31 protein-coding genes are annotated in these 43,903 nt (G+C 45.0%); 22 read left to right on the top strand and 9 right to left on the bottom strand.

Translation table 11 applies throughout. The features are described 5' to 3' along the window. Positions 1-218: 218 nt before the first annotated feature. Positions 219-575: a hypothetical protein gene (locus tag QUB26_RS21205; protein WP_333236457.1), complete on the top strand. Its 357-nt coding sequence runs from the start codon at positions 219-221 to the stop codon at positions 573-575. A gap of 529 nt (positions 576-1,104) precedes the next feature. Here QUB26_RS21205 and QUB26_RS21200 read toward each other — a convergent pair. The 4 genes from QUB26_RS21200 to QUB26_RS21185 all read right to left on the bottom strand — a co-directional run bounded on the left by QUB26_RS21200 (position 1,105) and on the right by QUB26_RS21185 (position 5,624). Then, entirely contained in the window at positions 1,105-1,686 is a 582-nt protein-coding gene (locus QUB26_RS21200) for a serine acetyltransferase (protein WP_333236455.1), read from the bottom strand. A 195-nt stretch (positions 1,687-1,881) separates the two neighbouring features. Next, positions 1,882-2,892 (bottom strand): glycosyltransferase family 2 protein, encoded by a 1,011-nt coding sequence (locus QUB26_RS21195; protein WP_333057909.1) that lies wholly within the window; start codon positions 2,890-2,892, stop codon positions 1,882-1,884. 223 nt (positions 2,893-3,115) lie between these two features. Then, entirely contained in the window at positions 3,116-4,387 is a 1,272-nt protein-coding gene (locus QUB26_RS21190) for a glycosyltransferase (protein ID WP_333236453.1), read from the bottom strand. A gap of 319 nt (positions 4,388-4,706) precedes the next feature. Further along, positions 4,707-5,624 carry a histone deacetylase gene (locus QUB26_RS21185; protein ID WP_333236451.1) on the bottom strand — a complete coding sequence of 306 codons (918 nt, stop codon included), beginning with the start codon at positions 5,622-5,624 and terminating at the stop codon, positions 4,707-4,709. A 77-nt stretch (positions 5,625-5,701) separates the two neighbouring features. On the opposite strand from QUB26_RS21185, the gene QUB26_RS21180 reads away from it, so the two are divergent. The 4 genes from QUB26_RS21180 (at position 5,702) to QUB26_RS21165 (ending at position 14,677) form a co-directional block, all read left to right on the top strand. Then, positions 5,702-6,211, top strand: a complete 510-nt coding sequence (locus QUB26_RS21180; protein ID WP_333242520.1) for a hypothetical protein — start codon at positions 5,702-5,704, stop codon at positions 6,209-6,211. Between the two features lie 654 nt (positions 6,212-6,865). Then, entirely contained in the window at positions 6,866-11,581 is a 4,716-nt protein-coding gene (locus QUB26_RS21175) for a response regulator (protein ID WP_333319579.1), read from the top strand. Beyond that, entirely contained in the window at positions 11,547-13,574 is a 2,028-nt protein-coding gene (locus QUB26_RS21170; protein ID WP_333236445.1) for an adenylate/guanylate cyclase domain-containing protein, read from the top strand. The genes QUB26_RS21175 and QUB26_RS21170 overlap by 35 nt, the downstream gene beginning before the upstream one ends. A gap of 212 nt (positions 13,575-13,786) precedes the next feature. Continuing rightward, positions 13,787-14,677, top strand: a complete 891-nt coding sequence (locus tag QUB26_RS21165; protein WP_333236443.1) for an alpha/beta fold hydrolase — start codon at positions 13,787-13,789, stop codon at positions 14,675-14,677. A gap of 558 nt (positions 14,678-15,235) precedes the next feature. Here QUB26_RS21165 and QUB26_RS21160 read toward each other — a convergent pair. Further along, complete coding sequence (locus QUB26_RS21160) at positions 15,236-16,117, bottom strand: Cof-type HAD-IIB family hydrolase (protein ID WP_333242510.1); 882 nt, start codon at positions 16,115-16,117, stop codon at positions 15,236-15,238. Between the two features lie 373 nt (positions 16,118-16,490). Between QUB26_RS21160 and QUB26_RS21155 the strand changes: the two genes are divergently transcribed. The 6 genes from QUB26_RS21155 (at position 16,491) to QUB26_RS32080 (ending at position 25,981) form a co-directional block, all read left to right on the top strand. Further along, positions 16,491-22,019, top strand: a complete 5,529-nt coding sequence (locus QUB26_RS21155) for an ATP-binding sensor histidine kinase (RefSeq protein ID WP_333319577.1) — start codon at positions 16,491-16,493, stop codon at positions 22,017-22,019. Between the two features lie 48 nt (positions 22,020-22,067). Then, the gene (locus QUB26_RS21150; protein ID WP_333236438.1) at positions 22,068-23,480 is read left to right on the top strand and encodes an adenylate/guanylate cyclase domain-containing protein; all 1,413 of its coding nucleotides are present in this window, start codon (positions 22,068-22,070) and stop codon (positions 23,478-23,480) included. A gap of 172 nt (positions 23,481-23,652) precedes the next feature. Continuing rightward, positions 23,653-24,873: a heparan-alpha-glucosaminide N-acetyltransferase domain-containing protein gene (locus QUB26_RS21145; RefSeq protein ID WP_333236436.1), complete on the top strand. Its 1,221-nt coding sequence runs from the start codon at positions 23,653-23,655 to the stop codon at positions 24,871-24,873. A 79-nt stretch (positions 24,874-24,952) separates the two neighbouring features. Further along, entirely contained in the window at positions 24,953-25,357 is a 405-nt protein-coding gene (locus QUB26_RS21140) for a hypothetical protein (protein WP_333236434.1), read from the top strand. 18 nt (positions 25,358-25,375) lie between these two features. Next, on the top strand, positions 25,376-25,711 hold the full coding sequence (locus tag QUB26_RS21135) for a hypothetical protein (RefSeq protein ID WP_333057897.1): 336 nt from the start codon (positions 25,376-25,378) through the stop codon (positions 25,709-25,711). Between the two features lie 45 nt (positions 25,712-25,756). Continuing rightward, positions 25,757-25,981, top strand: a complete 225-nt coding sequence (locus tag QUB26_RS32080) for a DUF433 domain-containing protein (RefSeq protein ID WP_445299631.1) — start codon at positions 25,757-25,759, stop codon at positions 25,979-25,981. Here QUB26_RS32080 and QUB26_RS21130 read toward each other — a convergent pair. Next, positions 25,899-26,117, bottom strand: coding sequence for a hypothetical protein (locus tag QUB26_RS21130; protein WP_333236432.1), 219 nt, complete (start codon positions 26,115-26,117; stop codon positions 25,899-25,901). The two genes, QUB26_RS32080 and QUB26_RS21130, sit on opposite strands and share 83 nt — an antisense overlap. A gap of 132 nt (positions 26,118-26,249) precedes the next feature. On the opposite strand from QUB26_RS21130, the gene clpP reads away from it, so the two are divergent. Next, positions 26,250-26,858 carry an ATP-dependent Clp endopeptidase proteolytic subunit ClpP gene (gene clpP / locus QUB26_RS21125; protein WP_006635758.1) on the top strand — a complete coding sequence of 203 codons (609 nt, stop codon included), beginning with the start codon at positions 26,250-26,252 and terminating at the stop codon, positions 26,856-26,858. Between the two features lie 317 nt (positions 26,859-27,175). Here clpP and QUB26_RS21120 read toward each other — a convergent pair whose 3' ends face one another. Next, complete coding sequence (locus QUB26_RS21120; RefSeq protein WP_333236430.1) at positions 27,176-28,180, bottom strand: hypothetical protein; 1,005 nt, start codon at positions 28,178-28,180, stop codon at positions 27,176-27,178. A gap of 385 nt (positions 28,181-28,565) precedes the next feature. Between QUB26_RS21120 and QUB26_RS21115 the strand changes: the two genes are divergently transcribed. The 5 genes from QUB26_RS21115 to QUB26_RS21095 all read left to right on the top strand — a co-directional run bounded on the left by QUB26_RS21115 (position 28,566) and on the right by QUB26_RS21095 (position 33,977). Next, positions 28,566-28,814, top strand: a complete 249-nt coding sequence (locus tag QUB26_RS21115) for a hypothetical protein (RefSeq protein ID WP_333319574.1) — start codon at positions 28,566-28,568, stop codon at positions 28,812-28,814. 244 nt (positions 28,815-29,058) lie between these two features. After that, complete coding sequence (locus QUB26_RS21110) at positions 29,059-31,425, top strand: ribonuclease R family protein (RefSeq protein ID WP_333236428.1); 2,367 nt, start codon at positions 29,059-29,061, stop codon at positions 31,423-31,425. A 403-nt stretch (positions 31,426-31,828) separates the two neighbouring features. Beyond that, on the top strand, positions 31,829-32,446 hold the full coding sequence (locus QUB26_RS21105; protein WP_333319571.1) for a flavin prenyltransferase UbiX: 618 nt from the start codon (positions 31,829-31,831) through the stop codon (positions 32,444-32,446). A 72-nt stretch (positions 32,447-32,518) separates the two neighbouring features. Continuing rightward, positions 32,519-33,403, top strand: coding sequence for a LapA family protein (locus QUB26_RS21100; RefSeq protein ID WP_333236417.1), 885 nt, complete (start codon positions 32,519-32,521; stop codon positions 33,401-33,403). A gap of 22 nt (positions 33,404-33,425) precedes the next feature. After that, positions 33,426-33,977, top strand: coding sequence for a shikimate kinase (locus tag QUB26_RS21095; protein ID WP_333236415.1), 552 nt, complete (start codon positions 33,426-33,428; stop codon positions 33,975-33,977). Between the two features lie 836 nt (positions 33,978-34,813). Here QUB26_RS21095 and QUB26_RS21090 read toward each other — a convergent pair. Next, positions 34,814-35,257: a hypothetical protein gene (locus tag QUB26_RS21090; RefSeq protein ID WP_333236413.1), complete on the bottom strand. Its 444-nt coding sequence runs from the start codon at positions 35,255-35,257 to the stop codon at positions 34,814-34,816. Between the two features lie 66 nt (positions 35,258-35,323). Further along, on the bottom strand, positions 35,324-35,728 hold the full coding sequence (locus QUB26_RS21085; RefSeq protein ID WP_333236412.1) for an NIL domain-containing protein: 405 nt from the start codon (positions 35,726-35,728) through the stop codon (positions 35,324-35,326). A 178-nt stretch (positions 35,729-35,906) separates the two neighbouring features. Here QUB26_RS21085 and QUB26_RS21080 point away from each other — a divergent pair, with 178 nt between their 5' ends. From QUB26_RS21080 to QUB26_RS21060, 5 genes are all read left to right on the top strand, one after another. Further along, entirely contained in the window at positions 35,907-36,509 is a 603-nt protein-coding gene (locus QUB26_RS21080) for a thioredoxin family protein (RefSeq protein ID WP_333058562.1), read from the top strand. Positions 36,510-36,554: 45 nt separating this feature from the next. Then, entirely contained in the window at positions 36,555-36,836 is a 282-nt protein-coding gene (locus QUB26_RS21075; RefSeq protein ID WP_333302376.1) for a hypothetical protein, read from the top strand. A gap of 183 nt (positions 36,837-37,019) precedes the next feature. Next, on the top strand, positions 37,020-40,241 hold the full coding sequence (locus QUB26_RS21070; protein ID WP_333319569.1) for an efflux RND transporter permease subunit: 3,222 nt from the start codon (positions 37,020-37,022) through the stop codon (positions 40,239-40,241). 461 nt (positions 40,242-40,702) lie between these two features. Beyond that, positions 40,703-41,827 (top strand): hypothetical protein, encoded by a 1,125-nt coding sequence (locus tag QUB26_RS21065; protein WP_333319567.1) that lies wholly within the window; start codon positions 40,703-40,705, stop codon positions 41,825-41,827. A gap of 617 nt (positions 41,828-42,444) precedes the next feature. Next, entirely contained in the window at positions 42,445-43,626 is a 1,182-nt protein-coding gene (locus tag QUB26_RS21060) for an RtcB family protein (protein WP_333319565.1), read from the top strand. Positions 43,627-43,903 lie beyond the last annotated feature (277 nt).

Raw genomic sequence — 43,903 nt, 5'->3', positions numbered from 1 at the left:
TTATCATTATTATTCAATTATATTTCTACATAAAGGGGTATTGACAAAATCTACTCCGTTCTAACTTGTTACCAATGTGTAGGGGCAAACCCCCTGTGGTTGCCCCGATGCAGGCTGGGGTAGGCACGGGGAGTAGGGGTAGCACTACCCCTACATATTTTTACAAATGATGCGAGGATTGCTATATTCGAGAAATTATTTATGGAAAAAAGAGAGCATTGCGTTACTGGGAAATCACAACAGATATAGATACCATTTCCGAAAACTCAACCTGGTATATGATGACACAAATTCCGGGAGTCTTAGCTAAAGAAGTTGGGAATTTGTATGGAAATACGACTTGGATTGAATATGGTTTTCGACAAAGTAAGAGTGAATTAGGGTGGGCGGATTTCCGAGTCACCCAATATTCACAGATTGAAAAATGGTGGGAAATCGTTTGTAGTGCTTACGTGATGATCGGCCTCTATACTAGGTCTAATAGAGCCGTTAACTCCCAGACTCCATCACCCAGCTCTTTATCCGCAAAAAACTTCTCACTTCTCCACCGCTTTGAGCAACATCAAGACGCTTGATGAAAAAAAAAGTTGGAAGAGGCATCTAAACAATTTGAGATTAATATTACAAGCTTTAATTAGCTTTAACTTGATACAACAGTGGCTAAAAATTTTTCCGATTCCACAATTATCTACAGGCTGGGCTCGATTAAGAGCGTTAATGAATTTTTACCCAAATCCCTTCTCTTACTTAATAAATGAGAGTGAATTCTTATTTTCTTCTGCCGCTTAGTGACAGAAGAGAGGTATCTTGCCTACGGCATCTAGTTTAACGTTGTAAGCCCGGTTAAGCATGGCGATCGAGCCGTCGTGGCCGAGCACGGTATAAGAGGAGAAGTGAACATTGTTGCCGATGCGGACGTAGGCGGGATCTCCAAAGACCGTATTGAGCCAGATGCTGCAATTTTCGCCTAGCGCTTACAAGTTGCCATGGCGGGGGAGAAATTCTGTGTATTCTTGGGCACAGGCGTTACAGAATTGGATGTAAAGGCCACGGAACTTGCCGTAACGCATCGCAAGATGGCGGATAATTTTTTGCAATATAGATCTAAGCATTTTCCTGGTTTTTGGTAGATTGAAGAATCTTGGCAGGAATACCTACTGCTGTTTTGCCTGCGGGAATATCTGATAAAACTACAGCATTAGCACCGATATTTACGTCGTCTCCCAAGTTTACTTTTCCGAGGATTTTTGCACCAGCGCCGACGTTAACCCGATCGCCCAATTGAGGGGATTCCAGCGGCTTGTCCAAATAGCGGTTTCCCAACGTTACACCTTGGCGGATAATGCAGTCGTCGCCGATCGTACAATATCCGTGAATAATAATAGCGTTTTGATGTTCAATCACCACGCGACGACCGAGCTTCACAGTGTAAGGCAAGTCTATCCCGTAACTATTGCGGACTTTTCGGTAGAGTGCTCGATAAATAATGCTCAAAGGAGCTCGCAGTAATTTCGGTTCTACCTGCATTCTCCAGACGCCAAAACGCTGCACTGCTACGGCGCGAAATCCCGGTTTTGTCCAATCTCGACCATGAGCAATCCAGTCTTCTTTAATTTGCTGCCACAGTCCCAGGCCGGGGTCTTCTACTTGATTTTCAGTGGTGATTAAGTTTTGCTCAGTTACCATAAGCTCTAATTCACATTATTTATTGTTTACTCTATTGCTAGATGCCGACGATATTAATGGGTCTATCAGGTTTGTGAGGAAGGAGCAATCCGGTTTTATTGATCGAGAATACTAATTCCTCAGCTGCATCATAAAATATTTTGCTTGCCTAGGCTAACCTGGTTTAGTTGGCTTTGACCCATTTACCAACTCCCTTTAAAAGTTTTTGGATTTTTCAATCTTACCCCCCTTAAAAAATACACTATTTAATACAAAATCTCTCAGCAATTGTGGTGGATCGCCATCGGGTTTGCCTTGAAGTACGCGACGCACCCTCCAGGCTGCAAAACCCGAAGCCCAGGATACATCAGTTAATGCTGTGTAAACCAAGCCGTAGTTTTTGATAAAGTACCTACGCCGGGAATCAAACCAATAGGTAGGCAGCCGCTTGGCGGGCTTTTTGGTGTCAGTGACGCCTGAGCTTTGGCCGACTAAGTGCACAACGCGACTTTCAGGTACGTACCAGCAACTCCAGCCAGCTTTGTTCGCTTGCAGACAAAAGTCCATTTCTTCGCAGTACATGAAATAAGCTTCATCCATCAAGCCAATCTTTTCAAATACTTCGCGACGGACGATCATGCTGGCTCCAGCTACCCAATCAGTTTGACAGGTTTCTTGGGAAATCGGAGGCGCTGCGGCCCAGTTGGCTAATAACTTGGATATAAAGCCTGTCCGCCAACCAAAATCGAGTTCTGTCAAGATGTTGTGAAACCGAAAAGCTGACTCCTGGGGCGTGCCGTCGGGGTCTTCCAAGCGGCTGCCGGCGATGCCGGCTTCGGGATGAGTGTCCATGAAATCGACGAGGGCTTTTAAGGCACCTGGGCGAACTATGGTGTCTGGGTTAAGCAGCAGGAAGTAAGGGGGGGGATTGGTGGATTGGAGGGCGGGACGGATCAGGGCGTTGTTGCCGAAAGCAAATCCGCCGTTGCGCTCTAGGGGAACGAAGGATGCCCATTCATTCCAGCCTTCTGAGGCGATCGCACTACTAATTTCTTCGACAGAGCGATCGCCTGAAGCATTGTCGCCAACTACAACTCGCATACCGGGCAGCGATTGAACTTCGCTAACTAGAGAGCGCAAGCAGTCAATTGTCAAACTAGAGGTTCGGTAGTTAACAATGACAACCAGCAGTGGATAGGGGTGATTGGACTCGCTGGCCTTCGACATAAGTACCGTTGTTTGTTTAACAACTTTTTAGCTCAAGTTGTACCCATCTGGCAAGCTGGAGCGATCGCCCGGAGTACAGGTATCGCTTAAGTAGATGAGTCGGAAAATACACAAGTAGTCAAAAGCGAGGGTAACTCCGTGAAACGAAGCAATCCCAAAGCTTCTGACAGCTTTACATTCCTTTACACAGCCAGGTTTATTTGCGCCTACCTACTTACTTTTTTCATTGCTCCAACATACTTAACAAAAGCTGCCACCGCTGCCGGTGCATTTCTTCGTGAGTCAGGCTGCGAGCCTGTTTCAGACCTGCCATGCCCATATTTTGAAGTAGGTTCAAGTTTTCTCCCGACTGTTTGAGCAAGTTTGCTAAATCAACTGGGTCATTGCAATTACCGATCAAGCCTGTGATGCCGTTTTCGATGCAGTCGCGGAGTCCGGCAGTGTTGTTTGCCAGTACCGATACAGCCTGGGAATAAGCATCGTATACTATTCTGGGCTGTTCGTCTGAGGTGCTGGGAACCACAACAGCATGATATTGTTGCAGCCGGCTGAAGAATTCTCTCCCGTAAGGAATAGTTCCCAAAAGTTCGATCTGTACGGATTTTTGCATTGCCTTGCTGGCTGCTTGGCAGTTGCTTAACAGTTCGCCTTCACCTAGTATGTCCAGCTTGACGGCAATGTTTTCCTCGTCCAAGATTTTCATTGCTTCTAGGAGAACTAACAGACCTTTCTGTGGATGCAATCTGCCCGCAAATAGAATTTTTAGTTGTTTGGGCGAGGCTGACAGTTTTTCCTGCCATATTTTAGTCGCCTCTGCTTCCGAAATAATATTTTCTTCATCTATCCACGAAGCGTGAATTATGTGACTTTTTTTGTGTGGTTTTTTTAATAAACTTTGCTGATATTCTCCCTGTGTAAAGATTGTCAAGTCGGCGCTGTTGATGCACCAGCGATTCAATGTTTCGTATATGTAAGCTTGAATTTTGGCTTTAATGCTGGCAGGGGTTCCCGGCTGCAGCCGCCACGGTGCGGACTCGACTATGAGCAGGTATGGTTTCCGCTGTATCAGGACTATGGGCGTCACTAACCATGCCATCGGAATCGGCCAGCCTGCTACGCCGCTATGTACGATATCTGAAGATGCGATCGCGCCCCAAAGCTGGGCAACCGTTGCCGGCAGCAGAAATATTCCTTTGGCCAAGCTATTTGGGGAGGGAAGGTCAATAAATTTAGCATCAGCAAATGATGTTTCCGAATCCACCTCTATGGTATTTTCGGGGAGGGTTTCTCGCACGCACGGAGATGCTAGCGTGAAGTTTTTCAAATACTTAAAGTGTTGAGTTAGGTCTTTAGCCCACATTAAATCGAGATACCTGCAGCCTTTGGAGTCGCGGAAGGATGGGATGTTGAGGACTAGCAGGTAGTGCTTGTCTATGGGCATCAAAGTCGGTTCTTTGGCCCCATCTTCTGTGATATTTAACGAGTTGGAGTCCATAAAATACACTAGGATTGAATGCGATATATCTATTTTAATGCCACTTTAGCCTGTTTTTAGTATTAATTGACACCCTAAACACGCAATCATATCGCCAAAGAATACTGAAGTCCATATTAAATCTCCCCAATCTGGGTCAATATTCCGCACAGTTTTTGGAACTATACTACAAGCCTTACAGGGCAAGCAGCATAAAAAAGTCGAATTAAATGCCGCGTCAGGGGTAAAGATGACTTTGATTTCATTATTTACGCTAGCCTCAAAGTCAAGTAAGAATAAGCCATTGGGCAATAGAAAAAGTGTCCGGACTCTTGCTGGATCAAAGTCGATACTGCCTGTAGGCTTGACTGGCAGCTCGGTGCAGCAGCGAATGTCGGTAAACTAACCCCTTAGCGTCATCGGAATAGCCCCCGCCAATCACGCAGGCAACGGGATAGCCGCCGGCCAAACACGCCATCAAAACTTGCATTTCCCGGCGAAATAAGCCCGTATCAGTTAAAGCTAATTTTCCCAGTTTGTCACCGTGATGAGGGTCTACTCCAGCATCGTATAAAACTAAGTCGGGCTTGACATTTGAAAGCAAATCTGGTAAGAATTTATCCAAGGTTTGTAAATATTCGTCGTCCTCCATACCCACAGGCAAAGGTACATCTAAATCGCCCTTTTGTTTAGTGCCGGGAAAATTGACTTCGCAGTGCATCGAGAAAGTAAAAACACTGCTGTCATCTTGAAATATTACGGCGGTTCCGTCTCCTTGGTGGACATCTAAATCGACAATTAAAACTTTGCGAACTAAACCATTTTTTTGCAAGACGCGAGAGGCGATCGCCAAATCATTAAAAATACAAAAACCAGACCCAAAAGCAGGGAAGGCGTGATGAGTTCCGCCCGCAGTATTGCAAGCCAAACCGTAGTCTAAAGCGAGCTTTGCAGTTAGTACAGTTCCTGCAACCGCAGTGCAAGTGCGATTAGCAAGGGCGCGACTCCAAGGCAGACCAATTCGCCGAGTCGCTTTGTTATCCAGCGTCCCGTTGCAGTAAGCTTGAACATAGGAGTGGTCGTGGACTAATTCAATCCATTCTTGAGGGGGAAGTTCGGGAGCGTGAAATTGCGATTTATCTGCTACCCCGTCCGCGAGCAGCATCTGGTAAAGCATCCGAAACTTTGCCATCGGGAAGCGGTGATCCGGTGGCAGGGGTGCAACGTAATCTTCGTGGTAAATAATTGGTAAGTCCATTAAAATTATTGTATAACGAATGAATCTCCAATTGAGCGCCTGCAATCTCAAATTTAAATTCGCTGGAGAACTTGTATATGCAACAACTAAAAACAGTCTGGCAGTCCGGCAGCACCGACCCCGAAAATGCTGACAATCTCGATAATATCAGTCAGTGGTGGGGAAACCTGAACGGGAAAGAAATTAGCTGGGTAGAGCGACTGATTCCGCAAATCGGCGGTTTGAGCGAAATTCACTGGCACCCCCAGCGTTTTGACGAAACATTTGTGATAGTCAATCCCGAAATTCGGGAGGAAACTCTCTATTGGTACAAACCAGATTCTCCTGTCCAACGTAACAACACTGTTGACAAATTAGAACTTGACAACTTGCAACAGCAATTGTACATCTATCCTCAGTTGGAAGCGGAACTGGTAATTCGCGTAGGAATTCCCGAAGTTAAATATCAAACACTTGAATTAAACAATCCCGAAATCGCCTTGGGCGAAGATAATCTGCTGTTGCTGTGGGAATCTGACCAAGAACTAGAAATTAAAATTTACTTAAGCAATGAAAATATTGCTAAACTTAAGGAATTGCTGGCATAGAAAAGACCGAGAAAATATTTTATAGGGTAAGCTTTGGGTGCGGGGTGGATTGCTATTATATACTCTTAGTTACCTATAAATATCTTAAGACTCAGGAGTCGGTGGGTCAAAACCGAGGTTTTTCACAGCCATACTTTGTTGCAGCGACAAGAGTCAAAAACGGTTTCTTCACCTCGTGGTATGTCCATGTGTGTATCTGTGCTAAAACCCTTTGAACGTGCGAGCAAAATGTCCAGAAAGTTGTGTTATCCTCCGGGCAATTTTAATGCTAAACTCCAGCAAGAAACTGTCCTGGGCGAATCAACCGGGTTGTAGGAAAATACTTGGTCGCAGCCATTGAACAAAGTTAAGAAACCCGGTTGCTTTGGTCTGGAGTGCCTAAGCGATAATTGTTTTTCGATAGAGTTAATTTGTACAGCAAATCAGGCGATTTCTTTTGACAAGAAAATGTAGTTAAGTACGGTTATTTTGAGTGAAGAATTAAGAGAAGCAACCAAGAAATTGAAAAAACATAAGGTGCGTTAGTTGATGGCTAATATCTAAAGTTAATCCTCTATTTGCTGAGTGTAAAAATGTTTAATAAATAATGATGAGCGGAAGAAATCGCTAAATATATTAAATCATCAATCTGCTGCTAGAAATAAAAAAATCACAATGACCAGACAAAAAATGATATTTGACAAAGAAAGTATTCACATTTTAATTATTGACGATCAGCCCCACAACCTGCGGTTTATATCAAATATATTGACGAAAGAAGGGTATAAAGTTCAGCGGGCGATTTCGGGAGAAATGGCGGTCAATGCTAATTTAGCAGTTCTCCCAGACTTAATTTTGCTAGATATTGCTATGCCCAAAATGAACGGATATGAAGTCTGTGCTAGACTGAAATCCAACGAAAAAACTAAGGAAATTCCGGTTATTTTTTTGAGTGTTTTTGAGGAGACTTTTCACAAAGTCAAAGCTTTTGAAGTCGGCGGTGTTGACTACATTACTAAGCCTTTTCAAGTGGAAGAAGTTTTAGTGAGGATCGAAAGTCAATTGACTATACAACAGCTATCAAAACAATTAAAACAGCAGAATGCCCAACTGCAACAAGAGGTAGAATTTCGCAAGCGAACAGAACAATCACTCCGGGAAAGCAAAGCGCGGTTGCAAAAATTGGCGGTCAATATACCGGGAGTTCTTTATCAATTTATCAAGAAACCAGAGGGAAATTTTAAGTTTGAATATATTAGTTATGCTTGTCGGGAGATTTACGAATTAGAGAGTGAGGAAATATTAAAATGTCCCGACTTTTGCTTCGATCAAAATCATCCAGATGACCACGAATATCTGGTAAAACAAATTGCTACTAGCGCCCAAACTTTAGAACCTTTTGCCTGTGAATGGCGGATTGTTACGCCGTCGGGTAAACTCAAATGGCTCCAATCTAATTCTCGACCAGAAATGCGCGATAATGGCGATATTGTTTGGTATGGCGTACTTTTTGATATCAGCGAGCGCAAGCACGCAGAAATAGAAATGGCTGGAGCTAAAGCTGCTTTAGAACGGCAAGTTCAGCGAGAATTGCTGATTGCAAAAATAACTCAAGAAATTCGCTCAAGCTTGCAGCCAGAACAAATATTTCAAATAGCTGCCACTCAAGTCGGTCTGGCATTCTGCGTCAATCGCTGTTTGATTCATACTTACGTCACTACTCCCCAAGTCGATATTCCTCTGGCGGCAGAGTATCTCGAACCCGATTGCGAATCTATTCGGAACGTACCTGTTCCAATTTGGGGCAATCCTCACGTCATACAAATGATGATACAAGATCTGGCGATCGCCTCCAACAATGTTTATTCAGACCCTCTTTTGCAAGCTGTTCAACCGATTTGCCAGAAGGTTGGGTTAAAATCGATGCTGGCAATTCGCACTTCTTACCAAGGCCGGGCCAACGGTGCTATCTGTTTGCACCAGTGCGATCGTTACCGGGAATGGACTTCCGAGGAAATCGACTTATTAGAAGCTGTGGCGGCTCAAGTAGGGCTCGCTATCGCTCAAGCTAAACTGATCGAACGAGAAAAAAACCGAATTCAGCAGCTCGATCGGCAAAATAAAGTGCTGCAAGCAGAAATTCGCACCCGCGTCCGTGCCGAGCAAGCTCTGCAAGAATCGGAAACAGAATTGCGGGCTATTTTTGCCGCCATGACTGACACAGTTTTAGTGAGAAATGCAGAAGGGCGCTGCATCAAAATCGCCCCGACAGCATCAACAAATTTGGTGAAACCTCCAAGCGAAATGATTAACAAAACCGCTCACGAAGTCTTGCCGAAACCTATAGCAGATTTACTATTAAATGCGATCCAACAAGCTCTGAAAACGAAGCAAACTATCAATGTTGAATATAGCTTTAAAGTCGGAGAGCGCGACGTTTGCCTCGATGCTAAAGTTTCTCCGCTGACTCCAGATTCAGTGATTATTGTGGCGCGAGATATTAGCGTTCGCAAACAAACAGAATCCGCACTCAGAGAAAGCCAGCACTTCATTCAAGCGATCGCCGATTCCAATCCCAACCTATTGTACGTTTACGATGTAATTGAACAGCGGAATGTTTATACCAATAGACAAATTTCGACGCTGCTCGGATACACCGCCCAAGAAATACAAGATATGGGTACAGCAATGATGCCAATTCTGATGCACTCCGACGATTTGCCCAACTTTTTTGAAAGCATCCAAAAAGTTGATCGAGCCAAAGACGGTGATGTCATTGAATGTCAATACCGAATGAAACACAAAAACGGTGAATGGCGGTGGATGCACAGTTGGGATACAGTATTTCTCAGAACAAGCGATGGTAAACCCAAACAAATTCTCGGCACTGCTAATGACATCACAGACCGCAAATTAGCAGAAGAAAAACTGCTAGAGTCCCAACAAAGAATCTCATTTTTATTGCAGCAAACGCCGATCGCGGTTATCGAGTTAAACCTCAATTTTGAAATTATTACTTGGAATCCCGCAGCCGTTGCTATTTTTGGCTACAGTGAGCAAGAAGCGATTGGTCGAGTCGCCTCCGATTTAATCGTACCTGAAAGCTATCAACCGCAATTATCTGAGATTTCCAATCACGACTTGAACGCCAAATCCAGCGGGACTACTGAAAATCTGACTAAAGACGGCAGAATTATCATCTGCGAGTGGTATAATACTCAGCTAATTGACGATAACGGTACAGCGATCGGCATTGCTTTAATGGCTGTAGATATTACCGAACGCAAGCAAGCAGAAACGGAACTGCAAGAAAGTGCTTTACGACAAAGAGCGATCGCCCGCATCATTGAAAGAATGCGGCAGACTTTAGATATCCGAGAAATTTTTCACGCCACAACCCGAGAATTGCGCCAAACCATGAAGTGCGATCGAGTCGCTATTTACCGTTTCAATCCAGACTGGAGTGGCGAATTTGTAGCCGAATCCCTTGATCGCAAGTGGGTTTCTTTCATCCAAGCACAGGATACAGATTCTAACCTTACTGAAGGCGCTTTAGACAGCGAACTTTGCCTAGTCCAAAAATTAGATAGTATCTCACCAGAAGTCCACGATACCTATTTGCAACAAACCAAAGGCGGAGCATACAGCCGAGGTAAAACTTACCTTTGTGTCCCAGATATTTACAAGCAAGGTTTCGATAATTGTTACATCCAGTTGCTAGAAAAATTTCAAGCTAAATCATACATTATTGTACCAATTTTTTCTGGAAAAAAGCTCTGGGGATTACTAGCATCCTATCAAAATTCTGCCCCCCGCCAGTGGAGTGAAGCTGAAATCAACGTTGCAGTTGATGTAGGTACTCAGCTAGGAGTAGCATTACAGCAAGCGGAACTGCTTGCCCGCACTCAAAGGCAGTCCATGGAGCTGATTAAATCCAAAGAAAACGCCGAAGTTGCCAACCGCGCCAAAAGCCAATTTCTAGCTTCCATGAGCCACGAACTTCGCACGCCTCTCAACGCCATTCTCGGTTTTTCCCAAGTCATGGCCCGCAACAGTTCTATCACGGAAGAACAAAAAGAATACATAGAAATTATTAACCGCAGCGGCGAACATTTGCTAGAACTCATCAATGATGTTTTGTCAATGTCCAAAATAGAAGCAGGTCAAATTACTATCAATCCTAGCCGCTTTAATCTCTACGACTTTCTCAACAGTCTCAAAGAAATGCTGCAACTAAAAGCCAACTCAAAAGGCTTGTATCTAATTTTTGAAAATTCCCATAATTTGCCGCAGTACATTCAAACAGACGAAGCTAAATTGCGGCAAGTTTTAATTAACCTACTCGGCAATGCAATTAAATTTACTCAACACGGAACCGTTACTTTGCGCGTCAGTAGCCACGCTGAAAAAGACGTCATAGAAGAAAACAAATCCCAATTGTATTTTGAAATTGCCGACACGGGACCCGGCATTTCTCCCTCGGAACTTTCCACATTATTCAAGCCCTTTGTACAAACCGAAACTGGTCGGAAATCCATGCAGGGAACTGGTCTGGGATTGCCGATTAGCCAACAATTTGTCCGCATTATGGGAGGTGATATTGCTGTTGAAAGTCAACTCGGCCAAGGCACAATTTTTAGCTTTAATATCTGGGTTAACTTAGTGACAGAAAGTGATGAGCAAGAAAAACCACCGATTAAACAAGTTATTGGTTTAGAAGCAGGACAAGACATTTATCGGATATTAATAGTTGAAGATGTAACGGAAAATCGCCAACTGCTGCTTAAGCTGCTGGTTCCCCTGGGATTTGAAGTCCGGGAAGCAACTAACGGTCAAGAAGCAATTGCTTTGCATTCAACTTGGAAGCCGCACTTGATATTAATGGATATGCTGATGCCCGTGATAGATGGGTATGAAGCGACAAGAGAGATTAAGAAAACTCTCGAAGGTAAAGAAACAATAATTATTGCCTTGACAGCCAGTGCTTTTGATGAGCAGCGACAAATAATTTTGTCTGCTGGTTGTAACGATTTGATATGTAAACCGTTTCGGGAAGAGGTACTCTTTGAAAAGATAGCGCATCATCTCAACCTGCGTTATATTTATGAAAAAGAGAACTTATCTACTTCTTTTTCTACACCGACGCTGCTTAAAAGTTTGACCACCGAGGATTTGAGTGTAATGCCCACAGACTGGGTGGTCGAGTTGCACCGAGCAGCACTTTGTGTTGACGACAACCGCATCCTCGATCTGATCAAGGAAATTCCCGAAACTGAGGCAAATCTCGCTAACGCTTTAACAGATTTAGTCGATAATTTTCGGATAGATATCATTATCGATTTAACTCAATTATATTATGATGAACGACCATCCATTATCAGCGACTCGTAAAGACATTCTGATCGTTGACGATATGCCGGATAATTTGCGACTTTTATCCACTATGCTGACATCTTACGGGTATCATGTCAGGAAGGCTATTAACGGACACTTGGCTTTGCAAGGGGCACAAATATCTCCTCCCGATCTAATTTTACTAGATATTAATATGCCACAAATGAACGGGTATGAAGTTTGTGAGCAGTTAAAGTTAAGCGAAAAAACTCAAGATATTCCGGTAATTTTTATTAGTGCGCTAGATGACGTGCTGGAAAAAGTTAAAGCTTTTCAAGTAGGAGGAGTGGATTATATTACTAAACCGTTTCAAGTAGAAGAAGTCTTAGCCCGCGTCCAAAACCAACTTTCTCTTCGTTCGCTGCAATGCAAACTGCAACTGCAAGCTAGGGAACTGCACGATCGCAATTCTAGATTGCAGGAAGAAATCGCAGAACGGCAGCGGGCTGAAGAATCAATCCGGTTTTTGCTGGAAACGACGCGGGCGATCGGCGAAGCTGTAGACTTTCACTCAGCTTTAGAAGTAATTTTGCACCAAGTGGGCGAAACAATCGGATGGGATGTAGGAGAAGCTTGGATTCCCAATGCAGAAGCAACTGTGCTGCAATCTGCCAGGGGCTGGTATGCCAGCAACGCGAGGATGGATGCGTTCCGCAAGCAAAGCGAACAACTGACATTTGCCATGAATATAGGCCTGCCGGGACGAGTTTGGGCATCCAAGCAACCGGAATGGGTAGAAGATATTTCCAGGGGCTACCCGCATTTTTTCCGAAGTCAAATAGCACTAGAACTCGGATTCAAAGCGGGTTTTGGTGTGCCGATTTTGGTAGGCGATGAAGTATTGGCAGTGCTAGTTTTCTTTAAAATTTCGTCGGAAGGGAAAGACGCACAATTTATAGACGTTTTCAATGCGGTAGGCACTCAATTAGGTTCTTTGATTCAGCGGAAACAAGCAGAAGAATTGCTACGTATTGCCCAAGAAAAATATCACAGCATTGTAGAAAATGCGATGGAAGGCATTTTTCAAAGCACGCCTTCAGGAGGCTATCTCAGCGCTAATCCAGCTTTGGCAAAATTGTACGGTTACGACTCGCCAGAAGAACTGATGTCCGAGATTAACAATATTGCTCAGCAACTGTATGTTGACCCAGAACGCCGCCGCGAATTTGTGGCTGCTATGGATGCTGAAAATGCCGTTTCGGGGTTTGAATCTATGGTATGTCGCAAAGACGGGCGCCGGATTTGGGTGTCAGAAAATGTTCGGGCTGTTCGAGATGCAAAAGGTGAGCTGATCTACTATGAGGGTACTGTTTCTGACGTTACAGAGCGCAAGTTAGCCCAAGAAGAGCTCAAAATTCAACAAGAACAAAGCGAGAAGTTGCTGTTAAATATTTTACCCAAACCAATCGCAGAACGCTTGAAGGCAGAGCAAAGTACGATCGCCGACAGTTTTGCCCAAGTAAGTGTTTTATTTGCTGATATTGTTGGCTTTACTGAGTTGTCTGCTAGAATGTCTCCCACCGAGTTGGTAAAGCGCTTGAACGTAATTTTTTCGCACTTCGACCAGTTAGCTGAAAAGTACGGTGTGGAGAAAATTAAGACTATTGGCGATGCTTACATGGTAGTCGGGGGATTGCCTACGCCGAGACAGGATCATGCCGAGGCGATCGCCCAAATGGCCCTGGGAATGCAGGAAAAAATAGCAAAGTTGTGCGCCGAGACAGGGGAAAAACTGGCAATTCGCGTTGGCATCAATTCCGGGCCGGTGGTTGCGGGAGTGATTGGTGTGAGCAAGTTTACTTATGATTTGTGGGGAGATACGGTGAATGTAGCGGCGAGGATGGAAGCTACGGGTTTTGCCGGCAGAATTCAAGTTACTGATGTTACTTATGAGCTTTTGAAAGATAAGTATTTGTTTGAGAGGCGAGGCGTAATTCCGGTAAAAGGTAAGGGGAATATGATGACTTATTGGTTGCTACAAAAAAAGTAAAAATTGGGAATTGGGAATGGGGCATGGGGCATGGGCCAAACAGAGCATTGGGCATGGGGCATTGGCCAAACAGGGCATTGGGCATTACAACAAATAAGCAATAACCAATAACCAATAACCAATAACCAATAATTCATGACTACTGACTACTGACTACTGACTACTGACTACTGCTATGATGAAAGTAGTTAACGAAACTTTACATAATAGCCGTGACTGCACAACAATTAGTATCTGCAACAAGTTTTGAAAAGCTAATTTGGACTTGGAAAGGTCACAAAATCCAATATACCGTCCAAGGAACTGGCCGCCCTCTGATCTTGATTCACGGATTTGGGGCTTCGATCGGACATTGGCGGCAAAATATCCCCGTACTCGCAGCCGGCGGCTATCGCGTATTTGCTTTGGACTTGCTGGGATTCGGTGCTTCCGCCAAACCAGCCCTAGATTACACTCTGGAATTGTGGGAAGAATTGCTGACTGATTTCTGGGCGGATATGGTACTAGAACCGGCGGTATTTGTCGGGAATTCGATCGGCGCTTTGCTGAGTTTGATGGTAGTCGCCAACCATCCAGAAATATCAGCCGGCGGTGTCTTAATCAACTGTGCCGGCGGGCTCAACCACCGACCGGACGAACTGAATTTCCCGCTGCGAGTAGTGATGGGGACTTTTACTAAATTAGTTCGATCGCCCCTGATCGGCCCCTTTGTCTTCAACAACATCCGCCAAAAACACCGCATCCGCAACACCCTGCGCCAAGTCTACGGGAACCGCGAAGCCATCACTGACGAACTCGTAGAACTCCTGCACGCCCCCTCCTGCGATCCCGGAGCTCAACAAGTGTTTGCATCGATTCTCACAGCCCCTCCAGGCCCTCAACCGTCAGAATTGCTGCCCAAAGTCGATCGTCCGTTATTGGTACTTTGGGGCGCAGACGACCCCTGGACGCCAATCGCCGGCAGCCAAATTTATCAACAATTGGCCGCCAACGATAAACCAGTGAAATTTGTTTCCATTCCCAACACAGGCCACTGTCCCCACGACGAGCGGCCGAGTGAAGTCAACGCTCTGATTTTGGACTGGCTGCTGGAATTGAAGTAAAATTTTTCTGCTCAAGGTAATGCTTGGGCGATCGAGTCAAACCCTTGCATTGCAAGAGTTTTGCCTCACTCCACCGCACCGACACCCCCGCAGCAGCCGACTCAAAAAACAATTTTTGGAAAAAGTATTGACACAATTTACTGAGTCAGCTATATTGATGGACGTGTGAGGAGCGAACCAGAAGAAGCACCGAGACGAAACACGGCCAGTCGTCGGTGCTTTTTCTGTTGCAAGGCATTTTTAAGAGTTTTAAATTATCTATAATTCACATCCAGAAGATCGGTAAGCCCGCCCCGCTTTCTTCAATTCTTCTTTCGCGTTCTTAGCGTCTTCGCGGTTCGTTAAATAAATATTCGATGTTGCAAAAAAAGTAATTGACTCCACTTGATCGGGAAAAATCCGAAAAAGTGGATCTTTTTAGATCATCAAAATTTGATTGCATAGAACTCAAAACTAGACAGTTATATAATAAAAAATTGTCGCTGGGTCGGGGCGGGTTGATCTAGATTTTTTCCAGATGTCGCTAAACCCACCCCTGCGGTATTGGTGCTGCAAATATCAACGATCGCCCAAAACAAATTGTTCGATCGCAGCCACCACCCCATCTTCCTCCACATCCGGCGCCACCCAATCAGCAGCAGCCTTCACGCCATCAGGAGCATTGCCCATCGCCACGCCCACACCCGCATAGGCAATCATTTCCACATCATTAAAATTGTCGCCGATCGCCATCACATTCGCCGCCTGCAAACCCAAAAGTTCCTCCGCTAAATACTGCACCGCATCTCCCTTATTCGCCACAGGATGCGTAGCTTCAAAAAAAGTAGCAACGGATCGAGTCAAATAAAGCTCTGCAGGCGTGTAGCGCTGCCGCATACTGCTGAGCAAGCCGTCGAGTACCCCCGGATTCTCGCACAATGCCAAAACTTTCGTCGGTTCCCCGGGAATATCTCGCCGCAAATCTTTAATCACCATTGGTTCAATGCCCGATCGTTCGGCATAAATTCGGGTAGCTGCGGTAATTTCCGGCACGTAAAGTTGGTCGTCAATGTAGAAATGGATCGAAAGCAGCGGTCGCAAATGCGGTTCTTCAAAATAATCTAACAGTTGCAGAGCAGTTTGTTTCGACAGCGGCAAGTGCCGCAGCCGTTTTTGAGTAGCGTGATCTTGAATCCATGCGCCCTGGTAGCAAATCAGTGGCAATGTTGAGCCGATGTCGCGGTGAAAACGCAAAGCTGATCGGTACATCCTGCCCGTAGCGACGGCTACTTTCACTCCCCGCGACTCGGCCGCCAAAATTGCCTGCTTGACTGGTTCTCGGATAGTATTTGACATACCTGCGATCGTGCCGTCTATATCCACTACCAGCAATTGAATGTCTGCGGTGCCAAAAGCGCGATCGGTCGCATTAGCTGGATTTGAGGCAGTTATATTCTGCATGATTTTTTTAGATTTTAGCTGTTGATTTGCACGCACCCGTTTATTTTGCCACTGGCGGGATAGCAAAGTGCGACTTCTGATTTTTTGAAGACTAAAATATAGATAACTAAATAAGCGACAAAAAAAGTATCTAGGAGGACTCTTGAGAAATGGATTTAGCTAAGCTATATAATAGTAGCCAGTTTACTGCCGTAAAAACCGCACTCGACCGACGCTGTGTATTTTCACTTACTTAATAATACTTGTGACCAAAAAGAATGCAACTCTAAGCCCGCGAGCCAAACTATTATATTATCAATCATTCCCAATCTAAAATCTAAAATCTAAAATCTAAAATTGTCTAACCGCATCTTTGAAATTACCCCTAACTCTCATGATTTCTATTCCGGGATACCGCATTGACGGAGAACTTTATACAAACTCTCACACAGTTATTTATCGAGGGATGCAGCTTGAGGAACAAAAACCCGTTATCCTCAAAACTCTCACGCCGCTATACCCTACCCCAGCCCAAATATCCCAACTGCTGCACGAATCCGAAATTCTTAAAAATTTGAGTTTGCCCGGAATAGTCAAGCTTTACAAAATAGAAACATACAATCACTTTCCGGTTTTAGTTTTAGAAGATTTTGGTGGGATTTCCCTAAAAGAGTTTCTCAGCAACAACCAGCTAGAGTTACCACAATTTCTGCATATTGGCATCAAATTAGCAGAAACTCTTGGGCAACTCCACGAACACCACATCATCCATAAGGATATTAAACCCAGCAATATTATTGTCAATATTGAGACAGGAGATGTCAAGATTGCTGATTTTGCGATCGCCTCCCTGCTACCGGGCGAAAACCCCGCCCCCAGCCATCCCCATTTACTCGAAGGCACTCTCGCCTATATGTCTCCTGAACAAACGGGACGCATGAATCGGGCGATCGACTACCGCACCGATTTTTATTCTTTAGGCGTCACCTTTTATGAAATGCTTTGTGGTGAATTGCCTTTTCAGGCGATCGATCCCATGGAATTAGTACACTGCCATATTGCTAAAACGCCAGTTTCTCCTTGGGAAAACAGAAATAAAAAAGTAGAAAGCAAAAGCATCGAAGGCAGAATCAATCAAGTAGGAACCAAGGAGATTCCTCAAGTCGTTTCCGATATCGTCATAAAACTCTTAGCAAAAACAGCCGAAGACAGGTATCAAAGTGCTTTCGGACTTTTGTACGACTTGGAAAATTGTCTCGATCAACTGCAAACTATAGGCGAAATTTCCCACATAACCCTCGGCGAGCAAGATCAGTCAAGTCACCTGCAAATTTCCCAAAAATTTTACGGGCGAGAAGCAGAAGTTAATCTGCTTCTCAGTATCTTCCAGCGTATGAGGCGGGGCAATACAGAAATCGTGCTAATTTCCGGTTCTGCAGGTGTGGGCAAATCCTCGTTAGTATATGAAGTTTACAAGCCGAGTCGGCGGGAAAATGGGTATTTTATTGACAGCAAATTTGAGCAATTTAAACGAGATATTCCTTACGCTTTTTTGCTCCAAGCTTTTCAAGATTTGTTGCGCCAAATATTCACACAAAATGCTGCAGAAATCCATGTTTGGAAAGAAAAAATTTTAAAAGCACTGGGTGGCAACTGCCAAGTAATTATTGAAGCTATTCCTGAAGTAGAACTGATTGTCGGGCCGCAGCCCTCCGTCCCCGATTTAGGAGCCAATGAATCTCAAAATCGCTTTAATTTAGTATTTCAAAACTTCATCCGCGTCTTTGCTCAAAAAGAACACCCCCTAGTAATTTTCCTGGACGATTTGCAGTGGATCGATTCAGCATCTCTCAAGTTAATAGAACTGCTAGCAACTGACATGGGGACTCAATATTTATTAATAATTGGAGCTTATAGAGAGCAGGAAGTAGATGCAAATCATCCCCTAATCATTACCGCCGAAGCAATTAAAAAAGCAGGCGGCACTGTGAGTGCGATCGCCCTTTCGCCTTTAGATATAAGCAGCGTCAACCAATTTGTTGCCCATACTTTGAACTGCGCCCCAGAAAAATCCCTAAGTTTAGCACAATTGCTTTGGCGAAAAACCGCTGGCAATCCCTTCTTTTTAACTCAATTAATAAAATTTATTTACTCAAAAAGCTTGATTCAATTTCAAATTTTACCCTCGAATAATGTGGTCGAGCTAGCTGAACCTAACCTATCGGGCTTAGCGCAACCAATCTCAGAGCAAATTGTGAAAAAATGCCATGTCACAGGCGAGTGGCAGTGGGATATCGAACAAATACAAGAAATGGGAATAACTGACAATGTTGTAGAATTAATGATAGATAACATTCAGAAACTTTCAGAGAATACCCAGGAACTGCTTAAATTAGCCGCTTGTATCGGGAACAAATTTGATTTGAAAACTCTCTCGACAATCGCCGAACAACCTCTGGCTTCCGCAGCAACAGACCTCGGTGAGGCACTTCAGTCCGGTCTGATTTTGCTCGTGAATAACGCCTACAAAATTCCGATCGCACTAGCAGCAAGCACAGAAGTAACAGACACAATATCTAGAGACTTTACCGATAAATTTTCCCTGCCAGTAGCTGATGTTTCGAGCGCCACGTACAAATTTTTGCATGAGAGAGTGCAGCAAGCAGCTTATGCTTTAATATCCGATTATCAAAAACAAGAAATTCATCTCAAGATAGGCAACTTTTTACTTCAAAATGCACCGCCAGAGCAATTAGAAGAGCATATTTTTGATACCGTAAACCAACTAAATTCTGCCAAAGGAATCATCAGCAGTCAATTAGAACAATTTCAATTATGCCAATTAAATTTAATTGCAGGCCGCAAAGCAAAAGCAAGTGCCGCTTACCAACTTGCCCTCAAATATTTAACCGCAGGTATTGAACTGCTGCCCCCCGAAAGTTGGCAAACTGACTACGACTTAACTCTGGCACTCTACGAGTCAGCAGCAGAAGCTGCTTACCTGAATACCGACTTTGAACCCATGGAAAAATGGGCGATAATTGTCCTGCAACACGCAACAAATGAACTAGACAAAATCAAAGTGTTTGAAATCAGAATCATAGCTTGTGCGATGCAAACAAAACTCCAAGAATCGGTAAAAATTGGTCGGGAAGCACTAAAAATGTTAGGAATTAACTTTCCTGAATCGCCGATTCCCCTCCACATTCAGCAAGCACTTGCTAAAACAGCAGCTTATTTAAAATACAAAAAAATAGAAGATTTAATAGACTTACCGATTATGACAAATCCGCACAAATTAGCCACTATGCGTGTGCTTTCCAGTATGTTTTCAGCTACATTTATAGTTGAACCTGTCCTGCTGCCGCTCATTGTGTGCGAGCAAGTTAATTTATCTATTAATTACGGAAACTCTACTTTTTCTGCCTTTGGTTATGCTAATTACGGAGCAATTTTAAAAGGAATAGTTAGAGATATTGAATCGGGCGATCGCTTTGGTCAATTAGCTTTAAATTTGAGCGATAGATTAAATGTGTTAGAATTCAAAAGCAAAACGCTTAATTTAGTAGCATTCATTTTGATGAACGGCAAGCATCACGTTAAAGACTCTTTGCCGCTATTAGAAGACGCCTATCAAAGCGCGTTAGAAAATGGGGATTTAGAATGTGTCGGATATTCAGCCGTAAATATTTGTCAGTCTTTGTATTTCCTCGGTCAAGAATTGCCACAACTGGAACGAAGAATAGTAAGTTACAACCATTTGCTGTTTCAACTCAAGCAAGAAACTGTATTAACTTGGAATCAAATATATCTGCAAACTATTTTGCAATTGATGGGAAAATCGGAAAGTACACACCTGGTATTAGGTGAAGCATACAGCGAAGAAAAGTTGTTGTCGCTACTGTTAAAAGCTAACGATCGCGTGGGATTACAGCACTTTTATTTGCAGAAATTAATAATATCCTATTTATTTGGAGATACCGCTACAGCCCTAGAAAATTCAGCGCTAGCCGAAGTATATTTAGACGGAGTTGCAGGCTTTATTAATGTTTCTGAATATCAGTTTTACGATTCTCTAGCCCGCCTAGCCGCCTATCCATCTGCAACAGAGGGGGAACAAGAAGAGCATATTTTTTACGCTGTCAGTAACCGAAAAAAACTGCAACAGAAAGCGCTTTATGCACCCATGAATCTTCAGCACAAATGCGACTTACTTACGGCAGAAAAAGCGCGTGTTTTGGGCAATATTGTGAGAGCAATGGAATATTACGATCGCGCAATTGAAGGAGCCCAAGAAAACGGATACATACAAGTACAAGCACTAGCAGCAGAATTGGCAGGAGCATTTTATCTATCCATAGGAAGAGAAAAAAATTCTAAAACTTACTTAACAGAAGCGCGTTATTGCTATCAACGCTGGGGAGCAACAGCCAAAGCAGCGCATTTAGAATCCAAATACTCGCACTTGCTAACTTCAAGCTCGATTTCAACTAATATTGAAACTCACAAATCTACCAGTAGCGCTTCCACTACGAACGACGCTGCAGGCGTGCTAGACTTGACCACAGCAGTTAAAGCATCGCAAACCTTAGCGGGCGAAATAGTTCTAGACAAACTGCTGGCAAAAATGATGAAAATTGTTATTGAAAATGCCGGAGGGCAAAGAGGCTTTTTAATACTAGAAAAAGAGGGTCAATGGGTGATTGAAGCATCAGGATCTGTAGATGTCGATCGCGTTGCTGTCATGCAATCAATTCCGATAGATTTTGTAGCCGACGATCGAGAAGTAACTTTGCTGGCAGTTGCAGTTGTCAATTACGTTGCCCGCACCCAGGAAAGTATAGTTTTAAACGATGCCAGCCGCGAAGGACAATTTACTCGCACACCCTATATAATGGCAGTTCAACCTAAATCAATTCTTTGCACTCCGTTAATTAATCAAGGCCAACTCACTGGCATTCTATATTTAGAAAACAATCTGACTACAGGCGCTTTTACACAAGACAGGTTAGAAATATTAAAACTGCTGTCTTCTCAAATTTCTATCTCCATCGAAAATGCCCAACTTTACGCCAACTTGCACCAATTCAATCAAAATCTCGAAAATTTAGTACAGCAGCGTACCTCCGAACTCTCCCAAACTTTAGAAGACTTAAAATCGGCTCAAAATAAACTGGTAGAATCGGAAAAAATGGCTGCCCTCGGAGGGTTGGTTGCAGGTGTTGCCCACGAAATCAATACTCCCATCGGCATCGGCATCACCGCCGCCTCCCTGCTTGCTGAAAAAGCCACAAAGTTTTTTGAGGTTTACAGTAACGGCCAAATAAAACGTTCCGAGTTAGAAAAGTTTCTGGATACCGCCGTGCAAAGCAGTAATATGATCTTATCTAACCTCACGCGGGCAGCCGACTTGATTCACAGTTTTAAAGAAGTAGCTGTGGATCAGTCGAGCGAGTTAAAACGCACGTTTAATGTTAAAAACTATCTAGAGGAAATTTTGACATCCTTAAGTGCCAAACTCAAAAGAACTAAGCACAAAATAGAGATTAAGTGTGATGAAAATATTGTTGTGGACAGTTACCCCGGCGTAGTGTGTCAAATTGTGACAAATCTGGTGTTGAATTCGCTAATTCACGCCTACGATGGAGAAGACGCAGGAATTCTGGCTTTTGATTTCAAACTAGAGGGCGATCGGCTAATATTTGAATATGCCGATAACGGCAAAGGAATTGACCCAGAAAATCTCAGTAAAATTTTTGAACCGTTTTTTACCACCAAAAGAGGTCAGGGAGGCACGGGATTGGGACTGCACATTATTTATAACCTTGTTACTCAAAAACTAAAAGGCACAATTAGCTGTAGAAGTCAAGTAAATAAAGGCACAAGATTTATCATTGAATTTCCCGCTAAAATGAGCAGTTAGTTATTATACGGCCCACATGGATATAAGTTTTATATAGGAGAACGATATATGTCAGAAGCTAGTAAAAACCTGTTGGCTGCAGGCGATGACGAATTAATCGCGGCGAGCGACGATGAATTAATATTTGCCGAGGAAGACGAGGCGGAAGAAAAACCGCTAGAAGAAAGTTGGAAAATCTTAATTGTAGATGATGAAATAGAAATTCATAATATTACTAAACTAGCCTTAAACGATTTTAAATTTGAAGGTAAAAGTATAACATTTATCAGCGCTTACTCAGGAAAAGAAGCTAAAGAAATAATTCAAAATAACTATGACATAGCATTGATTTTACTCGATGTAGTTATGGAAACAGAAGAAGCAGGCTTGGAAGTAGTTAAATACATCCGCGATATTTTAAATAATCAAATTGTGCGGATTATTTTACGCACTGGACAGCCCGGACAAGTGCCAGAAGATGTAGTAATTGTCAGCTACGATATCAATGATTATAAAACCAAAACAGAACTTACTAACAAAAAATTATTTACCACAGTAGTCACCGCACTGAGAGCATTTAGATCGCTCAATCAAATCGAATCCAGCAAAAGCGAACTCGAAAAAATAGCCGCCGCCTCAGCCCGTTTTGTACCCCGTGAATTTTTGAAGTTTCTCAAAAGAGAAAGCATCGTTGATGCCAGACTAGGAGACTCTGTACAAGCAGAAATGACGATTATGTTTGCCGACATTCGATCATTTACAAGTCTGTCAGAAAGTATGTCTCCGCGAGAAAACTTTGAATTTCTTAACTCTTACTTAAGCCGAGTTGGCCCAGTTATCCGCGAGTACAACGGTTTTATAGATAAATATATTGGTGACGGGATTATGGCTTTGTTTCCTAACAGGGCTGAAGATGCTGTGCAAGCAGCAATTGAGATGCAGCATCAAGTAAAAATTTATAATAGACACAGGCAAAACAGTGGCTATCAACCTATTTCGATAGGGATTGGTTTGCATACGGGGACTTTAATGTTAGGTACGATTGGCGAAGCGGAACGAATGGAAAGTACGGTGATTTCTGATGCAGTTAATTTAGCTTCCCGCGTGGAAGGATTGACAAAGCTTTATGGAGTTGCTATTGTAGCTAGCGTCCAAACCCTTTGCCGGATAGACGATCCTCAACATTACAAGTGCCGGTTTCTCGATCGCGTTCAAGTAAAAGGAAAACAAACACCTGTTGCGGTATTTGAAATTTACGATGGCGACTCGCCGACAATGATCGAACTAAAAGCACAAACTCAAACTTATTTTGAACAGGGAATTTTTTTTCACTACCAGCAGCAATTCGCGCAAGCAAGGCAAATGTTTCTGCGCGTTTTGCAAATCAACAAGTATGATAAGGCAGCATCTTTTTACGCTGAACGCTGCGATATGTTGATGAAGAATGCAGTCATAATGACTCTGGAAGGAATAGAGATATAGGTAGTGGGGAATTGGGCATGGGGCATGGGGCATGGGGCATGGGGCATAGGGCATTGGCCAAACAGGGCATTGGGAATTGGGCCGAAAAGAATTAGGAAATGGGCATCAGCTAAGATACTTAACAGTGAACAGTGAACAGTGAACGGTGAACAGTGAACAAATAACTTAATTTATGCGCTTCAAATCCCTTGATGTTTTTCGCGGAATTGCGATCGCCTCGATGATTCTAGTCAACCACCCCGGTAGTTGGAAACAGGTGTATCCACCGCTAGAGCACGCAGAATGGCACGGCTGCACCCCGACAGATTTAGTATTTCCGTTTTTCTTGTTCATCGTTGGCTGCGCGATGTCTTTCTCGCTGTCTAAATATCTTCAAAATTATCCAAAAACCGGAATAGAAACCTCAAAAATTACACAAACAAAGGAAAAATCCGAATCCGCCAAAAACCCTCTTCCTTCTTCCTTCTTCCTTCTTCCTTCTTCAAATATTTACTGGCGAATTGCGCGTCGCGTCGCGATTCTATTTATATTAGGATTGCTGCTAAATACATCTTCGATCGCCCTTGACGTACTTCTCAACAGCGCCCCAGTGGAAAACTTCGGTAAAATCCGCATCATGGGAGTATTGCAGCGCATCGGCTTAGCTTATTTCATCAGTGCGATCGCCATTCTCAACCTTTCCCCCCGCAATCAAAAACTGCTCGCGGTTGCCGTGCTTTTGGGCTATTGGGCTGCATTAACCGTATTTGCTGTAGGGGGGTACACTGCCGGCGAACTCACGCCAGAAGGAAATTTAGGAGGATATGTCGATCGGCTAATTCTCGGTAGCCAACACCTCTACAAAGGCGGCCCCTTCGATCCCGAAGGATTGTTGAGTACCTTACCAGCAAGCGTTACAGTCCTGATCGGCTACTTTACCGGAGAATGGCTGCGCGTACAGCCCATCAAAACGCGCACCAGTATCAACTTAGCAATCTGCGGCTTCTGTTGCGTGGTAATCGGCCACTTGTGGGGATTTTCCTTACCCATCAACAAACAACTTTGGACAAGTTCTTATGTAGTTTTTACCACAGGTTGGGCGTTGCTATTGCTAGCTGCTTGCTACGAAACAATAGAAGTGCGGGATTGGAAATGGGGGAGGTTATTTGAAATCATGGGATTGAATGCTATTTTCCTATTTGTCGCCTCCGGTATTGTCGCCCGAATTCTGTTAAAAACTCATATCGGTACTGGTGAAAATGCTCCAACAACTTACAGTTGGATTTATGAAAACTGGTTTGTGCCGTGGGCGGGGCCACTGAATGGTTCCCTAGCATTTGCCGTGACTGCGGTATTATTTTGGTGGTTGATTTTGTATGGAATGTATCGCCGAGGTTGGGCGATTAAAATTTGAATTGTGGGTTGTTAAACAAGCGCGTTTGCTGGTAAGTTGTGAGCAAGGGGCTTGACAATCAAAAGCTGTTTTTAGTATAATGTATATATATTTTTTTACGGTGTTTGACGTGGATATTCTAATTGAGTCAACAAGGGAATTTGAGAAAGATATTGCGCTGCTAAATGAAGATGAGAAAGCCGCAGTAATTCAAAAAATTAATTATTGTGCCAGCCTTTTTCCTACTCAAAAATCAAATGTGTATCGCAAGCTGCGTCGTCTCCCGCTATCGTCAGACCTGAATGGTTACGAGTCTTCGCTTTATACGCTACGAATTTCTCAAAAACTAAGAGTGGTTTTGGCGGTTGACGAAGACCCAATTTTTGGGCAAGCTATTTTTACTCTTTTTCGAGCAATTCAACACGACGAACTCGATCGAGCGTATAAGGGTGTAGCAGAGTCTTTGTATCAAGACCTACTTCAGCGCGATCGAGAAACTGCCTAGATATAATCAGCTTAAGTTATGGCGCAAAACCTTATTCTCTGTGATGAATATGGCATTATTTACGAAGCTATGAAAATTTTGCCAGATGACGAGCTAAAGATTAGTTTTCTGGAAGCTTTAGCAGAACTTGAAGACCAGGAATGTCACAGGACGAGACAATTTCCCAAAACGAGACTGCATAAAGTTAAGGGTGTGAAGCAGGCAGTTTATCGTGCTGATATTGATAAAGTCTCAGGCTGGCGCATCCACGTTCAGTACGTCAACGGACAGATTCATCTCAAGGATATTATTGAAGGGCAAAGACACGACAATGTAATTGAGGTGATTAAATCAAAGAAATCCCGCTACCAGTAATCCTAGCAAAGATATAATCTATAAAAATCCAGTGGGGATTTAGCGATGGAAACTAACAGGCTATTCGAGCCAAGTGATACCTGGAGTGAAGAAGATTGTCTTGATGTCACAACCTTTTCTTTGCAATTGGCAGCTACTATCGTTCATAGCGACCCCGAAATTTTAGGGGGAACTCCTGTCTGTATCGCTACTCGCGTCCCGGTGAAAATTCTCCTTGATTGTCTCGAAGAAAGTGATTCGCCCTGCGGAGTTCCTCGACCATTTCCCTAGTGTCAGCCGCGATCGAGCGATGGAAGTTCTGGCAATGATACGATCGCCACATAACAACGTTAATTGATGTCCGCTTCCTCAACCTCGATCGCCCTTGGATCGGATTTCCGATCGCACCCCCCGCCACAACTTCCACAAATTACCGCCCCAACCCCGCCCAGCTAAAGGATTTTGCCGATTTCTCGATCCCCCGCCACCGATCGCTAACTATAACTGAGCCCTAGTCGCTAAAATTAAAAAAAGATACGTAATAGGCAGGCAGGCGTCAATGATCCCAACAGTTATAGAACAATCCGGTCGCGGCGAACGCGCCTTTGACATTTACTCGCGACTCCTGCGCGATCGCATCGTCTTCTTGGGCCAACAGGTTGACTCAGACTTGGCTAACCTGATCGTTGCCCAATTGCTATTTTTAGACGCCGAAGACCCGGAGAAAGATATTTACCTCTATATCAACTCCCCAGGGGGTTCGGTAACAGCAGGTATGGGCATTTTTGACACGATGAACCACATCCGGCCCGACATTTGCACTATTTGTCTCGGTTTGGCCGCCAGCATGGGCGCTTTTCTGTTGAGTGCCGGCGCTAAAGGCAAGCGGATGAGTTTGCCTCACTCCCGGATTATGATCCACCAACCTCTAGGCGGAGCTCAAGGACAAGCAACCGATATTGAAATTCAGGCAAAAGAAATTTTGTACCACAAACGCCGCCTGAACGAACATCTTGCCAACCATACCGGTCAGCCGCTTTCCCGCATTGAAGAAGATACCGAACGGGATTTCTTCATGTCGGCTGAAGAAGCAAAGGACTACGGATTAGTCGATCAAGTGATCGATCGCCGTCCTTCCGCCAGCCGCCCGATCGCCGCTGTCGTCTAAATGAAAAGTTAAAAATCAAAAATGAGGAAATATTCTTCATTTTTGATTTTTAATTTTTAACAGTCATATAGCAATCCTTGCAGGAGTCGCAAATTTTTTACCCCACCCCAACCCTCCCCTTACCAAGGGGAGGGAGTAAGAAATTCACAAATGATGCGAGGATTGCTCTATAGCAGTTTTCTGTTAATTGAAGTACAGATGCTGGGGCGGAGGACACGGCACAGTGTCCCGTGTTCCTACTGTATTTCATACAATTGAAAACTGCTATATGTAGCTTTTTCTAAAAAAACATCACACCTAGAAACCCTACATAATTACTAGGGCAAAGATTCGAGATATTGCAGGAAGTCGAGCAATTCTACTTGATTTAAGAAATGGCGCGCTTCTTTGCCATAACCTTGTTTGAGATAATCTTTTCCTTGGTTGGCAGTCCAGCCCAGCCGCTGGATTTCCTCAGTGGTTCTGCTATAGATTTCTAGATATTCTAGGAAATCTACTAACTCTTCGCTAGAAAGCTCTCTCTGCGACGACTTGCCGTAATTGTGTTCCAGACACTGGGTTTCCTGTGGTTTTTTCCATCGCAGGCGTTTGAGGATGGCGTCTATTTGGGCGATCGTATCAGAATTATCCTCGATCGCATCGCTGGGAATTCCCACCGCGATCGGTTGCAATTCCCTGACTTCGGCCGCACCCTGTAGCAGTTCACTTTGGCTAGAAGTAGGCACATCCAGTTCCTGAAGTGGTTCGCCGTAGCTAGAAGAAAGCCAAGCGTCCGAGTCTAACTGCTTTGGTACAAATCCAGTAGCCTCGACGCGATCGACCGTTGGCGGCAGCGGTGCCGGTACAGGTGCGATCGGCTCTTCATTTAATTTCGCTTCAGTCTTGACAAAATTGCTTTGATGTGATTCAGGCAATTTGTCAGCAACAGGCATTTCTAGAACCGGAAGAGGAACACTTGTGGGCCCAACAGGAACCGGAACAGCAGGAGGAGGAGGAGGGGGAACAGCAGCAACCGGGGGAACAGCAGGAGGAGGGGGAGGGGGAACAGCAGCAACCGAAGCAACCGGAGCAACCGGAGCAACCGGAGGCGGCTCAACACTCGCGATCGCACGATCGGGCGCAGCAGATCCAAGAACAGCGATCGCTCGCAACCGGGCGCGGTCTTCAGCATCCTCAACAGACTCAGCAGCCGACATAGCCGTAGCCAGAGTTTTGCCGTCAACCTGAACCAGACAGCGAACAACAAACTTACCGTGATGAACAGTCAGCAACTCACAAATTAACTGTCCAGCGGGATAAAGGGCGCGAAATTCAGCAAACATAATTTTTTGACCCCGAAACCAGAGGGGGCTTATGACTTAAGTGTAGTACAGCCCTGAGAAAACAATTTTCTGAAAGCACCTATTCAACATACAATAAATTAAAGGTGAGTCATCCGCGCAACCTTACACGCCACTAAACCCCATCCCACATCCGGCAGTTTAAGCTAACAAGCACCGGGCGTCATTTCTACCTATAGGAGATGACACAGCAACTAAGCAAAAGTAGTAAAAGTCTCCGGTTTGCGTACCTGCACTTTCTACAGCACAGATTGCTCCCGACCCGCTCGTTGCACCTCCGTCCGCAAGGACTGATCGCGTGCAAAAAAACAGGGGCATCGCAGCAGCGAGCTACTAGCAATTTTGCCTTAAAGATCCGGTAAATTCTTTGCTAAAGCAAGAAGCAAGAGGCACTTCAAAAGGAAGAAGGAACAAGGCAGAAGGAACAAGGCAGAAGGAAGAAATGCAAATTTTATCCCTCTCCATCCCTCCATCTGCTCATCCTCGACTCAAGCCGTCGCTTTCAGTATCGAGCCATCTTTTAAGAACCGACAGGGGCTTTCTAATTTGCGAAGTGCTCGGCGCTGCTGACCTAAAAGCAAACAAACCAACGCTAAAAAATTGTATTGGGGAATAGCGTGCGGGACAGTTGTCTGCACCGTCAGCAGTCAGTTCAAGACAGACAGCAGACAATTAGCACGAAGCCGGTGTCGGGAGAGAATCTCAAAAAAAACTCGCGCTGAAACAAGGTGGCTGTGCTCGCGTCTCCACCTATCAACCCGCGCATTTGTTGGGAAGCAGGCACTGCGAGGGCCCGAGGGGGTGCGGCTGATTTCGCCAAAATTAGACTAATTGCTGGAAACAAGAGGATCGATCGCTACATGGAATTTTCTATCGCTGCACTGCTGGCAAATTTTACAGAAGACAAATTAGTGGCCCCTAAAGCATTGGAGAAAAAACTCGACTGCAACGACGCCACCAGTCAACTCAAACTTCAAATCGCATTAGAAGCTCTAGAGAAAATTGGCATATTAGTCAAAGACAAAGGCCGCTATCGCCGAGTAGCTGAAGACGACGTAGTAGAAGCAAAACTGCGCTGTTCGAGCAAAGGATTTTGCTTTGCAATTCAAGACGCCGAAGGCTCAGAAGACGTTTATGTGCGGGAAAGTCACCTCTCGACAGCTTGGAATGGCGATCGAGTCTTAGTCAAAATCATCAAAGAAGGTAGCCGCCGCCGATCGCCCGAAGGCGAAGTCATGCTCATCCTCGAACGCGCCAACCCCTCGGTACTGGCGCGAGTCAAGCAAACCGCCACCCCCACCGGCCGCGTCAGCTACAGAGCAATCCCCCTGGACGATCGCCTGTTGTTTGAACTAGACTTGCTCGCAAATGGCACAAATCTCCAAGAGGCGATCGACCACCTAGTACACGTCGAAGTCAAACGCTACCCCCTCGGCACCCATCGCCCCGTCGGCAAAGTAGTACAGGTACTAGGTTCCGACGCCGAAGCCGCTGACGACCTCGACATCGTATGCTGCAAACACGACTTGCCGCGATCGTTCCCCGCCGCCGTCATCAAAGCAGCGGAAAATTTGCCCAGCAAAGTCAAAAAAACCGACATCAAAAAACGCCTAGATTTGCGTAACATTCTGACTGTTAGCTTCAGCAAAAACGAACCGGGAACAACCAACAGCGAAAACGATGCCCCCCACGTTGAGGAGGAAAATCTCTCCGAGGGAGGAGGCGAAAACGAGTTTGATCCGACAGCATTCCTCTCCGATCCGCCAGTGGAACGCGCTTTGTCGATCGAAACCCTGAAGCCCGGCCGCTGGCAAATAGGAATCCACATCAGCGACGCCGCCGAGTACGTGCAGCCAGAAACCCCGATCGACCGCGAAGCCCGCAAGCGAGGCACCGCAGCCCATTTGGGAGAAAAAATCATCGCCGTACTGCCAGAAATCCTCAACGAGCGCTGCTCTCTGCAGCCCGACACCGAACGGCTGGCCTTCAGCATACTGCTGACCCTAGACGAATCAGGAGAACTCCTAGAATACGAAATTCAAGCCAGCGTCATTCAAATTGACTACCACCTCACCTACGAGCAAGCTCAAGCAATTCTCGAACCAAGCAATGCCGAAGAGCACCCTTTATCCTCCGCCCTCCGTCCTTTCCTAGATCAAATCGGGGCCGCCTCACAGGCAGCCAGACAGACAAGGCTCAAGCGAGGAGCTTTTGAACTAAATTTGCCCGATGCTAACTCTCACTTCGACGACGAAGGCGAATTAGGAGCTTTTGCAGTGGCTCCCCCCGTCCAGTCGGCTGTCTCCGAGTTGGTGGTACTCGCCAACCAAGCTGTCGCCACCCACCTGCAAGCCTTGGGAGTCCCAGCAATTTACCGCGTCCAGCCGATGCCAGACCCGGCAGACATTCAAGAGTTCATCAAACTCTCGAACAACCTCGGAGGCGAACTGTATCTCGAAACCGAAGAAGAAGTTTTGCCCTTGGACTTTCAGCGATTTACCCAGCAGTTTGCCGGCCTGAAGTCCGAAAGAGTTCTCACCTACCTGCTAGAAGACACCATGAAACCCGCTGTTTACAGCACAACTCCCAAGCCACACTTCGGTTTGGGGCTGTCAGAGGGTTACACGCGCTGCACTTCGCCGCTTTCCCGCTACGCCGATTTGCTGGTGCTGCGGGTGTTGCAAGCGGTGTTCGAGCAAGGCCGCAGCAGCCGCACAACACGGGCTAAGGAAAAAGTAGACTTGCACCATTCCTCCTGTCACGGTCAAATTACTTGGAATGTTCTCCCGCCAGATTTGCACCACGAATTTGAGACGGAGTTTGCATCGGTAGTAGTACACCTAACGGAACGCGAAAGGGTTGCTGAAGACGCTGAAAGCGATTTGCAGGGATTGAAGAAAACTGGATTGATGAAAGAGCGCACCGGTCAAACTTTCCAGGGTTTGATTACAGGCGTGCAGTCTTACGGTTTCTTTGTGGAAATTGAGGTGCGGCCACCGGAGAGCGACATTTTGCGTGTTGAGGGATTGGTGCACGTTTCTTCGCTGAAGGATGACTGGTACGAATATCGATCGCGCCAGCAAACTCTGGTGGGTCGCAAAAACCGCAATCAGTATCGTTTGGGCGATCGGGTAGAAGTTCAAGTCAAGAGTGTTGACTACTACCGCCAGCAAATTGATTTAGTTGCAGTTGGTGGCGGCAGTCAAGCTTTTGATGATGATGAGTAGTTAGTTGATAGTTGATAGTTGACTGTTAACTTTTCTCAATACTTAGTTGTCATTATCTGGCAACTAAGTATTAAGAAGTGGGCGCCAAACTATACTCAGCAATCATCAATAAAGAATTAAGGACTAATATCAAATCCGATAGCATCGGAATTGTAAAATATAGTCAAAACTCAACAATCACGGACGGTGCAACCCGAATTTATATAACTTATCTGCGTGAATCTGTGTTAATCTGCCTGTATCTGCGGTTAAAAAAAGAGAAATTTATTAACCGCAGATGACAAGGTATTGACGCTGATTCATGCAGAGACAGAGAATAGAGATATGAATAATTCCGATGCTAACAGATTTGATCTAACAACTAATTACTAACAACAGTCAACCGTCAAGTAACAAATAACTAATGACGAATAACTACCCCCTAATTGTAGGAGTTACAGGAGCATCGGGACTGATTTATGCGGTGCGAACATTGAAATATTTGTTGGAGGCCGATCGCGCGATCGAACTGGTCGCTTCCAAGTCTACTTACATGGTTTGGCAAAGCGAACAGAACACCCGAATGCCCGCAGAACCGACGCTACAAGAGGAATTCTGGCGGGAACAAGCAGGAGTACCCACAATGGGTAAACTTCGGTGTCATCCCTGGCAAGATGTCGGTGCTAATATTGCTAGTGGCTCCTTTCGCACCCAAGGGATGATGATTATTCCCTGTAGCATGAGTACGCTAGGCAAGTTGGCGGCTGGCTTGAGCTCGGATTTGCTCGAAAGAGCGGCAGACGTTCAGCTCAAGGAAGGGCGAAAATTGGTACTCGTGCCTCGCGAAACGCCTTTTAGCTTGATTCACCTGCGGAATTTGACTACCTTGGCGGAAGCTGGAGCTAGAATTGTACCAGCGATTCCTGCTTGGTATCACAATCCGCAAACTATTGAAGATTTGGTAGACTTTGTGGTGGCTCGCGCTTTAGACCAGTTGGGAATTGATTGCGTTCCTCTCAAACGCTGGAAGGAAGAGGAGTAATAATTAGTCATTAGTCATTAGTCATTAGTTATTAGTTATTAATGATTTACAAATTACAAATTAAATTTTGATATGCGACCTGTATTTTTGCTAGTAATTGTGGTAGGGCTGACTATTTTTGCCCTGCAAAATGTGGAGCCGGCATTATCGCTGGTATTTTTGGGAGTTCGATCGCCTGCTGTGCCCTTATCTATCTGGATTTTGCTGAGCATGGCGGTGGGAGCTCTCACATCTTTATTGATTTCTGGTTTGCTCGCTTTTTCAAATTATCTATCTCTAACGGCAGACCGCGCCGGCAGATCCAGTCGCAGCCGTCCCGATACTTTCCCAGAGGACATGAGAACGCCTTACACGCCACCTCCCCCTCCTAGAAAACAGGGAATTGACCCGGATCTGAATAGGGAAAATAGCCAAACTCAAGCTCCTGGTTCCTACCGAACTGAGTACGGCACCCCGGCTGGTTACAGAGCCGGGACTTTCCTGCAAGAAACTCCGAACCCGGATGGGGCGAAGGATTATGCTCAACCGGGGAGTTATGCAGCGGAAGACGATGAGGATGATTGGGTCTCAGATGGCTCAAAATCGCGTTCTCAAGGGGGCGATGATGATTGGGGGGACGATCGCGATTTTCCCGATCGACCGCAGGTAAATGATGTTCCAGCGGCAAATCCGAGGGCTTACGAAGCTCAGCAGGAACCGAAAAGCAAGTCTTGGGCTGGCTCAGTATACTCTTACGGCTATCGAGATCCAAACCAGTCTGGGGTGGGGCAAACAGAGTCTGTATACGATGCAGAGTATCGGGTGATCGTTCCCCCCCAAGAGGCGATACCTAAACCCGCTGATGAAACACCAATAAATCCTATGGCAGAAGCAGATGAGGATTGGGGATTGGATGAGGGTGATGAGTTTGATGACGATGATGGCCTCAGTGGCAGATCGATTAACCTGAAAAAATAGAAAAATATCGGAGGATTTGGCAGTGGATGGGTTGAGGGGAGTAAATATTTATCTTGTCGGGATGATGGGTGCGGGAAAAACAACGGTGGGGCGGATTTTGGCAAAAAAATTAAAATACCGTTTTTTTGATACTGATGAACTAATTGTTCGAGTTGCTAATCAGTCAATTGCTGAGATTTTCGATCGAGAAGGGGAAGAGGCTTTTCGGGAACTAGAAAGTAAAGTGCTTGGGGAGTTGTCTGCGTATCAAAATTCGGTCGTGGCTACGGGCGGCGGCATTGTGACGCGATCGATGAATTGGGGTTACTTGCACTACGGTATAGTGGTTTGGCTGGATGTGCCTGTAGATCAATTGTACGATCGACTGCGTTCGGACACCGCTCGACCCCTACTGCAGGAGGGCGAGATCAAATCTAAGCTGCAAAGCCTTTTGAAAGAGCGAGAGCGTTTCTACACTCAAGCAGATGTCCGAGTCTGTGCTGGTGTGGGCGAAAGGCCTGAAGCAGTGGCGACTAGGGCGATCGAGGAAATCCAAAAAGTTATCAAACCAGAAACCGGGCCTGATCTCAATTGATACATTCAGAAACCGAGTTTCTAAGAAAATAACAGGTTTCTGAGGACTTTTGGTATTAGTTCCCAAAAATAATGCAACCCTACGCAAGCTCCAAACCACCACATTTATCAGTCATTCCCCAAATCTAAAATCTAAAATCTAAAATCTAAAATGGTATGAGGATGTGGCGATGCGGAGATTTTATACAAGAATTAATGGCAGACTCATCTGATTCGTTAAAACCGGCTATTGAGTTTTCCCTAAAAATAAAAGGGCCCCACCGCTGAAGGGCTGTAGGGCGCAAGGACAGTTAAACGCTAACTTGATTGTCGGGAAATTTAGCATCAATGCTACCCTGCTATGTGACGATTTTACGATCGTCCATTCCCTCATCAACTCTCCCGTATCAAAAAATGTAACCCAGCACCGATCGAATTGAACCTGTCCTATTCTAAAAACAATACCTCATGCATTCTGACTAGCAGCTCCCAAAAGCTGCTTTTTTATTGGGATAAGTTTTTGGCTGCGGGACTTGCGGGTTCTTGGCAATAACATTTTGAGCAACAGTCGCTACAGTTCAATACTGCCCTAGGGGTTTTCATTTCGACTCCAGCTTGGTCGGTAATTGGTAGTTGGGAATTGGGTATTAGTAACGGGCAACGGGGAATCGGCAATTGAGAAGCTTTACCTCACGAGGCTGGAAAACTGCTATGATTACGGCGCGGAACGAAGAATTAATCCAGGGGTGGGGGATTGAAAAAAAATAAGCTGTATTTATTGATGGGCGATCTGATAGTTTTCGGCTAAATATCCGTTGCGAGTTATAGAATTTGGTTGGATGAATTTCCCGTTCCTCATTAAGAGAATACGAGCCTGCCTGTTTTTAACCAAAACTCGATCGCTCCGCCCAACCCCACACCAGTTAAAGAAATGGTAGCTAATACGGCAAAAGCCCGCCAATTTTTCCAACCCGATATTTGAATATCGAGTCTTGCCAAAGCTCCGGCTGAAATCAAGACTAAACAAGTAGCAAAAAGGTGTAACCAAGCAATAACTACGACTGCCACAAAAGCTCCTAAAGTTATAGAAATAAAAGCACCCAAATCACTCGAAAACAACCCCATAATTAAGGCTTTTGTGTTTCTGAGCGGGAACGACAATGCGGCAGCAAACACTAGAATTGAAGCTATGGCTAGAAACCAAGTCAGGTGCGGGGGAACATCAAACTCAGATAATTTCCAGCCAAAAGTGAAATAAGTAACAAAAAGTAGAGTTAGGGAAACCCAAGAGTTTTTTTTCATCCAATGGCACAATTAGGAGAACCAGGCAAAAAAAAAGATGATGCTCCCGATGAGTTTGTACAGGGCCTAGAGGTTAGTAGAAATAGCTTGCACCGGACAGGTAGGGATGCACTGCTCGCAAACGATACACCGCGATCGAGCAAAATTTAGTTTAAAGCTTTCTGGGTCAAGGGTCAAGGCTTCTGTCGGGCAAACCCCCGTACACAAACCGCAGTCAACGCAGATATCTTCGTCTATAAGTATTTCCCGACTGGCTAGGGAAACGCCGATGTTTTGCGATCGCATCCAGTCGATCGCCGCTTCTAGTTGGTCGATGTCCCCTGATAACTCTAGCACCAGTTTGCCCACTTGATTCGGAGCCACCTGAGCGCGGATAATGTTGGCTGCCACATTAAAATCCTTTGCCAGTCGATAGGTGACAGGCATTTGGATCGATCGTTGGGGAAACGTCAGTGTTACCCGTTTTTTCACCCTGCAAGTCCTCGGTAATTTACAAACAATCTTTGTTATCTTCTGTTTTAGCGCACTTAATCTAATTACTGCCCTTAGCACAAATTTTTATGAGATGGGTCGGATTATCTCAAAATGTGGTATAATCTGAATCTATTATTTAAAATAAAAACATAGAAATCCAAGCGCAATTTATTTTATGACCCAGAATTCGCCCAAGTCAACGGTCGCCCCCGTCGCCAAAAATCCCGAAACAAAAGTCGCCACGCGCCTCAGAAACTTATTGATCGTGTTAACAGCGATCGCCCTTTCAATATCCATCTTCTTCGGGCTGCAAACCCAAACGCCGTCAAGCAGTCTCACCGACATGGCAAAAGCTTCAACGCCATTAGAAACAGCTTTGGTAAATGGCAAACCGACACTGATGGAATTTTATGCTAATTGGTGCGGTAGCTGTCAGGCAATGGCTAAGGATCTGAGCGAAATCAAACAGAAATACGCCGAACCGATGAATTTTGTGATGCTGAATGTAGACAATGACAAATGGCTGCCAGAAATCACAAAATATCGAGTAGATGGCATTCCGCACTTTGTCTATTTGAACGATAAAGGCAGCGCCGTTGCTGAAACGATGGGCGAAATGCCGCGCAGTATTATGGAAGCTAACTTAGAAGCTTTAATTGCAGGAAAACCTCTGCCACACGCCCAAGCAGGCGGTCAAGTTTCTAATTTTACTCCCCCCACAGGGCCTGTGAAAACAAGTAGCTCCGACCCCCGCGCCCACGGCTCTCAAGTACAGTAAATGAAGGAAGAGAGAAAAGGGAAGAAGACTTTAGGAACAGGCAAGATGCCGATTCCACAACAAATAAACTTTCTTGTGGAACAGGCATCTTGCCTGTTCCTGATTACGGATGTAACGGATGTCAGGAAGAAGGAAGAAGGAAGAAGGAAGAAAGAAGAGGGAGAAGGGAAGAAGACTTTAGGAACAGGCAAGATGCCTATTCCACAACAAATAAACTTTCTTGTGGAACAGGCATCTTGCCTGTTCCTGATTGCGATAACTTACAGAGATTCAAAAGCCCCTTGCAATTTCTGGCAATCTGCATTGTGGGCGATCGACTACCTCTAAAGAAATATTCACAAAAACTTTTGGGAATATTTATTAAGATTTATTATACTCCTCGTAAGGTGCGTCAGTAGATATTCTCTCACCGCCTAGAAAAATTCAAGACTGACGCACCCTACTAGAATTAGTCTGAATGACGGGGCCGACTCTTCAATCTAAAATCTAAAATCTAAAATCTAAAATCGAATGACTCCTGACAAAACCGGATTCAGTATTAGCGCGACCGCGATTCGTCGCCACATCGGCACCCTCATGCTGACACTTGCTATCATAATCGTGGGCCTTTTCTACATCACCCAACTGCCCGTTGACTTGCTACCATCCATCACCTATCCCCGCATCGGCGTGCGCTTGAACGCCCCAGGCGTATCCCCAGAAGTAGCAATAGACGAAGTTACCCGCCCCCTCGAACAAGGACTTTCCGCCACTGAAGGCGTCATGCAAGTTTTCTCCCGCACTCGCGAAGGACAAGTCAGCGTCGATTTATTCTTCAGACCGGGGGGAAACATCGACCAGGCCCTCAACGACGCCACCGCCGCTGTCAACCGCATCCGCAACCGACTTCCCGACACAGTTGAATCCCCCACTCTATTCAAAGTTGACCCTTCCCAGCAGCCGATTTACGAATTTGCCCTCACTTCCGACTCCTTGCAAGGAGTTGATTTGCGCGTATTTGCTGACGAAGAATTATCCAGAGAACTAAACGTAATTCCTGGAATCGCAGCAATTGACGTGGCCGGCGGCGTGCAAGAAGAAATTCAAGTAAATATTGACTTAAATCGCTTGCAATCTTTAGGTGTCAGTATTTCTGACGTTTTATCAGCGCTCGAATCCCGGAACCTGGACACTTCTGGCGGGCGGCTGCGGCAAGAAGCTGCAGAACCTTTAACCCGCACCGTCGGGCGATTTCAGAACGCGAAAGAAATTCAGGCAATTTCTTTTCAAGCATCGGGTTCCAATCCGCCAAAACGAGTTTTTCTGCGCGATTTTGCTCAGGTAATTGACGGTACAGAAGAAGAGCGAGTTAAAGTATTTCTCAATCAGAAATCAGCCGTAAAAATTAGCATTCAAAAGCAGCCAGACGCGAATACAATTTCAGTTGTAGATGGAATCAAAAAGCGGCTAGAAGAATTAAAAACATCCGGGGCAATTCCCGAAGGTACGACTATCGTTACTACTTTTGATGAGTCTAAATTCATCCGCGATTCAATTAGTAACGTCGTATTTTCTGGTTTAACCGGGGCTGTTTTAGCGGGGGCATCTGTATTGCTTTTCCTCGCTTCACTTCGCCAAACTTTGATTATTGTCCTGGCAATTCCCCTCGCAACTTTAATGGCGATTATCCTGATGGGAGTTTTTGGCCTATCTCTGAACGTTTTCAGTTTGGGTGGTTTGGCGCTGGGTGTGGGAATTGTGGTCGATAACTCGATCGTCATGCTGGAGAATATTGTCGAAGGAACCAGCAATAAAAACAGTGCAAACGGTCAGCGCTTAAGTAACAAGCAGTTGATTCAGCAAGCAGAAAAAAGCAGCCAAGAATTAGAATCAGCTTTATTTGCTTCCACCATCACTAACTTAGTTGCCGTACTGCCATTTTTGCTCATCGGCGGCTTAGTTTCCTTACTTTTCAACGAATTAATTCTCACCATCACCTTTTCTGTCGCCGCCTCTCTGATTGTCGGATTGACAGTTGTACCGATGATGGCTTCTCGACTGCTAGCGCTGCGGGTATCCAGCGGTTTGAGCAACTTTTGGCCGCTGCGCGCATTCGATCGAGCTTTTACCAATGCTACCGCCGGCTACGGGAAATTTTTATCGGGAGTAGTGCGGTGGCGGTTGATTATCCTCGCAGTAGCGATTATTGGATTGGGTGGCGGCAGTTGGCTGATGGCTGGTCAAATTCCCCAGGAAATATTGCCCAGAATTAATACCGGTCAAGCGAGATTGTTTGCTTTGTTTCCTGCAGGCACAAATTTGGCAACCAACCAAAAAATCATGGCAGAAGCTGATAAAATTATCCTCAGCCAACCAGAAACTCAATACACTTTGACGACGGTGGGCGGGCTGTTATTCGGCAACAATACGGTTGAGAATTTGCTGCGCGGCGGCTGCAACATTACGCTGAAACCGGGCACCAATACATTGGATTTTGTGCAGCGAGTTACGCAAGAATTGAATAAAATTGATTTGCCAAAAAACACTCGTTTGCGCCTGATTCCAGAAAATGTGCGGGGTTTGGTTTTAACTAATTCGCCAGTGCGGGGCGCTGAAGTTGATGTCCTGCTTCAGGGCGAAAACGAACAAATATTGCAGCAAACTGGCCGCGAGATATTGGCAACTTTGGATCAAAAGGTAAAATTAGCTCGTTTTCGCCCGGATGGAGACCCGCAGCAAACGGAAGTGCAGATTCGCCCCAACTGGGAACAAGCGGAAATCTACGGCTTGAATGCGAGACAAATTGGAGAGGCGATTCAGACAGCAATTCAAGGTTCTGTTCCCACGCAATTGCAGCGGGGAAACCGTTTGGTTGATGTGCGGGTACAGTTCGATCGCGATTCTGTCCAATCGATTTCGGAACTAAAATTTATTCCTTTAACTGCTAGGGATAACAGCATTATCCGCTTGAGCGATGTGGCGAATATTGAACTGGGAAAAGCGCCGGGGGAAATTCAAAGGCTTAACCAGCGCCAAGTTTTCTTGATTGCGGGGAATATTAATAAGGGCGCGAGTTTGGGCGATGCTTTGAAACAAGTGGATGCAGTTTTGTCAGAAATAAAATTGCCGCAAGGAGTGCGAGTCATACCGAGTTCGGCGGCGGAAACCAACCGGGAATTGCAAAGTTCGCTGATTGTTTTGGGTTCTTTGGCGGCGTTTTTGGTATTTGTGGTAATGGCGGTGCAGTACAATTCGCTTGTCGATCCGCTGGTGATTATGTTAACGGTGCCCCTGGCTTTGGCTGGGGGGATTTTCGGGTTGTATGCGACTAAAACTCCGATCGGCGCAACGGTGATTGTGGGGGCGATTTTGCTGGTGGGAATTGTGGTAAATAATGCGATTATTATGGTGGAGTTGGCGAACCAAATTGGGGAAGACGAAAAGGTCGATCGCACCACAGCAATTCTCAGGGCAGCACCTCAGCGTTTGCGTCCGATTTTGATGACAACTATTACTACAGTTTTGGGTTTGTTTCCCCTAGCTTTGGGCATTGGAGACGGTTCGGAATTCTTGCAACCGCTGGGTGTAGTGGTGTTTTCCGGTTTGTCGCTGGCAACTTTGCTGACGCTGTTTATTATTCCGTGTTTTTACATTTTGCTGCACGACTTATTTGGGATTTTTGCAGCGAAAAAGAAACCGCAGGCGGTTGCTATTCCTGTGCAGAAGGCGGGGAGTAAGACTCCGAATTTGTAAAATCTAGTGCCAGCAAATACGCGCTTTTCCCACAATCCGACAGGGAATGAATTCCCTGCCTCATAGCGAAAGTCGGTTAAAACCGACTGTAGATTTTGAGGAAAAATACGATCTATTTCAGTCCTCTTTTAGAGGACTTTTGCTATGAGACAGGGAATTCATTCCCTGTCGGACTGTCGGTTAAAACCGACTGTAGATTTTGAGGAAAAATACGATCTATTTCAGTCCTCTTTTAGAGGACTTTTGCTATGAGACAGGGAATTCATTCCCTGTCGGACTGTCGGATTTACCAACAATACTGGTACTGCATTTGATGTTAAGTTGACGCGCCGATAATTAGTCGGTAAGGTGCGTCAGTAAACAGTCTCTGACTCCCCAAAGCAATTCCAGACTGACGCACCCTACGATAAATGCTGCAAGATTTCAGTTAAAATAGAGCTTATTTACGCTGAAATATCTTTATGCTAATTTTACCAAAACATGAAAAACAAATTGACTGGTCGTTCTCATATATAAATCAACACACTGATTCCGAGTGGACGATTGCGACAAGTTGCGATCGCAAAAAAGTCACTTTAGTCGATCGTAACTTCTCCCCACAATACGAATACCAGCTTCCCGACGACGCAATTAGGTGTTTAGCCATCAGTCCCAAAGGCGATCTACTGGCAGCAATTATGGCCAATGGCAATCATTTAGCAATTATGACAGCAGAAAACCAGCTAGTTTTTGAACAACAGCTACCTAACCCTCCTGTTAAGTATTATAACGAGAATGGATTTCAGGATTGCTGGTTTGATGCAGACGGCTTGCGTTTTTGGTGCATGAAATTAATTGAAGCTCAAGAAGTCGAAATTCAAATTCGCGATACCAATTCATGGCAAATCCAGCGAAAACTTTTGCTCAAAGACCCTTTTGGATGGAGTTCCTTCTCGTTTCACCCGCACCCGGAAAATCAAATTTTAGCTCTTTGGGCTGCTGCCGGTCAGGACGGACAGCAAGTCTACTGGCTTTATGATGATGGTATCAAAATTCATGCCGTAGAGGTTGCGTGTTTGGCGGACACAAGTCCTCCAGTATTTCACCCCGCAGGTAGCGAATTTTTGGTACTAGATGATTCTGAGAGAGAACTCAGTCGGTTCAGTTTTCCTGACTGCAATCTCCTCGGTCAATGCAAATGGCCTTGGCCTGATTCGGATGATGGTTTTGGGTATTGTATATGTTACCTATCAGACAATCGCATTCTGATTAATACTAATGAAGGGATAATGTATCAAATCGATCTTGAAAAAATGGAGATATCAGATGAACTGATTTTAAGCGGTCATGAACCCCGTCCTTCTGAAGAACTTTACCCTAATCTCAAGGATGTTGAAGAAGGGCTTTGCAGCGACTTGGACTGTTTTTATAGATTTGATTCAGATAGGATTCTTTCCGTTCACTCACAACTGCCGAGTCAAAAACCTGACTCTAAACAGAAGACATTAGTTATCTTCGGGGGAAAAGAGCTGTTTGGTTCCTTGACGAAGGTACAACAATCCGCACCCTACAGTAAATTATTCATTCAATCTTTAGGCATTTCTTAAGGATTTTTAATACAAAACGCTTCTTGTGCCGTGTTAGCTTTTGACTCGCTTTCCCGCAGTCCGACAGGGGTTGAAACCCCTGCCTCATAGCGAAAGTCGGTTAAAACCGACTGTAGATTTTGACGGGAAGTGCGATCTATTTCAGTCCTCTTGAGCGAGGACTTTCGCTATGAGACAGGGAATTCATTCCCTGTCGGACTGTCAGTTAAAACCAACTGTAGATTTTGACGGGAAGTGCGAGGGATTTTAGTCCTCTTGAGCGAGGACTTTCGCTATGAGACAGGGAATTCATTCCCTGTCGGAGTGTCGGTTAAAACCGACTGTAGATTTTGACGGGAAGTGCGATCGATTTTAGTCCTCTTTGAGAGGACTTTTGCTATGAGACAGGGAATTCATTCCCTGTCGGACTGTCGGACTTACCAACAATATCGGTGCTGCATTTGATGTGAAGTTGACGCGGCAAGAATTAGTGGGTAAGGTGCGTCAGTAAACACTCTATGACTCCCCAAAGAAATTCCCGACTGACGCACCCTACGAGAATTAGTGTTTTGACATCCGCAACTGTTTATGTTACAATAATACTACATAACAACCTGGCAAAACAAACTTAAACAAAAATGCCCTACGAAAAATTAGACATATCAGCCCCAAAACCAGTATTATCTTGGGCAAATCACGCCCTGGGCGAAAAAGAAACCAAGATGACCGCCAATGTAGCATCTTTACCATTTGTATTCAAACACGTCGCACTAATGCCGGATGTACATTTAGGAAAAGGTGCTTTAGTCGGTTCAGTAATTGCCACAAAAGAAGCGATTATTCCGGCTGCTGTGGGCGTTGATCTGGGTTGCGGGATGGCTGCCATTAAAATGCCTTTCACCGCCAACAAATTAGAAGGCAAACTCAAACAAATTCGCCTCGATATCGAAGCGGCGATTCCTGTGGGATTTTCAGAAAATAAAGAAGTAGAAACAACTGTCACCAACTGGCAAGGATGGGGGGAGTTTAAGGAACTTCATCAAGGTGTGCAGCACCAAGACAATAAAGCCTTAAAACAAATGGGTTCCCTCGGCGGCGGCAATCATTTTATTGAGGTTTGCGTTGATACTGAAAACTTTGTTTGGCTGATGCTGCATTCCGGTTCTCGCGGCATTGGAAATTTGCTCGCACAGCAGCACATTGAGACGGCTAAAGATTTAGCTAAACTGGCAGAAATTAATCTGGCTGACAAAGATTTGGCTTATTTTGTAGCGGGTACGCGGGAGTTTGCGGCTTACTGGCACGATTTGCAGTGGGCACAAGATTATGCTCGTTTTAATCGCGATGTAATGATGAATCGGTTTAAGCGAATTGTCGAAAAGCACGTCGCGGGCGGCAAATCTGTTAAGCCGTTATTAGAGGTGAATTGCCACCACAATTACGCGGAAAAAGAGGTGCATTTTGGCGAAGATGTGTATGTTACTCGCAAGGGTGCTGTGCGCGCGGATGTTGAGGATTACGGGATTATTCCGGGTTCGATGGGGGCGAAATCTTTCATTGTTAAAGGGAAGGGTAATGCGGAAAGTTACTGTAGTTGCAGTCACGGTGCGGGGCGGTTGATGTCTCGAACTCAAGCTAAAAATGTATTCACTCTCGATGATTTGGTGCGGCAGACTGAGGGGGTTGAGTGCCGGAAAGATGAGCAATTTTTAGATGAAATTCCGGGGGCTTACAAGTCCATTGATGAGGTGATGAGTCAGCAGTCGGATTTGGTGGAAGTTGTGGCGACTTTGAAGCAGGTTGTTTGTGTCAAGGGGTGACAGAAACTGGTTTATTCTTTTATATGTTGTACCATTCTCAATTAGCCTTTTATGAACAGGCAAGATGCCTGTTCCACAAAGAGTAGATTTTCTTGTGGGGAGTAGGGGTTGGGCTTCTAGCCCGCCCAAAAAAGGATTATTGAGAATGGTGCAATATCTCATATCATGTCCGATCGATTAACCCTAATATCCCGGTCGGGCCATTGGTAACAAGTTAGAACGGAGTAGATTTTGTCAATACCCCTTTATGTAGAAATATAATTGAATAATAATGATA

Origin of the sequence: Microcoleus sp. B4-C1 (assembly GCF_036705285.1) — a bacterium.
Classification (GTDB): Bacteria; Cyanobacteriota; Cyanobacteriia; order Cyanobacteriales; family Microcoleaceae; genus Microcoleus.
Note: the sequence above shows the minus strand (reverse complement) of the source record. Positions and strands in the feature narration are given on the sequence as shown.

Bases quoted from the DNA above. Each gene is read 5' to 3' on its own strand.
- QUB26_RS21200 (WP_333236455.1), bottom strand. From the start codon at position 1,686: ATGGTAACTGAGCAAAACTTAATCACCACTGAAAATCAAGTAGAAGAC.
- QUB26_RS21195 (WP_333057909.1), bottom strand. From the start codon at position 2,892: ATGTCGAAGGCCAGCGAGTCCAATCACCCCTATCCACTGCTGGTTGTC.
- QUB26_RS21190 (WP_333236453.1), bottom strand. From the start codon at position 4,387: ATGGACTCCAACTCGTTAAATATCACAGAAGATGGGGCCAAAGAACCG.
- QUB26_RS21185 (WP_333236451.1), bottom strand. From the start codon at position 5,624: ATGGACTTACCAATTATTTACCACGAAGATTACGTTGCACCCCTGCCA.
- QUB26_RS21180 (WP_333242520.1), top strand. From the start codon at position 5,702: ATGCAACAACTAAAAACAGTCTGGCAGTCCGGCAGCACCGACCCCGAA.
- QUB26_RS21175 (WP_333319579.1), top strand. From the start codon at position 6,866: ATGACCAGACAAAAAATGATATTTGACAAAGAAAGTATTCACATTTTA.
- QUB26_RS21170 (WP_333236445.1), top strand. From the start codon at position 11,547: ATGATGAACGACCATCCATTATCAGCGACTCGTAAAGACATTCTGATC.
- QUB26_RS21160 (WP_333242510.1), bottom strand. From the start codon at position 16,117: ATGCAGAATATAACTGCCTCAAATCCAGCTAATGCGACCGATCGCGCT.
- QUB26_RS21155 (WP_333319577.1), top strand. From the start codon at position 16,491: ATGATTTCTATTCCGGGATACCGCATTGACGGAGAACTTTATACAAAC.
- QUB26_RS21150 (WP_333236438.1), top strand. From the start codon at position 22,068: ATGTCAGAAGCTAGTAAAAACCTGTTGGCTGCAGGCGATGACGAATTA.
- QUB26_RS21145 (WP_333236436.1), top strand. From the start codon at position 23,653: ATGCGCTTCAAATCCCTTGATGTTTTTCGCGGAATTGCGATCGCCTCG.
- QUB26_RS21140 (WP_333236434.1), top strand. From the start codon at position 24,953: ATGTATATATATTTTTTTACGGTGTTTGACGTGGATATTCTAATTGAG.
- QUB26_RS21135 (WP_333057897.1), top strand. From the start codon at position 25,376: ATGGCGCAAAACCTTATTCTCTGTGATGAATATGGCATTATTTACGAA.
- QUB26_RS32080 (WP_445299631.1), top strand. From the start codon at position 25,757: ATGGAAACTAACAGGCTATTCGAGCCAAGTGATACCTGGAGTGAAGAA.
- clpP (WP_006635758.1), top strand. From the start codon at position 26,250: ATGATCCCAACAGTTATAGAACAATCCGGTCGCGGCGAACGCGCCTTT.
- QUB26_RS21120 (WP_333236430.1), bottom strand. From the start codon at position 28,180: ATGTTTGCTGAATTTCGCGCCCTTTATCCCGCTGGACAGTTAATTTGT.
- QUB26_RS21110 (WP_333236428.1), top strand. From the start codon at position 29,059: ATGGAATTTTCTATCGCTGCACTGCTGGCAAATTTTACAGAAGACAAA.
- QUB26_RS21105 (WP_333319571.1), top strand. From the start codon at position 31,829: ATGACGAATAACTACCCCCTAATTGTAGGAGTTACAGGAGCATCGGGA.
- QUB26_RS21100 (WP_333236417.1), top strand. From the start codon at position 32,519: ATGCGACCTGTATTTTTGCTAGTAATTGTGGTAGGGCTGACTATTTTT.
- QUB26_RS21090 (WP_333236413.1), bottom strand. From the start codon at position 35,257: ATGAAAAAAAACTCTTGGGTTTCCCTAACTCTACTTTTTGTTACTTAT.
- QUB26_RS21080 (WP_333058562.1), top strand. From the start codon at position 35,907: ATGACCCAGAATTCGCCCAAGTCAACGGTCGCCCCCGTCGCCAAAAAT.
- QUB26_RS21075 (WP_333302376.1), top strand. From the start codon at position 36,555: ATGCCGATTCCACAACAAATAAACTTTCTTGTGGAACAGGCATCTTGC.
- QUB26_RS21070 (WP_333319569.1), top strand. From the start codon at position 37,020: ATGACTCCTGACAAAACCGGATTCAGTATTAGCGCGACCGCGATTCGT.
- QUB26_RS21065 (WP_333319567.1), top strand. From the start codon at position 40,703: ATGCTAATTTTACCAAAACATGAAAAACAAATTGACTGGTCGTTCTCA.
- QUB26_RS21060 (WP_333319565.1), top strand. From the start codon at position 42,445: ATGCCCTACGAAAAATTAGACATATCAGCCCCAAAACCAGTATTATCT.